The organism is Psychrosphaera sp. 1_MG-2023, from assembly GCF_030548245.1.
GTDB classification, from domain to species: domain Bacteria; phylum Pseudomonadota; class Gammaproteobacteria; order Enterobacterales; family Alteromonadaceae; genus Psychrosphaera; species Psychrosphaera algicola.
Genome location: NZ_JAUORW010000004.1, coordinates 1 through 57,671, shown reverse-complemented (window position 1 = coordinate 57,671; position 57,671 = coordinate 1). Strand labels below are relative to the sequence as shown.

The 57,671-nt window shown below is 40.3% G+C and carries 50 protein-coding genes; 29 read left to right on the top strand and 21 right to left on the bottom strand.

From position 1 onward, the window contains the following. The first annotated feature begins 141 nt into the window (after nucleotides 1-141). Nucleotides 142-2,928 carry an XrtA/PEP-CTERM system TPR-repeat protein PrsT gene (prsT, locus tag Q4575_RS04510; RefSeq protein WP_303521446.1) on the top strand — a complete coding sequence of 929 codons (2,787 nt, stop codon included), beginning with the start codon at nucleotides 142-144 and terminating at the stop codon, nucleotides 2,926-2,928. Between the two features lie 270 nt (nucleotides 2,929-3,198). Next, complete coding sequence (locus Q4575_RS04505; RefSeq protein WP_215964334.1) at nucleotides 3,199-4,344, top strand: hypothetical protein; 1,146 nt, start codon at nucleotides 3,199-3,201, stop codon at nucleotides 4,342-4,344. Nucleotides 4,345-4,487: 143 nt separating this feature from the next. On the opposite strand, the gene Q4575_RS04500 is transcribed toward Q4575_RS04505, so the two are convergent. Continuing rightward, complete coding sequence (locus Q4575_RS04500) at nucleotides 4,488-6,653, bottom strand: tetratricopeptide repeat protein (protein ID WP_303521445.1); 2,166 nt, start codon at nucleotides 6,651-6,653, stop codon at nucleotides 4,488-4,490. A 272-nt stretch (nucleotides 6,654-6,925) separates the two neighbouring features. Here Q4575_RS04500 and Q4575_RS04495 point away from each other — a divergent pair, with 272 nt between their 5' ends. Together Q4575_RS04495 and Q4575_RS04490 are read left to right on the top strand one after the other, a co-directional pair. Beyond that, entirely contained in the window at nucleotides 6,926-7,468 is a 543-nt protein-coding gene (locus Q4575_RS04495) for a DUF4287 domain-containing protein (RefSeq protein WP_303521444.1), read from the top strand. 68 nt (nucleotides 7,469-7,536) lie between these two features. Further along, nucleotides 7,537-7,782 (top strand): Rho-binding antiterminator, encoded by a 246-nt coding sequence (locus tag Q4575_RS04490; protein WP_303521443.1) that lies wholly within the window; start codon nucleotides 7,537-7,539, stop codon nucleotides 7,780-7,782. Nucleotides 7,783-7,843: 61 nt separating this feature from the next. Here Q4575_RS04490 and Q4575_RS04485 read toward each other — a convergent pair whose 3' ends face one another. From Q4575_RS04485 to Q4575_RS04475, 3 genes are all read right to left on the bottom strand, one after another. After that, a complete protein-coding gene (locus Q4575_RS04485) occupies nucleotides 7,844-9,184 on the bottom strand; it encodes a magnesium transporter (protein WP_215964337.1) in 1,341 nt (446 codons plus the stop codon). Nucleotides 9,185-9,411: 227 nt separating this feature from the next. Further along, nucleotides 9,412-11,043: a phosphoethanolamine transferase gene (locus Q4575_RS04480; RefSeq protein ID WP_303521442.1), complete on the bottom strand. Its 1,632-nt coding sequence runs from the start codon at nucleotides 11,041-11,043 to the stop codon at nucleotides 9,412-9,414. A gap of 291 nt (nucleotides 11,044-11,334) precedes the next feature. After that, nucleotides 11,335-11,934, bottom strand: coding sequence for a cyclic nucleotide-binding domain-containing protein (locus Q4575_RS04475; RefSeq protein ID WP_303521441.1), 600 nt, complete (start codon nucleotides 11,932-11,934; stop codon nucleotides 11,335-11,337). A gap of 124 nt (nucleotides 11,935-12,058) precedes the next feature. Between Q4575_RS04475 and Q4575_RS04470 the strand changes: the two genes are divergently transcribed. Both Q4575_RS04470 and Q4575_RS04465 read left to right on the top strand, forming a co-directional pair. Then, on the top strand, nucleotides 12,059-13,195 hold the full coding sequence (locus Q4575_RS04470; protein WP_215964340.1) for an SPOR domain-containing protein: 1,137 nt from the start codon (nucleotides 12,059-12,061) through the stop codon (nucleotides 13,193-13,195). A 99-nt stretch (nucleotides 13,196-13,294) separates the two neighbouring features. Then, nucleotides 13,295-14,200 carry a LysR family transcriptional regulator gene (locus tag Q4575_RS04465; protein WP_215964341.1) on the top strand — a complete coding sequence of 302 codons (906 nt, stop codon included), beginning with the start codon at nucleotides 13,295-13,297 and terminating at the stop codon, nucleotides 14,198-14,200. A gap of 93 nt (nucleotides 14,201-14,293) precedes the next feature. Here the strand turns inward: Q4575_RS04465 and Q4575_RS04460 are convergent, their stop codons facing one another. Next, nucleotides 14,294-14,602 carry a pyrimidine/purine nucleoside phosphorylase gene (locus Q4575_RS04460; protein ID WP_215964342.1) on the bottom strand — a complete coding sequence of 103 codons (309 nt, stop codon included), beginning with the start codon at nucleotides 14,600-14,602 and terminating at the stop codon, nucleotides 14,294-14,296. A gap of 373 nt (nucleotides 14,603-14,975) precedes the next feature. Here Q4575_RS04460 and Q4575_RS04455 point away from each other — a divergent pair, with 373 nt between their 5' ends. Genes Q4575_RS04455 through Q4575_RS04440 form a run of 4 tightly spaced genes read left to right on the top strand, consistent with a single transcriptional unit; the run spans nucleotide 14,976 to nucleotide 18,132 of the window. Then, nucleotides 14,976-15,617: a FlgO family outer membrane protein gene (locus Q4575_RS04455; RefSeq protein WP_272182176.1), complete on the top strand. Its 642-nt coding sequence runs from the start codon at nucleotides 14,976-14,978 to the stop codon at nucleotides 15,615-15,617. Between the two features lie 9 nt (nucleotides 15,618-15,626). Continuing rightward, the gene (locus Q4575_RS04450) at nucleotides 15,627-16,379 is read left to right on the top strand and encodes a FlgO family outer membrane protein (RefSeq protein ID WP_252736763.1); all 753 of its coding nucleotides are present in this window, start codon (nucleotides 15,627-15,629) and stop codon (nucleotides 16,377-16,379) included. 13 nt (nucleotides 16,380-16,392) lie between these two features. Then, the gene (locus tag Q4575_RS04445) at nucleotides 16,393-17,154 is read left to right on the top strand and encodes a FlgO family outer membrane protein (protein WP_215964344.1); all 762 of its coding nucleotides are present in this window, start codon (nucleotides 16,393-16,395) and stop codon (nucleotides 17,152-17,154) included. 21 nt (nucleotides 17,155-17,175) lie between these two features. After that, nucleotides 17,176-18,132, top strand: coding sequence for a hypothetical protein (locus Q4575_RS04440; RefSeq protein WP_303521439.1), 957 nt, complete (start codon nucleotides 17,176-17,178; stop codon nucleotides 18,130-18,132). Nucleotides 18,133-18,462: 330 nt separating this feature from the next. Here the strand turns inward: Q4575_RS04440 and Q4575_RS04435 are convergent, their stop codons facing one another. The 5 genes from Q4575_RS04435 to Q4575_RS04415 all read right to left on the bottom strand — a co-directional run bounded on the left by Q4575_RS04435 (nucleotide 18,463) and on the right by Q4575_RS04415 (nucleotide 24,686). Next, on the bottom strand, nucleotides 18,463-18,960 hold the full coding sequence (locus Q4575_RS04435) for a hypothetical protein (protein ID WP_215964346.1): 498 nt from the start codon (nucleotides 18,958-18,960) through the stop codon (nucleotides 18,463-18,465). Further along, a complete protein-coding gene (locus tag Q4575_RS04430) occupies nucleotides 18,947-22,084 on the bottom strand; it encodes a hypothetical protein (RefSeq protein WP_303521438.1) in 3,138 nt (1,045 codons plus the stop codon). Before Q4575_RS04430 ends, Q4575_RS04435 begins: the two co-directional genes overlap by 14 nt. A gap of 78 nt (nucleotides 22,085-22,162) precedes the next feature. Next, nucleotides 22,163-22,933, bottom strand: coding sequence for a hypothetical protein (locus Q4575_RS04425; RefSeq protein ID WP_215964348.1), 771 nt, complete (start codon nucleotides 22,931-22,933; stop codon nucleotides 22,163-22,165). A gap of 398 nt (nucleotides 22,934-23,331) precedes the next feature. Beyond that, entirely contained in the window at nucleotides 23,332-23,940 is a 609-nt protein-coding gene (locus tag Q4575_RS04420) for a hypothetical protein (protein WP_303521437.1), read from the bottom strand. A 128-nt stretch (nucleotides 23,941-24,068) separates the two neighbouring features. After that, nucleotides 24,069-24,686 carry a FlgO family outer membrane protein gene (locus Q4575_RS04415; RefSeq protein ID WP_272182185.1) on the bottom strand — a complete coding sequence of 206 codons (618 nt, stop codon included), beginning with the start codon at nucleotides 24,684-24,686 and terminating at the stop codon, nucleotides 24,069-24,071. 356 nt (nucleotides 24,687-25,042) lie between these two features. Between Q4575_RS04415 and Q4575_RS04410 the strand changes: the two genes are divergently transcribed. The 3 genes from Q4575_RS04410 to Q4575_RS04400 all read left to right on the top strand — a co-directional run bounded on the left by Q4575_RS04410 (nucleotide 25,043) and on the right by Q4575_RS04400 (nucleotide 27,813). Continuing rightward, a complete protein-coding gene (locus Q4575_RS04410) occupies nucleotides 25,043-26,206 on the top strand; it encodes a dipeptidase (RefSeq protein WP_303521645.1) in 1,164 nt (387 codons plus the stop codon). A gap of 101 nt (nucleotides 26,207-26,307) precedes the next feature. Beyond that, the gene (locus tag Q4575_RS04405) at nucleotides 26,308-27,330 is read left to right on the top strand and encodes a hypothetical protein (protein ID WP_303521436.1); all 1,023 of its coding nucleotides are present in this window, start codon (nucleotides 26,308-26,310) and stop codon (nucleotides 27,328-27,330) included. 141 nt (nucleotides 27,331-27,471) lie between these two features. Beyond that, a complete protein-coding gene (locus Q4575_RS04400) occupies nucleotides 27,472-27,813 on the top strand; it encodes an outer membrane protein assembly factor BamE (protein ID WP_215964353.1) in 342 nt (113 codons plus the stop codon). Between the two features lie 69 nt (nucleotides 27,814-27,882). Here Q4575_RS04400 and Q4575_RS04395 read toward each other — a convergent pair whose 3' ends face one another. Both Q4575_RS04395 and Q4575_RS04390 read right to left on the bottom strand, forming a co-directional pair. Further along, a complete protein-coding gene (locus Q4575_RS04395) occupies nucleotides 27,883-28,230 on the bottom strand; it encodes an RnfH family protein (protein WP_215964354.1) in 348 nt (115 codons plus the stop codon). Further along, a complete protein-coding gene (locus Q4575_RS04390; protein ID WP_215964355.1) occupies nucleotides 28,223-28,654 on the bottom strand; it encodes a type II toxin-antitoxin system RatA family toxin in 432 nt (143 codons plus the stop codon). The genes Q4575_RS04395 and Q4575_RS04390 overlap by 8 nt, the downstream gene beginning before the upstream one ends. A 111-nt stretch (nucleotides 28,655-28,765) precedes the next feature. On the opposite strand from Q4575_RS04390, the gene smpB reads away from it, so the two are divergent. The 3 genes from smpB (at nucleotide 28,766) to Q4575_RS04375 (ending at nucleotide 30,750) form a co-directional block, all read left to right on the top strand. Continuing rightward, the gene (smpB, locus tag Q4575_RS04385; protein WP_215964356.1) at nucleotides 28,766-29,245 is read left to right on the top strand and encodes an SsrA-binding protein SmpB; all 480 of its coding nucleotides are present in this window, start codon (nucleotides 28,766-28,768) and stop codon (nucleotides 29,243-29,245) included. A gap of 160 nt (nucleotides 29,246-29,405) precedes the next feature. After that, nucleotides 29,406-29,954: a hypothetical protein gene (locus tag Q4575_RS04380; RefSeq protein ID WP_303521435.1), complete on the top strand. Its 549-nt coding sequence runs from the start codon at nucleotides 29,406-29,408 to the stop codon at nucleotides 29,952-29,954. Beyond that, nucleotides 29,941-30,750, top strand: coding sequence for an NRDE family protein (locus Q4575_RS04375; RefSeq protein ID WP_303521433.1), 810 nt, complete (start codon nucleotides 29,941-29,943; stop codon nucleotides 30,748-30,750). Before Q4575_RS04380 ends, Q4575_RS04375 begins: the two co-directional genes overlap by 14 nt. Here Q4575_RS04375 and Q4575_RS04370 read toward each other — a convergent pair. From Q4575_RS04370 to tolC, 4 genes are all read right to left on the bottom strand, one after another. Beyond that, the gene (locus Q4575_RS04370) at nucleotides 30,727-32,355 is read right to left on the bottom strand and encodes a VWA domain-containing protein (protein ID WP_215964359.1); all 1,629 of its coding nucleotides are present in this window, start codon (nucleotides 32,353-32,355) and stop codon (nucleotides 30,727-30,729) included. The two genes, Q4575_RS04375 and Q4575_RS04370, sit on opposite strands and share 24 nt — an antisense overlap. A gap of 14 nt (nucleotides 32,356-32,369) precedes the next feature. Then, nucleotides 32,370-33,035: a TcpQ domain-containing protein gene (locus Q4575_RS04365; RefSeq protein ID WP_303521430.1), complete on the bottom strand. Its 666-nt coding sequence runs from the start codon at nucleotides 33,033-33,035 to the stop codon at nucleotides 32,370-32,372. Between the two features lie 13 nt (nucleotides 33,036-33,048). Continuing rightward, complete coding sequence (gene lpxL / locus Q4575_RS04360) at nucleotides 33,049-34,002, bottom strand: LpxL/LpxP family Kdo(2)-lipid IV(A) lauroyl/palmitoleoyl acyltransferase (protein ID WP_303521428.1); 954 nt, start codon at nucleotides 34,000-34,002, stop codon at nucleotides 33,049-33,051. A 116-nt stretch (nucleotides 34,003-34,118) separates the two neighbouring features. After that, complete coding sequence (gene tolC, locus Q4575_RS04355) at nucleotides 34,119-35,450, bottom strand: outer membrane channel protein TolC (RefSeq protein ID WP_215964362.1); 1,332 nt, start codon at nucleotides 35,448-35,450, stop codon at nucleotides 34,119-34,121. A 214-nt stretch (nucleotides 35,451-35,664) separates the two neighbouring features. On the opposite strand from tolC, the gene nudF reads away from it, so the two are divergent. From nudF to Q4575_RS04325, 6 genes are all read left to right on the top strand, one after another. After that, nucleotides 35,665-36,291, top strand: coding sequence for an ADP-ribose diphosphatase (gene nudF, locus Q4575_RS04350; protein ID WP_303521427.1), 627 nt, complete (start codon nucleotides 35,665-35,667; stop codon nucleotides 36,289-36,291). Nucleotides 36,292-36,298: 7 nt separating this feature from the next. After that, a complete protein-coding gene (locus Q4575_RS04345) occupies nucleotides 36,299-36,769 on the top strand; it encodes a DUF1249 domain-containing protein (RefSeq protein ID WP_215964363.1) in 471 nt (156 codons plus the stop codon). Between the two features lie 38 nt (nucleotides 36,770-36,807). After that, on the top strand, nucleotides 36,808-37,395 hold the full coding sequence (locus Q4575_RS04340; protein ID WP_215964364.1) for a YqiA/YcfP family alpha/beta fold hydrolase: 588 nt from the start codon (nucleotides 36,808-36,810) through the stop codon (nucleotides 37,393-37,395). 290 nt (nucleotides 37,396-37,685) lie between these two features. Continuing rightward, the gene (parE, locus tag Q4575_RS04335) at nucleotides 37,686-39,581 is read left to right on the top strand and encodes a DNA topoisomerase IV subunit B (protein ID WP_215964365.1); all 1,896 of its coding nucleotides are present in this window, start codon (nucleotides 37,686-37,688) and stop codon (nucleotides 39,579-39,581) included. Between the two features lie 210 nt (nucleotides 39,582-39,791). Continuing rightward, nucleotides 39,792-41,909 (top strand): ATP-binding protein, encoded by a 2,118-nt coding sequence (locus Q4575_RS04330; RefSeq protein WP_303521424.1) that lies wholly within the window; start codon nucleotides 39,792-39,794, stop codon nucleotides 41,907-41,909. 141 nt (nucleotides 41,910-42,050) lie between these two features. Then, nucleotides 42,051-44,210: a PHB depolymerase family esterase gene (locus tag Q4575_RS04325; protein ID WP_303521422.1), complete on the top strand. Its 2,160-nt coding sequence runs from the start codon at nucleotides 42,051-42,053 to the stop codon at nucleotides 44,208-44,210. A gap of 71 nt (nucleotides 44,211-44,281) precedes the next feature. Here the strand turns inward: Q4575_RS04325 and Q4575_RS04320 are convergent, their stop codons facing one another. Then, complete coding sequence (locus Q4575_RS04320) at nucleotides 44,282-44,830, bottom strand: DUF1415 domain-containing protein (protein ID WP_303521421.1); 549 nt, start codon at nucleotides 44,828-44,830, stop codon at nucleotides 44,282-44,284. Nucleotide 44,831: 1 nt separating this feature from the next. After that, on the bottom strand, nucleotides 44,832-45,512 hold the full coding sequence (gene mutH / locus Q4575_RS04315) for a DNA mismatch repair endonuclease MutH (protein ID WP_215964369.1): 681 nt from the start codon (nucleotides 45,510-45,512) through the stop codon (nucleotides 44,832-44,834). A gap of 149 nt (nucleotides 45,513-45,661) precedes the next feature. Here mutH and rppH point away from each other — a divergent pair, with 149 nt between their 5' ends. The 5 genes from rppH to Q4575_RS04290 are packed head-to-tail and all read left to right on the top strand — an operon-like array spanning nucleotide 45,662 to nucleotide 51,050. Next, nucleotides 45,662-46,252 (top strand): RNA pyrophosphohydrolase, encoded by a 591-nt coding sequence (gene rppH / locus Q4575_RS04310; RefSeq protein ID WP_215964370.1) that lies wholly within the window; start codon nucleotides 45,662-45,664, stop codon nucleotides 46,250-46,252. An 11-nt stretch (nucleotides 46,253-46,263) separates the two neighbouring features. After that, nucleotides 46,264-48,546 carry a phosphoenolpyruvate--protein phosphotransferase gene (gene ptsP / locus Q4575_RS04305; protein WP_215964371.1) on the top strand — a complete coding sequence of 761 codons (2,283 nt, stop codon included), beginning with the start codon at nucleotides 46,264-46,266 and terminating at the stop codon, nucleotides 48,544-48,546. 11 nt (nucleotides 48,547-48,557) lie between these two features. After that, complete coding sequence (locus tag Q4575_RS04300; RefSeq protein ID WP_303521419.1) at nucleotides 48,558-49,358, top strand: sulfite exporter TauE/SafE family protein; 801 nt, start codon at nucleotides 48,558-48,560, stop codon at nucleotides 49,356-49,358. 12 nt (nucleotides 49,359-49,370) lie between these two features. After that, nucleotides 49,371-50,183, top strand: coding sequence for a prolipoprotein diacylglyceryl transferase (gene lgt, locus Q4575_RS04295; RefSeq protein WP_215964373.1), 813 nt, complete (start codon nucleotides 49,371-49,373; stop codon nucleotides 50,181-50,183). 15 nt (nucleotides 50,184-50,198) lie between these two features. Next, the gene (locus Q4575_RS04290; protein ID WP_215964374.1) at nucleotides 50,199-51,050 is read left to right on the top strand and encodes a thymidylate synthase; all 852 of its coding nucleotides are present in this window, start codon (nucleotides 50,199-50,201) and stop codon (nucleotides 51,048-51,050) included. A 124-nt stretch (nucleotides 51,051-51,174) separates the two neighbouring features. Here Q4575_RS04290 and Q4575_RS04285 read toward each other — a convergent pair whose 3' ends face one another. Next, on the bottom strand, nucleotides 51,175-52,542 hold the full coding sequence (locus Q4575_RS04285) for a serine hydrolase (RefSeq protein WP_303521416.1): 1,368 nt from the start codon (nucleotides 52,540-52,542) through the stop codon (nucleotides 51,175-51,177). A gap of 291 nt (nucleotides 52,543-52,833) precedes the next feature. Here Q4575_RS04285 and Q4575_RS04280 point away from each other — a divergent pair, with 291 nt between their 5' ends. Together Q4575_RS04280 and Q4575_RS04275 are read left to right on the top strand one after the other, a co-directional pair. After that, complete coding sequence (locus tag Q4575_RS04280) at nucleotides 52,834-54,231, top strand: M28 family metallopeptidase (protein ID WP_303521414.1); 1,398 nt, start codon at nucleotides 52,834-52,836, stop codon at nucleotides 54,229-54,231. 85 nt (nucleotides 54,232-54,316) lie between these two features. Beyond that, the gene (locus Q4575_RS04275) at nucleotides 54,317-55,945 is read left to right on the top strand and encodes a DUF342 domain-containing protein (protein WP_303521412.1); all 1,629 of its coding nucleotides are present in this window, start codon (nucleotides 54,317-54,319) and stop codon (nucleotides 55,943-55,945) included. Between the two features lie 89 nt (nucleotides 55,946-56,034). Here the strand turns inward: Q4575_RS04275 and Q4575_RS04270 are convergent, their stop codons facing one another. Further along, nucleotides 56,035-56,565: a peroxiredoxin gene (locus tag Q4575_RS04270; protein WP_215964378.1), complete on the bottom strand. Its 531-nt coding sequence runs from the start codon at nucleotides 56,563-56,565 to the stop codon at nucleotides 56,035-56,037. A gap of 37 nt (nucleotides 56,566-56,602) precedes the next feature. Continuing rightward, on the bottom strand, nucleotides 56,603-57,415 hold the full coding sequence (locus Q4575_RS04265) for a putative RNA methyltransferase (RefSeq protein WP_303521410.1): 813 nt from the start codon (nucleotides 57,413-57,415) through the stop codon (nucleotides 56,603-56,605). Nucleotides 57,416-57,671 lie beyond the last annotated feature (256 nt).

Below are 57,671 nucleotides of genomic sequence, written 5' to 3'. Positions count from 1 at the left end.
TGTTGTATCAGGTGTTATCAATTGAAATTTTACAAATACCACAATGTTCATAGATCACCTATGTATAGCGAACACTGTCATCATTGGCTACTATATAAGCAAAGTGAATTTCCGTAACCATTTATTAAAAATTGAGTGTATATGCGATTACTGTTTATTGCACTGTTACTGATCTGCCTATCAGGGTGTGACCGTAATACCGACAAAAATTACCTTGCACTTGGTAATGCTGCGATGGCACAAAATAAATATGCTATTGCCGTAATCGAGTTTAAAAATGCAGTGCGTCAGTCTCCCCAAAAAGGAGAACCGCGATTTTTACTCGGACAAGCTTATTTGGCGTTAGGGCAATTAAATCTGGCAGAAAAAGAGTTTAAGCGGGCATTAGATTACAACCACCCAAATGAACAAGTAGTGCCACTACTGTCGGTTTTGTATCAACGAATGGGGGACGATAAATCCTTATTTTCACTGAGTAAATTTACTAAGGGATTAAAGCCTAAGCAATTAGCGCAACTGACATTTTATCAATTACAAAGTTATGTTCGGGTTGGGCAACACAACAAGGCATTTACATTAATTAATGAAATAAAGCGCCTGCCAAATTCAAATGAATATGGTCAATTAGCGTTAGCTTACGATCTTGTGCTCAGTAATAATTTACAAGGTGCAAATTTACATTTGGAGCAAGTCCTTGAAACCTACCCGAATCAGAAAGACGCCTTGTTACTTAAGGCGCAACTGCACCTAAACCTACAGGAAGTTGCACAGGGGGTCGCTGTCTATCAACAATATATCGATGTTTATCCGGATGCAGACGAAGTTAAACTGACGCTAGCACGACTTTACAGTGATTTTAATTTACCCAATCAAGCTGAGCCCATTGTAGATGACTTGCTAAATAAATATTCTAATGTCGCATTATTATTGCAACTGAAAGCAGCAGCTCGTTTAAACGATAAAGACTACTCAATTGCATATTATTATGCAGAACAAGCAATAACACTTGATACTGAAGATACATCGGCTCGCCTTATTGCGGGGATCAGTGCCTATTTCAATGGCGATAAAGAAAACGCCCATCGACACCTCAGTCTCATTGCTGGTTTTTTACCAATTGAACATCCGGCTTTACGATTGTTAGCCGACAGCCAACTTTATTTAGGGATGTCACTCGATGCGAACGATACGGCGAGCCAATTTAAAACACTGTCTGATGAGGATTCGGGCTTGCTTTCCAAAATTGGTCAAGCGCTGCTTAAGCAAGGTGAGATTAATAAAGTAAAAACAATATTGGATAAACAACCAGACAATATCGTCTCACCAAAATCGCTAACTAATGTTGGTTTACTTAAGTTGTCCCTCAGAGACGTAAGCGGTCTGCTGGATTTGGAGAATGCGGTGGCAAAGTTTGAGTTTGAAGGAAATGAACATACAGCGGAACAATTGCAACTCACTTTGGCGCAGGCATACCTTAATAGTAGGCACTATGACAAAGCACTTTTGCTTGCCGATGAATGGCAAAATAACAATAAACTAAGGCAACATCAGTTTTTGCTTCGTGCCAAAATTTATCAAAAGCAAAAAAAGTTTAACGAAGCTAAGCAAGCCTATCAGCGTGCATTGGACATAACACCAGATAACCCAGCAATTCAATTAGCGGTCGTCAATTCGGTACAACTTAATAGCAGAAGTGTCGCAGAATCGGCGTTAAACAAAGTGCAATCGATTATTAATCAGCACCCTGATTTTATCCCGGCGATTATCCAATATTATACGTTGAGCAAACAACTCAACCTACCTGACAAAATGGTCAATCATCTGCAAGCCAGAATTAATGACAATAAAAACCACAAACAACTTGTGATTACGCTGGCAAAAATTCAATTATTTGAAGGACAAGCTGAGAAGGCTATAAAGTTATTTGAGCAGATAAAGTCAGATAAACCAGAGTCTTATTGGCGACATTTAGCGATGGCTTATTCAGCAAATCAACAATACGACAAAACAATGCAGCTATATGAGACATGGTATCTTGCCAGTCCAAATAACCCGCAGACAATAATTGGGCTGCTGCAGGTATTGCAAACAAAAGGGGAGCTCGAAAGCGCGTTGCAACTTAGCCAGCGGTATCTATATGAACTTGGCGGTCGTAATTTAGAGATACGATTAATGTACTTACAACTGCTTACGCAAATGCAACAATTTGAGCAAGCCGAAACATATTACGCCACGTTAACCGATAGCATAAAGCAATTACCTTTTGTGAAAGGAATAAAAGGGCAGTTGTTGTTTCATCAAGGGAAAGCATCAGAAGCATTGGAAAACATTACCTTTGCTTATGAAGCAAACCCAACTCCACAAAACGCCGGTTTTATGGTCGCAGCTCATTTTAAGGTCATATCACACAACGATAAAGTGAATGCCTTAAAGCCCTTACACTTTTTGAAAGAACATCTTAAAAGACACCCAAAAGACATCATCAATACTTTATATTATGCGCAGTTACAAACTGGCGTAGACAATGAGGAAGCGATTCGTTATTTCCGCAAAACCCTTATTCTTCAACCAGATAATTTTGTAGCACTTAATAATATTGCCTACTTACTTTTAGAAGATAAACAGCTTGAAGAAGCCTATCAATTTGCGTTAAACGCGTTGCAGATCCGACCTAAAAACATAGACGTATTAGATACAATTGGAGAAATAGCGCTTAGATTAGACAAACTTGATGAAGCATTAGCACATTATACTGAGGCGTATAATCTAGTGCAGGGGAGTTTACCAGATGATGTATTGGTGAATTACTTTGAGGTTTTGTTTCGAACTGATCAAACCAAACTCGCCCAACGCCGCATTAGCCAACACCCGTTAACCGCGCGAAAAGAACAAGTTCGTTTAGACCAATTGTTACAACAATATTTGTAGTGAAATGTGTCAGTTAACTTTACACATTTAGTTTTAGTAAAATACATCAAAAGTTAACTGATTGAATTTTAGTCAATATATTCAAGCGGACTGAAATATGCATTGTGATAAAATTTTAATACATAAAAAGTACTGAGTGCACATGGCTTCATTTTGAATACAAAGTGGCACTCGAGGAATATGGTAAAACATTGCCAAGAACCAGTATGAGTAAACTAGGTCATTAGGCCTTGATTAACGTTAATTAACATAAATTAAATGGAAGCTATTATGACAGTTACAGCTCGGCCGAAACTTTTATTGTTTGTTTTTCTCCTAATGTTTTTGTGGGTAGAAGTCGCAGAGGCACGACTATTTAGAAGCTCGGGCAGGGCTGAACGTGCCGATGTTTATTCAGAAACATTTTTTTACGTCAATAACCAATATTTAAATGATGTGGGTATTTTAACGACGGCAATTAATAGCGGCCAAACTGTCGACAGTATCGCTCCGTTTGTTTCAAGGGGCGGCGGAGCAGAGGGATTAGACGCCGTTCCATCCGAATGCGTTAATGGCTTTTCGAGGTTTGATGAAGCGGATGTCTATGCAGCTATAGATAGGCTTGAAAATGATTTACAGAACAACATCATCACCCAAGCTGAATATGATACAGAACTTGCTGAACAACAAGCAATAATAGCTAATGACCCCTGTGTTTGGGAGTTTGAACAGGGAGAAGATTTATTTACGTGGGGCGCTTTTAACCTTTATTTTAATAACCCAGAAGTAAATTACGATGTGAGTTGGAATATTATAGGACAAGGAAAAACTTGGGATAACCTTGCTGGCACAATAAACACCGATCCGGCGCTCGTAGACCCGTCAGACCCGGGCGCGGCAATCGAATTTGGGTCAGTTATGTTAAACATGGCAGCACCAGTAGATTTATTGCCAGGGGATTATCAAATTAACGTTGAAGTTAGTATGTCGTCAGTTGACGGTCAGTTTTTCTACGCCACAAATAAAACCGACGATGAAGTTGAAATACAAGAGTTATGTATCGATAACCCACTCCATGGGACTTGGGTAGATGACTTTAATGCGATGTCTCAAATTAGTGACAATGCAACTTATAATGCCTGGTTAAACAATAACCCAGAACCTGACAGTGAGATTTGTGGCTATAACAGTGCGAGGGAAGTAGATGATGCAAACTATGTTTATGTAAATAACCCTTATCTTGAATATGCAAGCACTCCTACCTTCTTTTGGTCAGACTTTGAAACACTGCGTATCTTGCCATCGAGCAATCAGAACGCACCGACACCTGATCCAGTTGATGTTAATGCACCTGCATCAATTAGTTTATTTGCAATCGGGGGGCTCGGGATATTATTGAGACGCCGCAGCATCAAGCGGAATAACAATAACATTTAGTCATTGTGGGTCTGGATAACATACGATTGAAAGGGCATATATTATGAATATGCCCTTTTTTGTGGAGATGGCCTATCATTTGTAACGGCCTAAAGCGATTAGCAAAAAGGCGTGTTGACAGCGCGCTCTGATTTTGGTCAAAGCTATTCTACCGTTTTATAAAACTCTCGAACCTCTTGACGTTGCTTACTAAGCTCATTTTCTAAAAACAACATCTGTTCCTTAAATTTCGGTTCGTCTTTAATACTATCTAACAATGGGTCTATGTGGGTCCACCATTCTCGCCAGCCGTTTTTTATGGCAGTCTCAAGGTTGCTTAGCGCTGAATTAGGATCACCATTGAGAGCCGCTAAACGGGCTGCTAGATAATCGAGTTCAAAATACTTAATAGAAGAGTCAATTTGATCGTTTTTCAACGACTCACATTGTTGGTGAATTTTGTTAAATTGATCTATTTGACCTAATTGTTTATGAGCCCAGGCGATCTCGATTGCCGGTGAACAATATGGCATTGAAAATTTATCGGTTTCTGAAAGACCAGCTTGTTTTTCAGTGAGCAGAGTGACTGCTTTGCTTTTATCTCCCACCATGGCGTTGTACCAACCTGCTTCGAAGGCAACCCAATAATCGTCTGGGTTTGCTGCAACTTCAAAATCCATATTTTTAAACAATTGCTGATAATTTTTTTCTATCAATAACAGCGTTGCATCGTAGATTGGATCATCTGTTAACGTTCTTATGATATCTGTTAATTTAAGTTGAAGAAGAGAGCCAATTAACTTGATTTTAAGCTCTTCATTTTCTGGAGAAAGCTTATGAGCAAGATAAGCCTCTTGAATAGAAGCGCTATAATTGCCTTGACTAAAATAAATTCCCGCGAGCCCTGAATGAGATGAAGGGAAGTCTGGATAATCGATTAGCAGTTGTTTATAAATGTCTTCTGCTTCTTGATATCTGCCACGTATCTCTAACTCAACACCTAAGTTATAAGTTGCACTACGAAATAGGGGGTCGAGCTCGTTCGCTTTAATTAGAGCCGCAAATGACTCATCAAAACGTTGTAGTTCAGCTAAAGCACGCGACTTCCACATATATGCAATGGCTAAACTTGGGTTAAGTTCTATGGCTTTGTCAAAAGCCCCTAGTGACTTTTCAAACTCATCTCGGATCATTGCGATATACCCTACTACGGCATAAGCTCGGGGCATATTGGGCTGACGCACGAGGGCTTTTTCGACATTACGCTCGGCAAGTGTTGCGGCAACATCGTTGGCCAAAACCCCATATTGTGTCGAACCATCTCCCAACAGCGCCAAAGTATCCGCCAAACTAACGTAGGCTTGGGCATATTCAGGGTCTAGCGCAATGGCTTGCTCAAAAAGCTTTCTTGCCTCTTTGAAACTTTCCGTGGTTTGCAGTCGATAGGCTTCGCGACCCTTAAGGTAGACGACGTAAGCGTCAGTGCTATTGGTCGCTGAAAGCGAACGCAATGAACCAGATTCGAGGTATTTGTCTTGTAATAAATTAACAACCGAGCGACCTATTTCTGACTGCAGATCAAATATATCTTTCATTTCTCTCAGAAAATTTTCTGTCCAAAGTGTATGACCGTTTTTAGTGTCTAGGAGTTCTACCCGAATTTTGACTCGATTGCCGACATTAACCACCGAACCTGAGAGCACGGTTTGCACATTAAGTCGTCTACCAATATCAACAGGGGAAAACCCTTTATCTGTAAGAACCTGCGACGACCTTGAGGCGGCCACTCGAAATCCGTCGGTTTGCCCTAACAAACTCGTGAGTTCCTCGGCCAAACCTATGGCCAAATAAGATTGGTCTTTGTCGGCACTTTGGTCAACAAACGGCAATACAGCAATTGAATCGGCAGACACTATTTTAACTAACCCATCTGCTTCTATATCTTGGCGGTCTTTTACGACATGAAAATATTGATAACCGATACCCAAACTAAGTGAAATTATCATGACTAATCCGACCCAACTTCCCCAACCAAGAGGCGGGGGGATAACGGGCTCGCCGTCTTCGTCAAAATCAACTGTAGCAGTACGTACCCATGTTGAGTTAGTAAATTGAAAATGCCAAGAGATGTAAATAACCACTGGGAAAAGACACAACATGAAGATAAACATGAAGGCACCGACAATGACATCGATAATCATTAATTGTGAAGCAACATCGAGAAATTGAAGTAACAACCAGCAAGAACCAAGGTATGCGACGCTTGTTCTGATCACATTACGACGACGCAACTCGGTAAGGAATTTTCCCAAAAAAGTACTTTTAGTCATATTAGGCCGTTATTTAGAATTTAGTAGGATTGGTATAATCCTTTATCTGCTTTTATAGCATAGTAATTTACATAAATGTATAAATCACGTGTTGTGGACAATGCTGATTTATATCTATAAAAAGGTGATTTTAGTTTCTAATCATTTGCAAAATCATTTTCAATTGTCAAGTTGTTGACTAAGCTTAGCTATGTACCAATTACCCCCAAAAGCGATTTAGATAGAAATAAATTGCTAGGTAACTTACGGGATTAAAATTAAAAGTGAACACTATGGATAATGCACTTCAAACAATGATCAACAATATGCCTGAAAAAACAGGTAAAAGTCTCGAGCAGTGGATAGATATTTTGGCCAATGAAACATTTGAAAAACACTCAGAGGCGGTTAAATACTTAAAAACAGAACATGGAGTAACCCATGGTTTTGCTAATACGATAGTGACCTTAGCAAAAGAGAAAAATGAACCACAGGTTGATTTAGTTTTGACTCAATACCAAGGTAAAGAGTCACTCAAGCCTATGTATGACAAACTCATCACACTCGTCGAAAAATTTGGTGCTGACATTGTTATCACCCCTAAAAAAGGCAGCGTAAGTTTAATTCGAAAAAGGCAGTTTGCTTTAATAAAACCGGCGACAAAATCAAGAATAGATTTAGGCTTAAAACTAAAAGGCGTTGACGTTCAAGGGAAGTTAGAAAACTCCGGGCCATTTGGCACTATGTGTACCCATAGAATACAATTACATTGTCTAAGTGACATAGATAATGACGTTATTCAGTGGTTAACGTTAGCTTACGAGCAATCGGTCTGAACACCTATGCATAGTTTTAAATTGTCCTTAGTTAATCGCGCTACTTATATTAGGGAAAAGTCAGTTTTATGATCAGTTGTAATCACTACGATTATATCGAAATTGCTTGTATGAACCGTTACCCCATTAAGGTTGTAATGAAAGCAGGCGATGTGATAAACGGAATTGCATTAGACACTGCGCTCAATAAGAAAAAGCAAGAGTGCATAAAAATACATGTAAATAATGCCGATAGGTTGGTTGTGTTAGACAACATTTCAACGCTAGAGGTGAGTGTCAAAAATCCACATTTCCAGCGGGTTTCGTTTGATTAAAGCGAGAGGAATGGGTTGGTAACTTGTACAAAATAACCAACCGCTTTTCTAACACGTATCATCAATTAATCAAAAATAGGGTGCCGAGCCCTAAAAAGGCAACAAACCCAACGATATCGGTGACGGTGGTGAGAATGACCGCGCCAGATAAAGCGGGATCTATTTTTAATTTCTCTAAAATAACCGGCACAAATACGCCAGCAAATGCCGCCGCCACAATGTTGAATAAAATTGCAATGCCAATAACAATGCCAAGTAAATGATCACCAAACCATAAAAACGAGACTAAGCCAATAATAGCGGCCCAAATTACACCGTTAAGCCCACCTACCTTTAGTTCTTTGATTAATAGTGCCTTTACGTTTGCGCTGGTGACTTGCCCTAAAGCTAACCCTCGAATAATAAGGGTAAGTGTCTGACTTCCCGCAATCCCGCCCATACTGGCCACGACAGGCATCAATACCGCTAATGCAACGACTTGTTGCAATGTTGCTTCAAACATGCCGATAAATGCACTGGCTAGAAATGCGGTAAGTAAATTTATCCCAAGCCACAATGCTCGGCCTTTGGCACTTTTTTTAACCGAAGAAAATAAATCTTCATCTTCATCCATACCCGCTGATGCCATCATACTTCGTTCGTACGACTCGTTAACAATCTCACTTGCGGTTCGCACATCTAAGCGGCCAAGTAATTTGCCAGTATCATCGAGAACCGGTAAAGATGAATAACCAGAATTTTGTACTTCTAACGACGTTTTTTGACAGTCGTCATTGGCGTTGAGTGTATTGATGGACTCTTCGGCTAAATCAACCAAAGGAATATGTTCCGGAACCCCAAACAACTTATTAAGTTTTACAGCGGCGGAAAACATTCCTGCCCGGTTAACTAAAAATAAGGTGTCGATATGCTCTCCAACTTCCCGTCGCAATAATCGATTCGAGTCTCTGATCCGGGCCGTGATTGGCAGCACTAAATAGTCTGGATTTAACCAATGCCCAGTTTGTTCTTCAGTAAACTGACTTGCTTCAAAGAAATATTGTTTCTGCAGTTTATCCATAGCCGCATAGGCACGCTCGACGAGTTGGTCTGGTAGAGACTCTGCAAGTTCGAGTAGATCTTCTGCCTCAATATCGAGAAATAAATTATCCCAATCTTCTTCATCGGTTTCATTGATGATTGTCTCGCGCGGATCGCCACGCATAGCAATTAATACATCGAGTTTTTTATGTGGCTGAATATTATTCCACACATCAAGTCGTTGCTCTAAAGGCAATGATTCCAGCAATAAAGCGAGTTCATTTTCATCTTTAGCAGCAACAATTGAAGGCATAAATTCATTGTCTTCATCGTTAGAGGCTAGAATTACCTCTTCGATTAAGTCTGGTAGTTGTTCAGCCATAACGGATCATTCCTTATCGGTACGATTTCTGGGGGCTTTTGTAGGCATTGGAGAGTATGCGCAAGATCACAAAAACTGTTTTCTATTTTGTCAATTATAAAACAGGTTTAGGCATTTAAACGATAATAAAATCAATTAATTATTATTGAATGCAATATTAAGCTCAATTAGGGCTAACTGATTTCAGCTCTGGGGGGATAAAACCACTAAATTGAAAACCTGTCGAATTAAAGTCGACAGGTTTTAAGCGGGTCGTTTTTAGCGTTGTAAGTTGTGGTTTTTACTTCAGCAATATTCATGATTAAATCAAACACAATGTCATGGGTGAGTTTTTTCTTTGCGACCTTTGTAAGGCACGTAGGATCAAATGATGAGGCCATGTTATTGCTCCAGTAAATCATTGGCACATGGATTTGTTCTTTTGGTGCAAAAGCGTACGGTAAGCCATGTAAATAGACACCATTTTCACCAAGAGATTCACCATGATCGGATATGTATAACAAGGACGTTTCTATGTCACTTTCTGAAGTAATCAGTTTTAATTCTTCAATAGTCTTAGCGATAACAAAGTCGGTGTAAGCAATTGTATTGTTGTAGGTATTTACAACTTCTTTGTGGTTGCAGTTTTGTAAGTCGCTACGTTGGCAATCTGGTAGAAATATTTGTTTTGATTGCGGGTAACGTCGGTAATAGGTGGGACCGTGAGACCCAATCATATGCAATACAATGAAGGTATTGTTATTGTCGAGCTGACTTAATTTTGCCTTTAAGGGTTCCAATAAGATTTCGTCATAACAATATTCGCCATCACACAATTCGTGGTCTGAGTAAGTTGGGATCTTCGTCGTTTCAATTCGTGCACAAACGCCTTTACAACTGCCATTATTATTACTTATCCAAACAACATCTGCGCCGGCTTGTTGAACGATATCCAATGCATTTTGTTGAGCCGAGGCCAAACGTCGACTGTAGTTGCTTTTGTTTAGTCTGGAGAACATACAAGGAACTGAAATTGCCGTTGCGGTACCGCACGAATACATATTAGAAAACGACACAACCCCGAGTTTCTTAGTGTAAGGATTTGTCGGTTTATCATAGCCATTAAGGGCAAAGTTCTGAGCGCGAGCGGTTTCACCCAAAATTAATACGGTGACGTGTTTTTTCTTATTAACACGATTAAAGGTTGGTGTCGCGTCGAGTGTTTTAAATTTGAGAGGTGAATAAAAATAGGTGTTTTTAATAAATTTCTGAGTCGCATCGACCATTTTGTAAGGGGTGATATAACCTATTAAATCTTTGTTATTACGGCCAACTGAGGCGTAATGTGAGTAGAACAATGCCGCAATAATTGTTGCGCAAAGAAAGCTTAATGATAGCAATTTTAATCGACTTAATAGTTCTTGGAAAAATGGTTTATACGTTATGTTTACGAGATAAATAATACCGGCGGGGAGCAGGCCAAAAATGGCAAAAAACAGCACAGCGTAAAAATTTAGGTAAGACAGAGCTTCTGCGGTATCGGTTTCAAATGAGTTTTGCACCATACCGTAGTCAAACACTATGCCATACGACACCGTACCGTAAAAGATCAGTGCGGAGGTCATTGTTGTAAGAATTAAGATTGGTTTTGTTAGCCATTTAATGGCTAATGGAGCTTGAAAAAGGACAGTTAAATTTAATAAAAATAACGGAACAGAGCACAAAAAAAACACATTGTAGTTTTCGACTTCAATAATAGCTTGCGATGTTTTTGTTAAAAACGGTAAGTTTAAAATTAACGCAATATAGCAGCAGGATGCAAATACTACTTGGTTCGCAGTAACGGTTGTATTCTTAAAAAACAAAATTACTTTGTTCAATTTTTTATTCCCTATAATGCATAATTAGAGTGTTTTAACAACAATTACGAACAGCAACGTTATATTAAAGCGGGCATACCATAAAAAAGCTTTTGCTATATGTCTACCGATTTATGACAAAGAAGGGGACTTTCAGTATATGTTAAGCATTTCTTAAGCATTTCTTAAGAAAGTGCTGCATATCAAAGTGCTTGATGTGAATTTAGCTAACAAACAGGTGCAAAACGGACGTATTTAAGTTGATACTCAGCGGTAAGTTAACCAATCAGTCTGTTGTTTTTTATTGTGGCATTATCGATCTTTTAATGGGATATCTAATCGGTGTGAGCCTTTTTGAGTAGCAGCCTCTTTTGATTGACCTTTAACATTGTCACCGTTTTCCGTCGTAATATCGGTACCTTCTATTGCGGCGGCGTCTGTTTCGTATTTAAGAACTTTTTCTTCAAGGTCAACAATTTTGGTATTTTGAGCGACGACTCGGTCAACTAATCCAGAGATGATTTTGCTTTTTATGCCTTCTCTTACTTTTATCGGCAATTTGTCGAAAAGCTCTTTGGTGATCCGCAACGCAATAATTTCGGTAAGTGTTTTTACTGTTGCACTTCGTGGTTCGTTACAAATGAAGCCAACTTCACCGATAAAATGACCTGGGCCAACATTCGCTACGTGCTTTTTATTTATCGTAACCGATACGTCGCCACTTAATAAGATGTAGAAACTCGAGTCGTGTTCGCCACGACGAATGAATATTTCGTTTTGTTCTATCATCACCACAAGGTTAGGCAAATTGGCAATTTCGTTACGTTCACGAGGGCTGAGGGCTTTAAATAAATCGACCCGATTTAGAAATTCAACCAACTTTAATTTTGATACGTTATTAATTCTTTTCACAAAATAATTCCTATTTGGGCGTAAGCAACCATACTTAATATTCCTTGTTGAACCTTGTATCATTAAAGCTTTGGGTCAATATGACGATAAAATACTACAGCATGACGAGAGTTGAATCCATTAAATGAATACTGTGTTATTAAAATTAGAGCTTAAAGATAAGCTTAAGATGCTCAAAAACATCCTGCTGGCAACATTCTGTTGTTTTGTCTCGGTTGGTTACTCCGCTGAGCAGCAAATCTTATATTCTAATTGGTCTGCAGGTATCAATCTGGCGCACTACCAAGCGAACACTCTAGAAGCAGTGGACTTGTCATTTGAATATGCTCCATGGCAAACAAATGGCATGACCGGTTCGTTCTCATTTGAATATCTCGATGCATTAGAAGTTCCTACTATTACCGGTATTGAGGAGACCAATTTTGGCTTTGTAAAAATTGGAATGGGATACCAATGGTATTTGTCTAATTGGCAAATTGTACCTCAAATTAATCTACTCGTGGCGACTAAAACATTACCGGAATTACCAGCTGCGGCAACCGATAGTTACCCCGACAGCGGTGACGTAATGGGTCAGATAAGTATCGCCACTTATTATGAAATCAATGATAGATGGCGGTTTACGTTCTCACTAAAACGAATTATTGATAACACTTCAGTGTTTGATGGTGAGCAAATTTCGTTGGGCATAAACTACCGTTTAGGCAAAGTTGTTCGTTCGTTACCCGCTAGATATTCAAGTGACAGTCGCGTGACCCGAGAAGCCGATAGTGGAAGCCAACAATCTAATCTAGACAATTCAACTGCAGCTATAGCCGAGGTATCTCCAACAGCGTTCCAAAATCGAGTATTAACTGGAATAAATGCCCAACAAAAACAGCACCGGGTGGAGCGTGAACAACATAAAAACGAACTAAAACCGCATGCGGTGTTAAGTGCGGCATCACCTGTAATGAATTCCCAACAAGAATTTCAAGAATCAGATAGCAAAGGTGAAAAAGTTACTGATAAAAACATGCGCTATTCGGTACAAATTGGCAGTTTTAAAAATGTAGAATCGATAGGTTTATTTGTCAAAGCACAAAAATTAGATATATCGAGTTTATATACGGGAACCTATGGCAAATATTATAGACTGCTATATGGTGAATATAACAACCGAAAAGTTGCCCAAATCGTCTCAGAACAACTTTTGTTAGATGGGATTGATAATTGGGTGGTCAAACTTGATTTCAATAAAATTGATAGCTATAGAAAATAACCAGCAATTAAAGTGTGAGTGTGAATGCCACTTTTAGTATTTCAGTTCAAATTTTCAGTGCACTATATGTTTGTAACCCGCACCGCTAGGAATCGTTAGATGGCATTTGATAGTAAATTATTAGACGGCATGGTCATATTTGTCGAAGTTGTTGATGTTGGTAGTTTTACATTAGCCGCTCAACGCAGTGGTCACTCAACTTCTTACATTAGTAAAGAAATAAACAAACTAGAAAACAGACTGGGCGTACGATTACTGCAACGTACGACAAGAACGATTAGGTTGACCTACGAAGGTGAAATTTATTACCAACAAGCTCGTCATATAATCGATAGCGCACAACAGGCTGTCCACGACCTAAGTGGCCGACAAGCAGAGCCGCAAGGAGAACTAAAAATTAGCTGCCCGGTGAGTTTTGGTCTATCTCGCATTCGCCCCATAATTGCCAAGTTTATGGCGAAGTACCCTCAAATTACCATTAATGTTGATTTGAGCGACAAAAAAGTGGATGTAGTTGCAGATGGTTTTGATGTGGTTATTCGAGCGACCAGTCAACTTCAAGACTCTAGTTTAGTTTGTCGTAAATTTATGACAGCTAAAGCGTTAACTCTCGCTGCACCGAGTTATATAAAAGAATACGGTATGCCGACCACACCGCAAGATTTGGCTGAACACAAGGTATTAACCTATAGCTATTTGAAACATCCACAGATATGGAGTTACTTTGACAGTGAAGGGCGCGAGCAACTGGTGCATCTAAAAACGTCAGTTACCTCAAGTAGCCCTGAATTGCTGCTCGAGCTTTGTGTTGCGGGGCAGGGGATTATTAGGCTTCCAACATTTAATCTTACTGACGAGTTAGACAATGGCACGCTGGTACCAATGTTAAATGACTACGGAATGCCCGATATCGGGGTCTACCTTATTTATGCCAGTCGGCAACATTTACCTGCAAAAATTAGAGTGTTCATTGACTTTATTTTAGAGGAGCTCGGCAACAGTTAATGATCCGTAATGGAAATATCTACAGGTGCCGAGTTTTTGAGTAAAGCAACACTTATTAGGTGTTACTTTACGACACAAAGTAAATCGTGTGGATTATAAATAACTGCAGCAGTAGTCTGCTGTTTTAGTCACTTTAAGTTTAAATGATGCATTTGCTGGAACGTAAAAGCTATCAGGCGCAACAATTGTTTGCCATTCTGAATCAGGTAATAGCACAGTGAGTTCACCAGCATTAATTTCCATTAACTCTTTAGCTGCTGTATTAAATTCATAATCGCCAGGCAACATGACACCAAGTGTTTTTGTTGAGCCGTCTTCAAAAGTTACCGTGCGGCTTGTCACTTTGCCATCAAAATAGATATTGGCGTTTACATCGATAGCCACGTTTTTAAATTGAGTCATGTTTAGATCCTATAATTGTTAAAAGTAATTTGAAAACTGAGTCGAGTTTAAGCTCCATGAGTTGTGCTTTTGGATTTAAACTGTGGAACACAAAATAAGGTTCCTGAATGAAGAATATTATAAACGTTTTGTTCTTGCTTGATTAACCTTTATTAAGTTGAATTTGCAATAGCTAATAATGAAGTGGCAAATGTCAGCGGCGTCAATGACTAAATATATACAATGTTTTTAACCACCGGCATCCTTCAAATACGCGACCAAACGAGGGTATTAATCAAAGCGCTTGGTGGCCAAAACGCGTCAATTAGGTATTGGCATCTAAATTGCTTTAATCAAAGCCATAAACCCAGTTTACTGATGTGCGGAATAGACTATGTATTATCGACAAACACAGCTAAAAACACTTTTTAGATTGACCAGCTTATTGCTGATATGGCTTCTGGCTGCGTGTTCGTCGGTGTCTGACCCATTATTAGCTGGCGTAAAACAAGTGGATGAAAAACCAAAAAGTTATCAGCCACAAAGTTCAGAAGGGTCATTGCATTTCCATGTAGAACGCCTTGCCCGTCAATTGTTCGACACTGCTAATGGCTTTGACGTATCGCGTCCTATGGTGGTTGGCACGTTTTTACCCGCGGAACGTTACGATAATAAAAACAATGCAGCGCTAGTGCCATATGGCATTCAAATCCAAGAAAGTTTTGCGACGTTTGCAACCCAAGCCGGTTTAAAGGTCATTGAGTTTAAAACCTTACCAGCGGTTAAAATAACCAATAATGCCGATATTATGATGTCGAGAGACGTTAATGATTTAGATTCTCGGGTCAGTGCCGATTACATGTTAACGGGCAGTTATACCCAGCAACAAAACAGTTTAGTCGTTAATGTTCGATTAATTCGTGTCTTTGATAAGACAATAGTTGCCGCAGCAACCGATTATTTGCCGCTAAATAGTATGTGGAGCCACAACAAAGTACAGATAAAAGACAGCCGTTTGTACCGTGGCGAGTATTAGGAGTTTAAAATGAAAAAAGTATATTTAAGCGTAATAACCACGTTAATGCTATCTGGTTGCGCAACAATGGAAAGTTGGTCTTGGTTTGAAGAACCTGCCCCTCAAGAAGAAGTGGTTGAAGACCAACTCAAAGTTGCGGCAGAACAAACGCCTCAGGCTGAGTATATTGCCGCAAATCCAGACGATACAACGGCGGAAGCGAGCGTTAAGTTTCAGCAAAACTATCGCGATAAATTATTAAATAAAGTTGGCACCATGCACAGTCGTAAACCGACGAAGAGCATGGACATGAAAAACATCAATTATTATGTACGTGGTTTGATGCATGATCTTGTGGGGAACTTGCAATATGTAAATGCATCCACGCCAATTGCCGTTACCTCTTTTGTCTTTTTAGACAGCGACTACGAAAAAGCAGATTTAATTGGTAAGCAATTATCGGAAAGCTTTATCCACGAAGTCCATAAATTTGGCATTCCAGTATTAGATTATAAAACGACGGATTATATTCGCGTATCACCGGATGGTGACTTTATATTGAGCAAAGATTACCTCGATCTATCTGGTGAATTGCCAATTAAATACGCGTTAACTGGCACGTTAGTCAAACACCTTGCAGGTTACATGGTTAATGCTCGGGTCATTGGATTGCAATCGAAAGCCGTTGTTGCGTCAGCGCAGGGCTTTTTGCCTAGCAATGTTATTAACTCATTAATATCGAGCAATCTAAACGACGGTATTCCAGTGACAGCTGGCGAATAGGTCGGAGGCCATTATGATAAGAAATTTCTTAACTTTATTTTTATCTAGTACGCTGCTGGTGGGACTTACTGGTTGTGCATCGGGTGAGTTTTTTCCGGATGCTAAAACATCGGATAACCAAAAAGCTAAACAGGCCAATAAACCGCATGCCGATACCTTATGTGTGTCAAAAACGGGTCGATTAGTTGACTGCCAACAACTGGTTACCCATTTGCAAAATGAACCGGATTTACAAAACGCTCAGGGTGATCCATACCAAGAAGATACAAGAGCAATTCATTACTCACATCCGTTAGAAGCCAGTAATAATACGGTACTCGTGGGTGAATACATTGAGCAAATGGCCACTGAAATTTTACGTAATTTAACTATCCCTATGGACGATGCGGTCGTCGGCGTAACGTCATTTGTTGAATTCTCTGAAGATCTGTCGACCGTCAATCATTTTGGCAATATGTTGGCAGAAAATTTCATTTATGAACTGCAGCAAAACGGCATTCCGGTTATTGATTATAAAGTCACAGGGGGCGTGCGCGTGATTTCTACTGGGGATTTTGTCTTTTCCAGAAATTCAGACGAACTGCTGCTCGACGGAACAATGACCTATGTATTAACCGGCACTATGGCATACAACAAACGAGGATTAATCATTAACGCAAGAATGGTTAACTTCGAAAACAAACGAGTCGTATCGACAAGTAAAAAGCTTATCCCATATTTTGTTTTAGATTCAATCATACCGAGTTCTGATAAACACGCTGTGATTGGCGATTAGTAAAACAACTGGAGCGTAATTTTGATGAATATCCGTCCGTTAATTCAAATCAGCATCTTGCTGGCATTATCCGGTTGTGCAACTGTTGATGGCTGGTTCGCCCCTGAAATTAAACCTGGTGTTCAACAACAGGCTTTGGTAAATAAAAGTGGTGACGCAGAATTACAAATTGATCCAAATGCTAAAGCCAACGACAAAGCCTTGATGGGTGACGCATTGCAGCAGCCTGAAACGTTTCTGCTCGCTGAACACGACAACGTTAAAAAATTAAAAGCTAATGACAGTACTATAGTGGGTAATCCAGATCCGCAAAGTACCAATTTGGTAGGTAATCAAGATCCCCAGGCAACACAAAACCCTATGGTGGTCAGTAACCCGTCAAGCCGTCAGTTGGCAAATACCCCTTTGACCAAACGTTCTGCAAATCGAGAAAAGCGCGTTCCCCAGCAAGAGTTTTCGGTAATGAGCCAGCAACGTCAACTGCAAACCAGCGTTGAAAACGATTACGCTGTTTTTCAGTCATTTAATCATCAGTTTATTAAAAATAACTCGGCTAAAAATCAGTATAAATCGTTAGATAAAACCGTGAGCCATTTTGTTATGGATCTGATTTCAAATTTGTCGTCTGAGCATTATGGTGCACCTTTAGTTGTCAGACCGATGAAACTCAAAGTCACCGATGTCGCAAACCCTGAAGGCGGTAAAGAGCTAATAACGTCGATGATTGCAGCCCAGATGAAAGACTATGGTTTTAATGTCTATGATGGCCGCAAGCCAAAAGGTAAATTTACTGGCGATGAAGTTATTTTAGAAACCATTGTTGATAGTTACGGAGATCAATTTGTGCTTTACGGGACATTAACTTTGTTGAAATCAAATACTGTGGCCGGAACGCACAACACTTTTATTTCGGATTTTTTCTTTCGCAATATTAAAGACGGTGTGGAAGTCTACACAGACAGTTCTAACTCAGAATAACGTTTCTTTTATACAGCTATTAAAGTGGGTGTGTTAGCACTCACTTGTTATTAATCCTCTATATTGTCTGCTTTTTAATGGCCTAGTTGGTTTTCAGCCCGGCTCAGTGCTAATTACATCCCCCCTGAATATAACCGCAACAAATTACCGCATTAAGGACCTCTGTCACTGAACTAAGACGTGAAAGAACTGCGCAGAAAAATCATTTCCACCTTACATAAATACGCGAAGTGTTAACTCTTAGGTTATCTGTTTGTCGATGAGTGAGACTTAATCTTTGGTCTATTTATTCAAGACGGGGCCGTTGGCTTTTAAAAAGTCGAATTGCAATTAGGGGGTTCTAAATTCGACATCAAAGGACATATTGTACGATGTCAGGCCGCTAAGCGCGTTGGAAATAGTCAATGTACCACCCACATATAAATCAATGGTGCCGTCGGTGCCTGTCATAAACCAAGTGTCTGCCCCGGCAATAGGTGACAAGCTCGTAGCATTAAGATCATTGACAAGACGCGCCTTTGGCGCGAATGACAACCCCTGCGCTCCATCTTCAACATAGTTAAATCTTACAATTAGCTGTGTATTGGGGGTCGATTGAATTCGGTAGTGGGCGAGTTGGGCGCTGCCTAAGCACATATTATCGGGGCTAGAAATATTGCCATTTATCGGGTCTAGTTCACAAAACCCTGACTTAGGCACCAATTCACCAAAGCTGAGTTGGGCTTGTTGGGTGATACTATCCGCCAGCGAATAAGCCGCAGGCGCAAACTGGAACAATGCGGTTGCAACAATCAAATAACTGGCTTTAGACATGTTAGAGTTCAACAACTTTTGCTCCTTTTCGGTAAACGTATGGCAATGCATTATAAGCGTCTTGAGCAAGTTCTTCCGTTAAAAAGTCACCTAAATAGACGCTGCATCGTTGATTATCGTTTTCTACATAGGTGTTTACTAATTCACTTTGTAGGATATAACTTTGGCATTCTTGCTCTGTGGTATAAGTTTCTAGCAAGACGGCAAATACAGTACGAATCGTGCTAAAGACTCGAACATAGGCATCGGTGCGCACGTTAGGTGGGATCTGATATAAATATTGGTTGGCATCTTCTCTTAAATTAAACTCACCGGCCATTACCGTGCAGTATTTAGTCCCCATACTATAAAACGCTTTATCGACCCCCGTTCGTTTTAAATCAGTCGTGCGCATATGGCAATATTCGCGGTCGTCATATGCGCCAAACTGAATCGAGAAAAACTCACCACGTTGTAATTCCTTAGATGTCCTTTGGTTTGTTTTTGTCAGGGAAGCAGAGATATTTTTGGGCTCAATATCGCCTTGATAATTTTCGTCAACTTGGCTGCGATTAATATCTGAGATCGTAATCGTGTCGACCGTAAGTACTTGGTCGCCGCCGGTTAAGGTCAGTTTGATGGTTTTGGGATAGGCATATAGCTTTTTACTGGCCAAAAACGCTGGGTCTATTCTGAGTTCGTATTGCCCTGGCCATTGGTCTTCAAACATATAATAGTGTTCGATGTCAGTTAACGTCTCAGCCACGACTTTTGAATTTTTATCCACTAGCTGAACCGGCACAAATTTGGCTTTTTGACCATAAGTTTTGTCTTCTAAAATTCCATCTAGCGTGACAGCATAATTAAATGGAATGTCCAATGATGTCACACCGCCCGCGTGGGTATAAAACCTGAAATTATCATTAACTGGTTTAAGTGCAGGGGATTTTGTTTCCATCGTATTAAAATGCACTTTAATGGGCGCATTGTGGCCTAGTCCCGGAAGATAGGTCAAACCCTGAGTGTTTGAACGTATATCGCGCCAGTAAGGTTTTACCCCAAATTGTACCCCCGACAGCGGTTCATCGTATTCGTCATAGTGTGCATTCTGGTTATTATCGATGTAGGTCATCAAGTCTAATGTTGACGATGCCGCTGAGTATTCACTCTGAAAATTGACTTGGCCATTATGATAGTCGTAATCGATGTTAAAGGTTAAACCGGCACTCACTTGCCATTTAGTTTCACTCGAATAGCTGGTGCCAAAAACCATATTGAATTTTTGTTTTCTGACACTGACATTAGTAGACACTCGATATTGATTGTCGACATTGTATTGCCCATTAAATGAAGCATAAATGTGCGCTGGGGCTCGCCATGTTGCATTCAAATCGATAGAGTCGAGTTCTGTTTTTTGGCCTTCTCCGTTTTCAATATTAAAATTGGCACTTGTCCGCAAATACCATTTATCACCAATAGGAGATGAAATTGCGATTTTATCAGTGATATAGGCCGTTGAGTTTAACGCACTGTTGTAGCTGTAATTAACGGTATTGGTAATATTAAATTGTTTGAAACGAGATGAGAGAACAAAGTTAAGGTCATCAAACTGGCTATTGCCACTCACCCCGTCTAGTTCAAAGATATTTGATTTTGAATATCCATTTAAGCCGAGTCCTACTGCGCCTAGCCTTGCGGTAAATCCAGCTCGATAGCCGTTTTGTTCGCCAAGCGGTGCAGTCGCATCTCGATTATCATAATTTTTGTTTGAAAATGCCCCGGCTGAGTATCGAAAGTTATTGCCAAAATTACCGAGCAAATTGACGTCAAATTTGTATTTGTCGTGTTCTTGTATAAATACATTCACATCAGCCAGCGCATTTGGTAATTGTCTGGTAAGTGAAATGATACCTTCATGCAATTGCGAATCATCTGGGTTTTGCTGGACAAAATAGGACAAGCCTAAGCTTGTTTTGGCATTTAGCCCAAACTCGGTCTGAATAAATGCAGCTGGGGATGAGGACTTTTCACTAAATTGCTGATTGTTGAACAGGCTACTGCCAGTATCAATAATGCCGCCATTGAAATTAAATTCACCGGGTTTCAGCATATTGTGACCAACGATAACTTCGCGGTCGATAATTTGTTCTTCACCATATGGACCGTACAACTTTATTTCAAATCGGTTTATGCCGTAGGTCGTATCGATGTTAGAAAAAATGATTCTACCATCTTCTGCCACCGTACCGGTTTCCATCAAAAAACCATTTTTATACAACTCAGCTTGCCATCCTGCAGGGGCATCTTCTTCGATGTTTATTTTGCCAAAATAAGAACTGTATTTGGCCTGATCGCTGCCAAATACAACACCTAGGCCAGAGTAGCCCGATTGCAATCTGGTATTGCTGGCGGAGACATCACCAAAAGCATAATGATTTAGACTGCCTAGAATTTTTTTGTCCGGAGCCGTTTGACTCCGCCGCATACTAAAACGTGCGGTAAGTTGGTTGTCGGTGTTTTGCGCCATGCTCAAGTGAGACGCATGGTAAAGCAAGTCGTTGTAAGTTTGTACATTTAGATTGAGTTGGTCATTTAATTGATTTTTACGCGCGGAAATTGAAACATGGCCTTTAGGGGGCGTATAAATTCGATATTGATCTTCGATTAGAAAGTCGTATGTTGGATCCTGCAGATCAGACTGTTGCACAACTTTGTTATTGCTTCTAGCGAGTCGTTTTTGTATTGGAAATGGCTGTCCTTGAGAGACAAACTCAATGGCAAGATCTTGAGTTTTCATGGTGATGTTGGCGTTAATTAAATAGGCCAAGGTCGTTGTATCTAAGTAAAGTTCATTGTCGATAAGTACGGCAAAGCTTTTTGACATTTTTTCTGATTTGCTTAAATCAGTAACGCCGTTTTTAGACGGCGGTGTCTGTTGCAGTTGAAACAAAACATTTGATTGTTCGATTTTGCCAGTGATTAGACCGCTTTTAGGACCGTAATTTAGGTTCAGCTCTAACATACCAGTGACGACGTAAAAAGGCAGAAGTACCTGGTCGTTGTGGTAATAAATATCCGCGCTTTCGTATAGCACCAAATCGCGATTTAAGCGCAGATCATAAATATCAAAGTCGACTTCATCTTGCGTTAACCACTGCACGCTACTTGTCGCAGTAAAACTCAACAGGAGCAAAAAAGTGAAACACAGGTGACTTATCTTCATCGTGTAATGGATGCGTTAGTTAATCACAGTGGTTAGCGAAATATCGCCACCAAATTGTGGCGTTTCTTTAAATTCGATGATCACTTTGCCTTTTGGCTTTGCTTTTAACGGCAGCAACAGCGGTACATCTGCTGATTGCAAATAGTGTGAAAATCCTTTGCGAACCGCTAAAACGCCAGTGTCGTCAGATACGGAGATGTCGCCAAATAGTGATCTTTTTCCACGACGACTTAGTATTGCCTCGGCAAAATAACGCTCGTTAGTGTTGCCGATATGGGCTTGTTGAATGGCTGCTTCGACTTTAAGCTCCCCCTTGCGAACCACTACCGGAATATTAAAGACAAAGTTTGGCTGAATTTTAATTCCCGCTGTTGCGTTATCAGTTTGTTCACGACATCTTAGGTTTAAATAACTGACCCATTCCCCACTTTTTTGTTGGACTAATCTTCGAGCTAAAACCCGTACTTTTTGATTAGACTTAGCTGGAATTAAAACGCGTTTAGGTGAAATTCGAAGTAAAGACTGAGCGCTGGTCGCTGGCAAATTGTCTTTTGTCGCGACCGTCAGTTGACCTTCTGGAGATACGTTATGGTCGACTAAATTGGTGTAACAATAGGCATCGGTATCGCCCTGATTAAATATCTGGTAATTTTTGGTACTTTGTTTTTCAGTTAACAGTACACGATAATCCGTGAAATGAATGTTTGGACCTGCGCTGGCCGAGTTGACAAAAACGCCAAGCATGACGATGGCAATATTAAGAAAAAAACGTGGCGATACAGTCATGTTGATACCTACTTGAAGCTCTAGTTAATTTGGGTGATAGGCCCGTGGTAAATTTAAAAAGAAACTAAAGTGTAAAACAGCAGGAAACTCACAAAAAATAAGCTTAACAGCATGGTAGTTTTGACACATTTTTCTTTCATTTTTGCTCATAAACTATAAAGCAGGAATAGTGCCAGTAGCGGTAAAATCAAAGGGTTTTTAAAGATAATGGCAATAAAAACATAAGACCATGAGCAGCGCGCTGGGAAAGTGTAAAACTGGGCCTCAATTGACATTGAGTTTTGCAGTGATGGCATTACCGAACAGACAATGAAAACTCGTAATAGGCTAGATGAAGGTAATTAAAATGAGGGAAAACAAAAGAGTGAAACACGATGTTCCACTCTTTTATATGCTGACTAGTATGTGGCAGTAATGTCGAAGCTACCTGAATATGGCGTATTGGCGGTAAGGTCCTGCAATACGTTTACCACACCACCAACAACAACAACAATTGAACCATTGTCACCGACAGTTATGCTCACTGGGTTATCTGCGATAATCGCAACCGGTGAAGAAAAATCGACGGTTGAGTCGTTTTGCACGACAAAGCCGCTTGGTGAGAAATTAAAATCAGTGCCGCCACTAATTGAAGACACCGTTACGTTTGCCGTTTGTCCGGCCACGCCAGTGATTTCATAGACACCTGATAAATTGTTTGCAGTACCAGAAGTTATTGCAATACAACCGCCATCACCACTACTTAAAGAATCTTGAATGTCAGAATTAGCAATAACGCCGACACTCGCTGACGACGCTGCTGCAACCGCCGTTGTTACTGTACAAGAGGTTGCGGCTTTACCAAATACGTTGGCAACACCAAAGGTTAACGGATTGTTTTCTACAATTTGAAGATCCTGCACCGTTGTGAACGCTAGCGTAAATGACGTTGTAACCGCCGTTGAAGATAAAGGGGCGATAACAAGCGCTGCACCTAAAAATACTTTATTTAACAAATTCTTTTTCATAATCAGTTACCTTTTGGATCTAAGTCAGATCTATATACGGTTGTTGCTCGCGAGAACATACGGTTTACGTACTTTAATATTTACTTATCGGACGATTGAACAACATCTTTAGTAATTTTTTTTAGCAATTAGCGACCGCGGATTACGATGTCCTGCCCTTCAACGGTAGGGAACGCATTTTCAAGGACAAATGCGGGCATAGATAACGTATAGGCGGCAAGTATTGCCCCACTTTTTGTCGAAACAAGTCGGGCGTTTATGTTCGCGCCATTTGGTGAGTAATTAATAATGCCGCTAATGACATATTGAGTCGTAATGAGATTGTTGTTTCTATTAAATATAAAACTGCCTTGAGGTGATAAGGCAAGTTGTTCGGAAACGTTAAAGTCAACAACCCGATACCCGGTTTCTTGCAGTGAAACAAGTAAGTCCTCTGCTATTTTATTTCCTAGCGGATGGGTGTTTGTTAAGTTGTCATCTAAGTCGACAAATGATGCGACAGACACGGACGAAAGCTTATTGATATCAACTTGTTGAGAAAGTTCAAATGCAATTCGGTCAGCGTATTTTTTAAGAATTTTAGCGTTCAAGTTTTTGTTATCGGTACCCATTTCCATCGATACGTCTGGTGTGAAACCATAACCGTATTGCTTAAATCGATTGGCATAATGTTCCGCATGGTAATTTGGCGCAGCGCAACCCGCGAGACCTAAAATTGAACTTATTAATAATAAACGTAGTTTCATAACCTATCCGGAAGTGCTTTAATAACTATGAACTTAAGGCCAATTATATGGCTAGTTTACGTCGATAACGTTGCAAAATTTCAAACTCGCTTCGTAAATCGTTATTAAGTCATCATCGATGACTCATTTGACAATATAGCGTACTAGTTGATGTAAAAAATCAATAAACACTAAGCTAGAATTGCGTTTGTCGGGCTTGTTATATTTCTTATTTCGTCATTGGTGATTGACCAATAGTTTGATCCATACTCGAAAAAAACAACAACCATAATGTTGTAAGCAATATATAGGCCATAGCAACCTACAAGGGAATCGTCATGAATAAAGGTTTTCAGTCCATTGGTCCAGTGCTGACCATGATAATAGTATCCAGTTTGTCTTCATTTTCGTTGCAGGCAATTGAAGTATCGGAAAAGGCGAAAAATATTGCCAAAAATTCCATTATTGCCGACAGCCATATTGATGTGCCATATCGAATTAATAAAAAGTGGGAAGATGTCACTGTTGCGACCAAAGGGGGAGATTTTGATTACCCTAGAGCTAAGTCTGGCGGCTTAAATGCACCGTTTATGTCGATATATATTCCTGCAACGCTTGAAGCTGATGGTAAAGATTTTGGCGTACAATTAGCCCATAAGTTAATTGACTCCGTCGAAGCAATCGCCGCTAGAGCGCCGGATAAATTTGCCATTGCGTATTCAACAAGCGACATTGAAAAACACTTCAAACAAGGCTTGATTTCATTGCCGATGGGAATGGAAAATGGCTCGCCGATGGCAGGTGATATCGACAACTTAAAGCTGTTTTATGATCGCGGAATTCGCTATATCACGCTTTCTCATTCACTTGCGAATCACATTGCAGATTCAAGTTATGACCTTCGTCGTAAATGGAAAGGGCTAAGTGACTTTGGCAAAATACTTGTTAAAGAGATGAACGACATCGGTATGATGATTGATATTTCTCATGTCAGTGATGACGCATTTTATCAAACATTAGAAATCACACGGACACCGGTAATTGCCTCACACTCTTCTTTACGTAAATTCACCCCAGGATTTGAACGTAATATGGATGATAATATGATCAAGGCATTGGCCAAAAATGGCGGCGTTATTCAAATTAACTTCGGTTCAAGTTTTGTCTCTGCTAAAACCCGCATGTGGGGAGATACGTTAAGCGCTAAATATAAAGCCGCAGGCACGTCGTACGGAGAGCCGAAAGCAAAAGAAATTGAAGCGTCGTATCGTGCTGCATCGCCATATCCGTATGCAAATTTAGAAACGGTGTTAGATCATATTGACCATGTTAAAAACTTGGTTGGTATTGATTATGTTGGTATTGGCTCCGATTTTGACGGTGTTGGCGATTCATTACCTCGTGACTTAAAAGATGTGTCTTATTTTCCACATTTAGTACAGGGCTTAATGAATAGAGGTTACAGCGAATCAGAAATTAAGAAAGTTTTAGCGGGTAACTTGCTTCGTGTTTGGCGTGCTGTAGAAAAAGCGGCTAAATAGACTTAACCATTTAAATACTCTGGGGGAGCGAATTAAGGGTTCCCCCTATATTCCATGTACTCTTAATTCCATATTATAAATTGGAAATGGGAGGACGAGCCGTGCCAATAACAAACGTTAACATTACTGAACTAGCAGACGCCATCGTTCTCGATGACGTAACGGATGTATTTTACCGTAGTTTAGTATACTCCCATTTTTCTAGATGTGACGCCGACCCAAAGAACAAAATGGAAGCTGAACTCGACGCTAAGTTAGAGATCAAGCTCGCAAGGCAGCTAAATTGGGCCGCGTCTTTAACAAGTTTAGATACCGTAAATCATAAGTTTAGCCATTTTATTGAAATGCTTCACATGGGGCAGCTAACGCAAGCTAAACTCACCGCTATTTTAACCGATAATTATTGGTTAGCTCAGGCATTTAAAGACGTAAAAATTAAGTTGAATTTGCCGACAGATGTCGAATTTTATGTTTTAGATCATAAAAAAGGCGATCCTTTGAGTGAGGTGATTAACTCTATTTGTTGGCGTTATTATTATTTACAATTAAGTGAACCGTGCCGCCAATTGTTAATACAGTTAGTCAATTTGTCTCGTTCGTTTGTACATTACTCACAGCTTATCTGTGAAGAAGAAGGTCATTCAGTCAGTGCGGATGATTTTTATAACTTAGCCTTTTTTAATGGGTTTCCTACTTATGTTATGTTGCGATTATTTGATCGCACCGTGCAAAGTTTAAAACAGGAGCGCCTTAATTTAATTCCAATCGAAAATTTTGCCGAGCGAAAACAAGTCGACGCGTATCAAATAAACGGTGATATTTTGTTGAGTTTTTTAAAGTTCGATGAATTTGTAAAGCCACATGTTTTTGACTGTATTAACGTTCCAGCTCCTATTCAAAGCAACTTGATTAATGGAAAAGAATGTCCGGATTTAAAAACTAAAATTTTTCTCGCAGGACGAACTCAGGCAATTAAAAATTTGATGGTTGAAAGCCAAGTATTAACCGCGCAACAAATCTTAAATTATAATCAACAAATTGGTATTAATTTTGAGTTTCAAAACCTGGAAAGTTTGCATGAGAAGTACGCTAGCCCGATGGCAAAGTTGTTTAATGTAACCTAATTATAACTTGGCCAAGTACAATCGTGCGATTTATGAATATTGTGGTACAGATTAAATTTTGATTCTGCTAATATTACGGAACTTTTTCCATTAACGATGTCAAACTAGACAATTGTTTACAACTCATACAGCAGTATTTTCATGAAAATTTTTCTCGCAATCTTTATATCACTAGCTCTTTCAGCCTGCAGTACGTGGGTCTACAAATATGACATTACACAAGGTAACTTTCTTAACCAAGATGATGTTAATAAATTACGAGTAGAAATGACGCAAGAGCAAGTTAAGTATGTACTTGGAACTCCGGTTCTGGAAAACCCTTTTTCGTCAGACAAGTGGCACTATATCCACACCAATAAGTCGGGTAAAACAGATATAACGATACGTCGTGAGCTTATTATTATCTTCAAAGACGGTAAGTTGTTTGAAATTGAAGGTGATTACAAAAGACCAGAACAATTTGAAACCCCGCTAGAGTCTTAATTCTATTGGCTATCAATGACCAAAAATGGTAAAAAATACACACAAAAAAGGTGGCCTTAGCCACCTTTTTTATTCGGCTTGTTTTTTCCTTGGATTGACTCTGCCGCCGGTAACTTTGTCAGCTCGGCCTTCTTCAATTGCCTTTTCCGCACGGCGCTTCCTAACTTCTTTTGGATCGGCAATTAGAGGGCGATAAATTTCAATTCTATCGCCAGCCACTAATCCTTGGCTTAACTTACAAGTTCGCGACCAGATCCCGACCTTGTTATTAGCCAAATCAATTTCTGAATGTTTGGCAAGGATACCGCTGAATTTAATCGCGTGTTCGACGTCAAAATTAGCAGGGACGTCAAGCTCCAATAAGGTTTGCTGTTCCGGTGTTGCGTACGCAATTTCGATAGTAATTTTGTTATCCATAAACAACTTTAGCCCGTTGCGAAAAAGCATTGACCATATTAACCGCAACTTGGTTAAATATTTTGCCAAATGCCAATTCAATCATTTTAGAAGAAAATTCAAACTCTAATTGTAATTCGACTTTACACGCATTGCTATCGAGTTCTGTAAACACCCATTGCCCCGTTAGGAACTTAAATGGACCATTAACTAAAGAAAGTTCGATGGATTTACCAGGGTGTAGTTTATTGTGCGTGGTAAACCACTTTTCGATCCCGGCTTTTTTAATCAACAAAGAACCTTCAATTTCGTTATCATTAATGTATTTACTCGATGCCTTTGCACAATTTGGAATAAATTGCGGGTATGCATTAATGTCGTTCACTAAGTCGAACATTTGTTGGCCGTTAAACATAACGAGCGCACTGCGTGAAATTTGAGCCATAACAACTGGTTGAGATGATAATTAAGAGAATTTCGGTATTCTAACAAACTTGGATAGAAAATGGCGGATAAATGGTTATAATCCGAGGTTCATTAATACTAAGATAAGAATATGTCCAACAAAAAATCAAAATCTTCTTCAAATACGATTGCCTTGAATAAAAAGGCACGTCATGAATATCACCTCGACAAAAAGTTTGAAGCAGGTGTTGAACTTCATGGTTGGGAAGTGAAAAGTATTCGTGACGGAAAAGTGAATATTTCTGACTCCTACGTATTTTTAAAAAATGGCGAAGTGTTTTTATTAAATTCACAAATTCAACCGTTGAATCAGGCCTCCTCACATGTTGTTTGCGAACCGAATCGTTCTCGTAAGTTGTTATTGAAACGCAGAGAGATTAACGAACTTGTCGGTGCTGTAGAACGCTCAGGTTACACTTTGGTTGCCACCGCAATGTATTGGAAATTGAATTGGGTCAAAATTGAATTTCATTTGGCTAAAGGTAAATTAAGCCATGATAAACGGACTGACATTAAAGATCGCGACTGGAATCGTCAAAAAGAACGTATGATGAAACACTCTGTCAATTGATCTTGTTGCGCTTATCGATGACACAGTACTAAATAAGACGTTGCCGAGATTTGGCTTTCCGACCCGATTTACTGTCATACTTTGCTCAGTCGTACTATGCTTTTAAAAGTTTGAAATTAATTTATCGATTTCCCGTTCTATTTTTAAAGTGATGTCAGTAGTGACGGGAAACTTATGGAAGTTGTATTTTATGCCTGAGCAGGAAAATCAGACAAAAAAACTTGTCGACGATAATATTTTATTACTAAACCAATTGGCCCAGTTCGTTCAAGAACAGGCCAGTCCAATATATAGTTTACCTAACGAGCAGCTGCAAAGTGGCAGTATTGGTGCCCACGTTAGGCACATTATCGATCATTATTTAAGTGTGTTAGTCGACGGTGGTGTTGTCAATTATGACCAACGAGAACGAGACGCGAATATTGAAATTAACGCAACTTATGCGGGCGATATATTAAATGCACTGTGTTCCGAGTTATCTGACTTATCAAAAAGTGACTCGGTTAAAGTTGTGATTAGCACAAATGTCGAAGGTCCCTCATCTACCGTTGACAGTGCCTATGATCGAGAATTATGTTTTCTGCATTCGCATACAACTCACCATATGGCAATAATTCGTTTACTCGCAATACATAACAACATTGTTTTACCTTGTTATTTTGGTAAAGCGGCTTCCACTCAAAAATTTGAAAAGAATGTGCAGTTTTAGCTGGCAACAGTTTGGTGATACATTAACTGTGGTGTTTAATCGTGATGAATCAACAACACGAAGCAAGGCACAACACCCTAAATATTACACTGAAAACGGTGTACGATTTATAATGCCAAAAGACCCCGATGGTGATGGAAGTTGGATTGCAGCAAACGAATTTGGTTTTGTTTTTGTCTTACTGAATGACTATCAAGGGCAAGTAAAGCCACCGCAAACCTTAATATCACGGGGCCAGTTAATTCGTTCATTAGCGAGTTGTCGAGACTGGCAAACGATAAAACAAAAAGTCGCTTGCTGGCCGTTATCCCAAAGCCAACCATTTCAACTCGGTGTTATTGCAGCCCAGCAGCAAATGTTTTGGCACTACAATGGCTTGGTGTCTCAAATCACGCCTGCAACACTGCCAAGCGCTTTGTTTTCCTCGGCTCACCCTGATGTTAAAAATATTGTTAAACTTCGCCACAGTCTACTGCAACGTACTAAAGCAAGCAGTGTTGAGGAGTTAGTGCAACTATTTAAGGGGCATAAACCTGATTTATCAGATGTAGCGAAACTGAATTTGCCGAATAGTCAAAAACATAAATGTGAAGCGATTAATGGTGATGTGATAAAAGCGGGAGAGGGCAATACGTATTCGATTTGTATGCATCGAGATGAGGCGAATACTCAATCTTTGTCATGTATAGAATTAAAAAATAGCAGTATTGAATTTTCTTATTGGGACGGCCAACCTTGTCAGGTTGACCGCCCAATTACAATGTCGTTGCCGCTAGTTACCGCAGATTTCTTCTAAGGTATCTTTAGAAAATAAGAATTTATTATTTATGGTCGATTGTTTACTGGCCATAATGAGATAACTATCTGTTGTAGCACCAGTAATTTCCTCAGTTAGTGACACATAACCAATTGCAAAGTCAGGGTCAGTTCGAGTGAATGTAATGGCTGCGTTATCGTCAGAAAGTTGATGTTCAAGTCCGCCTCTACACGCTTTTATTTGCCAATTGAAAATAGGCGTTTCTCTCGACCAACGTAATTTAGCTTGCCATAGCATTTCTGGTACTAATGTTGTGCGTGCGCCGTTCAATGTTAATACTGCTTCAATGTCGGTGAACCCAGTGGCATCAAAGTCGTCACTAAACGAATCGTTACAGTTATCTAAAGAACCACTATTATCAAGTTGTGCTTCTTCACTTGGCGTAACTGCCATAGTACATGGATAGTCATCGATGGCCTCAACGGTTAGAGTGTGTGAACCACTGCGTTTAGGCGTGGCATATGACATAACATAGAGTCCATCTTCGTATGTTTTAATTTTGGCAAAGGTTGATTGTAATAACCCATCGAGCTCGTCAAAGTTTTCTAATTGATAGATGTTATCCGTTGCAGTAAATTCACTAAGAGTTGCTGTATCTGCTTCGTCACCAATAGCAATAAAATATAAGTCTTTACCTTTTGCCGCATTTAAAGCAGCGCTGGTTGACGAACTATCTGAGTTATGGACACCATCGGTAAACAAAATTAAGCTCCCGTAGCTCAGTAATTCAAGGGATATCTCATTTTGCCATACTTCTGCACCTTGCTTAATTGCGCCGTATAGATTGGTTGAGTTGCCACCAATTTGCACTGCATCGAGCTGTTCGATAATCGCTTCTGGGTCCTGACTGTTTTCTATAACTACGTCAACTTCACTGTCAAATGACAAGATAGTAATTGACTGGTTTGGCAATAACTTTGATTCTTGTGTAACCGGATCGGCAATGACATTTTTAATGGCATTTTTTATCGACGTTAATTCATCGTTAAACAATGAAGAGCTGACATCGATTACAAATACAGTTTGGTATTCGGCATTATAATTACTGAGTTTATCCACTTCTAAAAATGATTCTCGTGGAGAGATAACTGAACCATTCTCAAGGACGTTTAAGTAATCGGTAATATTTGACTTGTCTATTGAGTCAACTGCAGTACCAGTAAAACGGTCGATTAGGTGAAATGCAAAGGTTAGCACTGAAGGCGCTTCTTCTTGGAAGGCTAGGGCATTAAGGTTGTAGGCTTTAAAATTCTCTGCAAGGCCATTACACACGATAGTAACATTATTGATATTGCCGATAGCTGTGCCGCTTCCGTTAGTAACTAGGCAGTCTAAATTGTCACTGCTGGTATTAACGGTGACGGAATAAGTCGCATTTTCTTCAATTCGAGTTGGGGATGTAAATGCACCATTGTTCGTTATGGTTTCTAAGTTACCATTGACATAGATACTGATCTCACCCGTTAAACCTTCAACGACACCTGCTACAGAGACTGTCCCTGCAAGTTCACTATTTTTATCATCACTGCCTGAGCAGGCCATGTTTAATACCAGAGAAGATAATAAAATTGCACGTTTAAACATTGATATTCCTTAATTTAATTTCCTAATTCACGGCGCTCTTGCCTATACTTTTTTTCCATTTCCTGATCTCTGCGCAACTGAGCAGAAGATAAGGTTAAGACACAAGAACTCGACATGTATTCGGTTTTGTTTGTCGTCAGAACAATCGTGCGTTCTTTTGGACAGTAGACTGAATCAACATGACCACCGTAGTCACCAGCAACAACTTTACTTATGCTGTCCACCAATGACTTCAGGTTACCTGACTCAGTAAAGTGCTGCTTAATAATGTAATCGTATTTTAAATCCCAAATAACCGCGACGCCTTCTTCTTGAGCAAATCGCTCTAGGACGGTTTTTATCGTTTCGTTTTCTTTAAAACTACGTTTTTTGTTTTCGCCTTCCCAGACTGGCGAGCCTGGGGATACTTCGTCACGACGCAGTTCCAACAATTCTGTCGCGTTTCGTGGCGATTTAGGTAATTCGATTGTAAAGTCGTCTAATCGACTGCCACCGGGTTTTATTGCTTTGCGGACTTCGGCATAAAACTTTGCGACACCTTTAGCCACAGGGTTTTCACTTGTTTGATTACTGGCGTCTGTGCCCCAGTAAATAAATCCAACAATAAGTAACAATAAAATACTTGGGAACAATATTTTTCCCATCAATCCCGAGTGTTTTTTAACTGGTTTATTCGTCATTGTTTTTCTATTTTTATTTATACAACGAAGGATCTGCTTCGTTAGGTCTGGTTTTAAATCGGCGGTGAACCCACATATACTGTTCCATGTTATCCGCAACGGCTTCTTCAACCCACTGATTGACTAATGTCGCATTGGCTTCAGCATCGTCACCTGGATAATTTTCAAGTGGCGGTAAAAATTCGATTTCGTACCCTTGAGTGCCGGGTAATCTTTTCAATTTTGTCGGTATCGTCGTGGCATTTTTATGTGAGGCAAATATCTCTGTGCCCGTCGTTGTCGCCGCTTGTTCAACATCAAAAAACGGTACAAATACACTGCGTTTTTTACCATAATCGTGATCGGGCAAATACACGGTGACTTCACCTTTTGATAATGCTTTTAGCAATCCTTTAACATCCCATTTACCCACCATATACTTATTTGAAACACAGCGTCCGCGATATTGAACCCATTCGAGCACTTTATTATTGTGTGGTCGATAAAAACCAACACATGGATAGCCTTTTTCGCCCAATACGCGCGCCATCATTTCGAGGGGTAAAACATGGAAAAACAATAAAAAAATGCCTTTTCCTTGAGCCAACGCGGAATCAATATGTTGTTGCCCTTTGACGTGGACAATCGATTGCACTCGCCATTTTGGCCACCACCAGGACATCCCGCTTTCAAATAAAGCGATACCTGCATTTTTAAAATTAGTTAATACCAATTTCTTACGCTCGTCCTCAGGCATATTAGGAAAACAAAGTTGCAGATTTGTTAGCGCTATGTCGCGACGACGTTTCATTAATTTATGAAGTAAAGAACCAATTCCACTCCCTAAACGAAATTGAATTGTCAAAGGCAACCAACTCAACAAGTAGAGAAATGAAATGCCAATCCACGTGAGCCAAAATTTAGGCGCAAGCAATGACAAAGAAAACTTTGGCGCTTGAAACTTTTTAGATACAGAAGTTGTACTCAAAACAATTACCAATTGAAAACGTTGTGGGAATTTTACCCCAACCGTGGGGTATTGATAACCTTTAATTTGACATAAAAAAAGGAGCGATACGCTCCTTTTAATAAATTAGTTTTTGGTTAGCTCGCGCTTAACCCTGAATTAACAGCGTTAACATCTTCTGCTGTTAACAAACCTGAGGCTTGTTTAAGGTTCATCATGGCCAAAATATAGTCATAACGAGTAGAAGATAGCTGGCTTTTTGCACGGTATAAATTTTGTGTGCTGTCTAATACATCAACGATTGTACGTGTACCCACTTCAAAACCTGCTTGAGTCGCTTTTAATGCGCTCTCTGCCGATATGACTGATTGTTCTAATGCTTTGATCGTTGAAACTAGTGCCGTAACGTCTGCATAAGATGTACGAACTAAGCGAACCACAGCACGGTGCGTTTCTTCACGGTCTTCGCTGGCATACACATAATTTGCTTGAGCTTGACGAACTGCACTGGAGGTTGCGCCACCAGAATATAAAGGCACGTTAAGCGTTAATCCGATTGAGTTGCTATTTAGCGCTTCAGTATCAAATGTACTTAAGTCAGTATCTTGTGAGCTTATTGACGCATTTAACGTCAAGGTTGGGTAGTGACCAGCACGAGCTCGTTTAATATCAAACTTTGTCGCTTCTAAAACTAATTCTTTTGCTTTAAGTTCTAAATTATTATTTTCAGATTTAGTGACCCACTGCTGTACTTTTAATGGTTTTGGCAATGTTGCAGAGAATCGTTCAGTATTTAAGCCGTCAAATTTGGCATAATATTTACCGGTAATTTCTCGGATGGCTTCTTTTGCAATTTCAACGCTGTTGCTTGCGCGGATTTCAGAAGCGACTGAGTTATCATATTTGGCCTGCGCTTCATGTACATCAGTAATTGCAGTTAATCCAACGTTAAATCGTTGTTTGGTTTGTTCAAGTTGACGTTCGATGGCTTTCTTTTCAGCCTGTACAAATTCCAAATTATCTTTGGCTTTTAATATATCGAAATAGGCTTTAGTAACGCGAGAAATTAGCGCTTGTTTCGCCAAGTCATAACCCGCCTGCGCTTGTAATGCACGCTTTTCAGCAGCATCAAGTGAATACCAGGTATCCATTCTGAAAATGGCTTGGGACAAAGAAATACCGTATTGTAAATCTGTATATTCGTTGTCATTGACAGCAAACGTAGTTGAATCGATTGATTCAGAATTTGACAATGTATAAGAACCCGTCAGGCTGACACTTGGTAGTAAACCAGAAAATGCGGTTTTTTCAGATTCTCTTGCGATATCGTATTGTGCCTTTGCCTTTAAAGTGGCAGGATCATTTCGCATTGCATCTTTGTATGCGTCTAAAAGACTTGTAGCAGATGTTGGCAAACTTGCAGCTGTAAACAATATCGCTAAAGATGCGGTTAAAAATGATTTTCTCATCGTGTTTCCTTAGTTGAAAGCGAATTTCCAAATACATATATTGGGTTAATTGTCAGCATTGTAACGTTTCTAATTGATATAAGTAACGTTTTAGTCGTAATAAAACAATGCTAAATGTAACAGAATATGTGCTTTTCTCTCTTTATTATAATCAAGTTGTATTAGAAGTCTCTAATATAAGTAAATAATTTTTACTCTAAAACGGACAATTTATATGTCAATGAAGCCATTTACTTCACAATTCAACCATTCTGACGTAAAAAACCTTAAAAAAGAAACCATCTATCAAGGTTTTTTTAAGCTAGAACAATATTCTTTCCAGCATAGCCTATTTGCCGGTGGTGAGAGTGCAGTTGTTTATCGCGAAATTTTAGAACGTGGTGACGCAGTTGCCGTCTTACCCTATGATCCAAAAACCAATCAATTGGTCTTTATCGAACAGATCCGCATCGGCGCGATTAATGACAATAAGTCGCCTTGGTTATTGGAAGTCGTTGCCGGCATGATAGATAAAGATGAAACAAAAGAACAAGTTGCACTTAGGGAGGCCGAAGAAGAGGCTGGGTTGATTGTCGAAGAGCTGATCCCAATGTTAAACTACTTATCCAGTCCAGGTGGCACAACGGAACGAATTCACCTATTTTTAGGCATTGTCGATACGACAGAAGTGGGTGGCATCTATGGTCTTGCTGAAGAACAAGAAGACATCAAGGTACATGTAATGGATTTTGATGATGCGTTGGATTTGTTTAATCAAGGTGTTATCGATAATGCATCGACTGTAATTTGTGTTCAATGGTTGGCATTAAATAAAAGTAAAATAGATACAAGGTTTAAATAATATAAAAATGACAGCTGTGCGCCGCGGGTTTGGCCAAAAATATGTCCCTAACCTTAAAAAACTGCAACATACTTGCACCCGCAACTATGGCTTATTGCTGCGTCTTTTACCTATGGAATATAACTTGAACCAAACTTGGGTGTTATCCATATCAAAAAATTTGACCTTTGAGTTAACGGTCACTGATATTAGCCGTTACACTGAATCTTTTACTCTTTTACAAGTGGATAGTCAGTTACCTGTAAACATGAAAACAAATATCGATTTTCGTGTTTACCATGACGCACAAATGGTTGAGGTTACCGGTTTTCAAAAGCAAAACTGGATAAAAGCAAACAATCCTTATCCAAACCCAAAGTTGCATCATAAAGATGAAAAGGTTCAAGTTAATTTGTTATTGAAAGACTGGTTAAACTTAGTTGTCAATCATCAAGCGAGTGGCGTAGACCCTTTAGTTCAAGCGCCTGTCTCATTATAAATTTCCAAGTCTTTAAAAGGTAAATTAGGTTAATAAGCATGGATTCAATTCTCTATTTACATGGTTTTCATTCATCACCATATTCTGCCAAAGCGCTGGAGTTTAAAAAGCAAATTGAGTTAAATCATCCTCAAATTTCTGTTATCGCGCCGCAATTGGCGGCTTTGCCACAAGACGCTATTCGACAGGTAACTGAAGTTGCCCAGCAATTTAGCGATCAATTAATTGGTGTAGTTGGGAGTTCGATGGGCGGGTATTTAGCCACCTATTTACACAATGAGTTTCATTTGCCTGCGGTCGTAATTAATCCAGCTGTTAAGCCATTTGAACTATTAGAAAGTTATAAAGGGGCGCAAGTCCACCCTTTAACAAATGAACGTTATACTTTGGGTGATGAGCATATGGCACATTTACGTGATGTTTATCAACCAACGGTTCGCGACGGAAAGTTAGTTTGGTTGTTGCAGCAAGAAGGTGATGAAGTTTTAGATTATGACCAGGCAATCAAGCACTACCAAGACTGTCTTATCACCTGTGAAAAAAACGGCAGTCACGCATTTGAGGGGTTTGAACGATATCCAAATGATATCGTTGAATTTTTTCTAAAGAGCAAGCCGACACGTTAGCTCAGTATCAAAGATAGGATTAAGTCGCGTGACCGTTTGGCTTATTGGTAATTTGTTCAATAGCTGAACAGCCTTTGAACACTGACGTCAGGCGCGAATAAGCGTTACTTTATTTATGAGTAATAACTCGCTTTGATTTCCAACATGAGCTACAAATTATATTCCGTAAAAATAAAAATAGATTTGGTCCCACACTAAATTTATTCCTAAATAGTGCTTTATGTTTGCTACGTTCCTCGTTAATCTTGTCTCTATATTAATAAAAACAAAAACGCTAAATCCGACACCCTATGACAGACCAATCCTATAACGCAGAAGCTATTGAAGTCCTAAATGGACTCGAACCCGTACGTCGCAGACCGGGAATGTATACCGATACAACTCGGCCAAACCATCTAGCGCAGGAAGTAATCGACAATAGTGTCGATGAAGCGTTAGCGGGCCATGCGCAGTCAATTTTTGTCATATTACATGAAGACAATTCATTAGAGGTCCAAGATGATGGACGTGGAATGCCTGTGGATATCCATCCAGAAGAAGGGATCCCAGGGGTAGAGCTGATCTTAACCAAATTACATGCCGGTGGTAAGTTTAGTAATGCCAGCTATGAGTTTTCTGGTGGTTTACACGGCGTTGGTGTTTCGGTAGTTAATGCGTTAACAACCCGAATGGAAGTTAAAGTTAAACGTGACGGCCAGCATTATGGCATCGCGTTTGAAAATGGCGATAAAGTAGAAGATCTTTCCGTAATAGGCACTGTTGGTCGTCGAAATACCGGAACCAATGTTCGATTCTGGCCAGACGCGACTTATTTTGACTCTGCTAAGTTCTCCATTTCTAAACTGGTCCATAATATGCGCGCAAAAGCGGTATTGTGTCCTGGATTGCGAATTAAGTTTGATAACAAACAAACAAAAGAAACATATGAGTGGTATTACGAAGATGGTCTTAAAGATTATCTAATAGACTCAGTGAAAGAATACATTAATTTGCCAGAAGACCCATTTACAGGTAGTTATTCTGGTAATTTAGAAGCTGCTGATTGGGCTATTACCTGGTTGCCGGAAGGCGGTGAAGCGGTTGGCGAAAGTTACGTAAACTTAATTCCAACGGCCCAGGGCGGAACGCACGTAAATGGATTACGGCAGGGATTGTTAGAGGCGATGCGTGAATTTTGCGAGTTTCGAAACTTGCTGCCACGTGGTATTAAACTCACCCCAGAAGATATTTGGGAACGATGCAGCTACATCTTGTCAGTGAAAATGCAGGACCCACAATTTGCTGGGCAAACAAAAGAGCGATTATCATCGCGCCAATGTGCCACATTTGTCTCAGGCGTAGTAAAAGATTCCTTTAGTTTATGGCTAAATACCAATACTGATATTGCGGAACAACTGGCTGAATTATGTATTTCAAATGCACAAAAACGCCTAAAAGCCGCTAAAAAAGTTGTTCGTAAAAAGGTCACTCAGGGGCCCGCATTACCAGGTAAGCTAACAGATTGTTCGAGCCAAGAAATTGGCCGCACAGAACTATTTCTCGTCGAAGGTGATTCAGCTGGTGGTTCGGCGAAACAAGCTCGAGATCGAGAAATACAAGCGATTATGCCGCTTCGAGGTAAGATCTTAAATACTTGGGAAGTGGATGCCGGTCAGGTTTTGGCATCACAAGAGGTTCACGATATATCGGTGGCGATTGGAATGGATCCGGATTCAACTGATCTGACACAATTGCGTTATGGCAAAATTTGTATCCTAGCGGACGCCGACAGTGATGGTTTGCATATAGCCACATTATTGTGTGCTTTGTTCACCCAACATTTCAGGCCCTTAGTGGAACAAGGTCATGTATATGTTGCGATGCCTCCGTTATATCGTATTGACGTTGGTAAAGACGTGTATTACGCATTAGACGAAGGTGAAAAAGACGGGGTTTTAGACCGCATTGCTGCAGAAAAGAAAAAGGGCAAAATAAATGTCCAACGCTTCAAGGGTCTTGGTGAAATGAACCCGCTGCAATTGCGTGAAACGACGATGGATCCAAATACGCGTCGGTTGGTACAATTAACCATTGATGAAATTACACCAACGATGGAACTACTTGATATGTTGTTGGCCAAAAAACGTTCAGGTGATCGTAAAATTTGGCTAGAAAGCAAAGGCAACAAAGCAATGGTAGAGGTGTAGCCAATCGAATTTTTGCCTGTAGGTCAATAGTATACAACGTCGAGTAATTTAACCTAACGTACTTACTCGACGACTTATCACCACGGTTTATCCCTCATTATTCTAATCTACGTGTCTGTTGTTGTTTGTAATTTGTCTTTGTGATTGGTAAATCCAAAGTAATGTTGCTAAGTTGTTATTATCAAATATATTTGGATAACAATTCGTTTTATGAAATTGCTGGAACCTACTTCAGTTGCAAATGTTCGGACCGAAATCGTAGATACTATTCTTGCCGTCGTCGCGTTATTTTCTGTTTTTCAAATTGCGGCATTAATGTGGCGCGCCACAGAATTTTACGACCCAGTGCACTTTATTCGAATTGCACTTCTTGTTTTGCTTATTGCGACTTATCTTTTTAGAAATCGAATACCGCATATTATAAAAAGCGCAGTTTTGATCTTTTCAACGTTGATAATTGGAATTTCCTCCCTGTTTGTATTTGGCTTAACCGCCGCTGGCACGTTATTACTGTTAAGTGGCGTCCTCACCACAGGATTAATTTTAAGTCATGCCATGGCGCTTGTTTTTTTAGCGGTTAGCCTATGTACGCTTGGCTATTTTGCGTTGTCGGCTCATTTAGGAATGCTGGAGTTTGTCAATTCTGCTGATTCATTCAATCTAAGCGTTTCAGCTTGGGTTAACCAAATAATGGTTTTTACTATTCTAGTTAGCTTATTGCTGTTTACGATAAAAAAAATGTTTACTGTTTTGATGGAAGCAAATATTCGATTAAGTGCAATGTCTGAGGACAGCCAAAAAGAAGCACAACGAGCCAATGATTTGTTGTTAGCGGCAGTGGACGCTATGCCGTATCGTGTTTTTTGGAAGGACACTAATTTGGTGTATCGAGGGGCCAACAAGCTCTTTTCCCTTGATGCCGGTGAAATAGACGCTTCGAAAGTGATCGGTAAGACAGATTTTGATTGTCCATGGATAGCAAACGCTGAAGCGTATCGGGCAGATGACCAGTTAGTCATGGATACAAAAACAGCTAAGTTGAATTTTGAAGAAAAACAAACAACGCCCTCCGGCGAAAACATCTATGTTATGACCAATAAAGTGCCGTTAATTTCTGCACAGGGTGACGTTATCGGGGTATTAGGTACTTACGATGATATTACCGAGCGAAAATTATTGGATTTGGAATTAACCAAAGCCAAGGCGGAAGCCGAAGCGGCAAACATTGCGAAAAGCCAATTTTTGGCCAACATGTCACATGAAATTCGAACCCCGTTAAGTGGCATTAATGGCTTGATAAGTTTGACTTTAAAATCGGATTTAACTGAGACACAAAGAGAGTATTTGAGTAAAGCAAAGCGTTCGGTTAGTAGTTTGTCTGTGATCATTAACGACATTTTAGATATATCAAAAATTGAAGCCAATAAACTTGTTATTGAATCAATCCCTTTCTCTCCAGCGAGTTTAGTGAATACTTTGCGGGATTTAATTGAACCGCTCATCGTTGATAAAAATATCGATTTTGTTGTCAAATGTGACTTTTCTGAAGAAGTGTTTTTAGAGGGTGATCAAACGCGTATCTTACAAGTGTTAATCAACTTGTGTTCAAATGCGATTAAATTCACCGCCTCTGGTTTAGTTGAGGTTGAGCTAAAATGGCAAGAACAAGAGGAACGGTTACACTTCTCCGTTGAAGATTCGGGGATTGGTATATCAGTGGAGGATCAACAAAAGTTATTTACCAGTTTTAATCAAGCTGACGGTTCGATTACACGAAATTATGGTGGCACCGGATTAGGCCTGTCCATTGTTAAAAACCTGTGTTTCTTAATGAATGGTAAAGTAGAGATAGAAAGTGAAGTTGGCAAAGGTAGTCGCTTTTTTGGATATATCTCGTCAAAGCGCGCCGAACAAAAAATAGAAAAGTTACAAGTTGCAAGTTTGCCATTAAATTTATTCGGTCTAAATATTTTGCTGGTGGAAGACAATGCCATTAACCAACTTATTGCTGAGCAAACATTAGTCTCAGAAGGGGTTAATGTTAAGTGTGTGGAAGACGGAATTCAGTGTCTAGATTCTCTGGAAAATGAAGAGTTTGACCTTGTCCTAATGGATATTCAAATGCCTAACATGGATGGGATGGAGGCGATTAAGTTAATAAGAACACAACCAAAGTTTGCACGGTTGCCGGTCATCGCACTAACGGCAAATGTGCTGTCGCATGAAGTGAAACAATACTATGAAATCGGGTTTAATGCCCATGTAGCTAAACCGTTTGATCGAATAGACATACTCGACGCGATTAAGCTGGTATTAAATCAACATTAACCCGAAACTTGTCGTATTTTAGGTGGTTTTTATTGTCAACGGTTGTTAGAGGGTAGTAGCTCTAAAGTAGCATATACGCGGTTAACTCGCTCATCTACCTTGTTGATTGTTTAAATTATAAACAATCAACAAGGTGAAATAATGATAATAATAAATAAAATATATGGTTTTTTCCTCCTCGTGAGCCTCTTTTTTGCTACTTCAGTTAATGCTGGAAGCTGGCAGCAAAATGTCAATATTGGTGGTTTTAACAATGTCCATATTTATACTCCTGACTCTTCTTCTGCAATTGGTGTGGGCAAGTCTCTACTGATTGTACTTCATGGATGTGTGCAACCTATTAATAATTACTTAACTGCGCAACTTGAAGACGCGGCAGAACAACATGGCATGGTGGTCGCAGTTCCCGATGCGATGAATAAAGCCGGTTACAGTTGTTGGTCGTATTGGCAAGGCGCTAAAAATCGAACTTCAGGTGATTATAAAAATTTGATTAACCTGGCAAATGCAATGAGCGGTGACGCATCTCGAAATATAGATGCAAATCAGGTATACCTTGCTGGTTTGAGTTCCGGTGGTGCATTTACCCAACAAGCCGGTTGTGTGGCACCTGATGTATTTGCGGGAGTGGCACCAAGCGCGGGACCCACCCTAGGCACAAGTTCTAACGGTGCGTTAAACAATTGTGAAGTGGTGACTCCAACCACCTTTAAATCACGTTGTGAAAGTTATGCAGGGTCTTACTCGGCACATCTTGATACTCAAATAGCAGTGGTCGGTCACGGCACGGCAGACACTACAGTTGACACCTGTTATAACCAACAAAATGCCAATGGTTACGCCAATGTTTATGGTGTTTCACAATTGTCTGGCAGTACAACTATTTCGGATGGTACAGGCCATACTGCATCTGAAACTTTATGGACTGGTAATCGAGTTGCGATGGTGTGGTTTGATGGTTTAGATCATTCTTGGTCTGGTGGCGCTGGTGCTTCAGGGGACTATATTGCATCTAATAGTATTAACTTTGCATCTTATCTAGGGCAGTATTTTAGTGACAATAACCAACGTGTGGATCGTAATTCGGGGCCTGTCATCACAGTATTAAATGCAGTAGACAACAATAACGTCTTAGCTATTTCAGGAAATGCTATAGATGACGATAGTAGTGTCACCAATGTTGAAATCGTCATTACCGATGTTTCAACTACAACACCTACTGCAGTTGCGACAATAAACACGACAGCTGCAACTAATAACGGTTATTTCTCTGCAGATTCTACAACCTTAAGTGATGGTTTATATTTAATTGAAGTTCGTGCCACGGACGATTTAGCAAAAACAGGAGACACAGTTTCGATTACAACTCGGGTTGGACCTGAGCCTCCAGCGACAGCACCACAAATGTCTGACGTCACTGTAGCGGTAAGTGGTCAATGTGCAACCATTTCAGGTTCGGTACTAGATCAAAACCAAAACTTGTCATCAGTTGAAGCAAGTTTTACAAATGGCGTTAAGGTAGCCACAGTCAATAGTAATCAATTTAATGTCGAGCAATGTGGGTTATCCGGTGGGACGCAAACTGCAAATGTTACCGCAACCGACAGCACGTCTTTATCGTCTACAGTACAGGTAAGCTTTACAATAGATGCTGGAAAAACAGGGGATTACAATTATCACATCGCGGAAGGTCATATAACCTGGGGATATGGTTACTCGGCCTGTTATCTAGAGTTTGGCACTAACGATTTTACGATGCGCGAATATCAAGCAGGTTCAACTCAGTGTAATTGGGTCGCCGATAGTGCACCAAGTTGTAAGGGACAAAACCAGGCATGCTCAGCGCAAACAGGGCCTATAGATAGTGATAATGACGGTATCGATGACAATCTTGATAACTGCCCAAACATGGCAAATAGTGATCAAGCTGACAACGACAATGATGGCTTAGGCAATGTATGTGATGCAACACCTAATGGTGGATCAACAGACTCTGACAGCGATGGCATCGCAGATAGCTTAGACAATTGCCCCAATATGGCCAATAGTGACCAAGCAGATAATGATAGTGACGGATTAGGCAACGTATGTGATGCAACGCCAAACGGTGACTATTCGTGTACAGAATATACTTCGAGTAACTATAGCCATGTAATGGCAGGCCGTGCGGTAAATTATTATGGGTACGCCATTGCGGTAGGGTCCGGTGATAACTTAGGTTATTACAATATTTACGTCACAAGCACCGTTGCTGAGATAAGCAATGGTCATTTTGAAAAAGGCTCATGCAGCTCATATTAAACGTCTAAAATACTAGTCGTTTGAAAAGAGTGTCCGCGGACACTCTTTTTTTACCTGACAAAAAATGATGGTCAGGTTTTATCCTGAAATAGGTTTTGAAATTGCGGTTCTGTAAGTCGGTTCAAAGTATCAATATTGTTTTCAGGGATCTGTTCTGGGTTGGGGTATTTTTCCACGAGCCGAGTTAACGTCGCTTCTCGTAAAATATGGATGATAGGAAAGGGCGCGCGATTCGTGTAATTCTCTCTGCTATCTTCCTCAACCCCATCAAAAACGTAATCTGGATGGAAACTCGCGAGTTGCAATACCCCTTCAAGGTGCATAGATACTAACAACTGCTGAGCTTTGTCGAGAAAGTCCAGGTAGTCATAAAAATCATATAAATGATCTGGGACAACAAATAAGGTTGTATCCGTTAGGTTAGGGTCGGTGTCGGTTAAAAATCTCAATTCTTGCTGGAACTGATTTAATACTGCTTTGTCTTTTCGGGCGCCACATACCGTCACTTTAATTTGGTTATTTGTTCGTGGTTTTTTAGCAAAAGGACAAAGGTTTAGGTCGATTACGATGGAATCAAGCCATTGCCAAACCTGTTTTTCTACACTTAACTCTAGTGGCATATCAAATCTCTAAATCAAATTGTTGGCGCAATAACGACTTGGTAAAACTGGTTCGAATATAAAACCCTTTTGGCGGCGCATACGTTGGGTTGCCTTCTCGGTCGACCCCCGCACTGCGAACAGAACTGTCAGCTGCTTTTGGCCTTAGTTGCAAAGCTTCACCTAGTTTTGCCGTAATTTCATCATGTTTACCCAGTACAATGAGGTCCGTTAGCTCACCCCAATCGGTTTTTAATATTTGTTCTTGTTCTGGTGTCATTTGCCACAAAAATGGCATGGCAATTTGACGATCTTTTAATGGAATTGAGCGCTCGGCGATTATTGGCACCCACAATACATGGGCCAGTTTTTTGTAAACTAACGAGGTACGCCATTGTTCCCCTAGCGCTGGTGACAGCGGTGCAACGCAAACGTAAGTGGTTTCTAGCGGGGCGCCTGTTCGAGAAATTGGAATGGTTTTAAGTTCAATCCCTAAATGCTGGAAATCCGGTTCCGGTAAATTCCCCGCGGTTGCGCCTAAATAAGCTTCCACCAACTGACCAACCCAGCCTTTTTCGGTTTGCAGGTTTTCCGGCATTTTTACTTGCAGCTCTTCAGCAATATCCGCAATGGTAAGTCCCGCAATGAGATCCATTCTGTGCATTAATTGTTCAAGTGTTTTAGGAGCTTGTATCGTTATCATTAAATGCCGTCATTTCATAAATGGGTAATTGTTGTTCATTAATATTATCTGAATTATCACTTAATTAAGCCAGTATTAATTAAGGTTTGCGATACTTTCCGCTTTATGGAAGAATCAGGTCATATAGAAAAATTAAAGCAGGTGAAACTGTGATTGATGCCGAAGGGTTTCGTCCCAATGTTGGCATCGTGATTTGCAACCACAAAGGTCAGGTTTTCTGGGCTAGGCGGTTTGGTCAGCATTCTTGGCAATATCCGCAAGGTGGCATAGATGAAGGCGAAACTGCAGAACAGACAATGTTTCGTGAGTTGGAAGAAGAAGTAGGGTTAAAACCAGAAGACGTTGAAATTTTGGCGGTGACCAAAAACTGGTTACGTTATAGACTGCCTAAAAGGTTGATTAGACGTGATAGTGCTCCAGTCTGTATTGGACAAAAGCAGAAATGGTTTTTACTGCGCCTTCGTTGCAAAGAATCCGATGTAGATTTATTAAAGACCTCTCATCCAGAGTTTGATGATTGGCGTTGGGTAAGTTATTGGTATCCAATAAGGAATGTTGTTTCATTTAAACGTGACGTTTATCGCCGCGTAATGAAGGAATTTGCGCCCGTCGTGATGCCAAGTGGCAGGCCTAATACAAATCGAGGTGACTCGTTTGGTAATATGCCGTCGAGTAATCGGCAGAAACGCAGGGGCCACAAGAAACAATTTAATAGGAATAAACAGCAAAATCAGCGCTGAAAAAAGACTTTATGTTAGGTGACCTCAGACGAATTGCCCACTCCTTTGCGCAAGAGCCCTCATTAGATGTGGCTCTAGCGTCGCTTGTTGCCGACATTAAAACGTGCCTCGGTACTGAGTGTTGTTCTATCTATTTGGCTGAAGCCGACCAAAGCCTTTTACGACTTAAAGCAACAGATGGCCTTAATCCTTTAGCGATTGATAAAACCACCATGCGTTTTGACGAAGGACTAACCGGTTGGGTTGCTCAACGTGAAGTGCCAATTAAAGTGCATAATGCGCAGCGTCATCCACGATTCAAAAACTATCCGGATGTGCAGGAAGAGATATTTTCAGCATTTTTAGGTGTGCCTATTATTCACCGACGTGTTGTACTCGGTGTAATTACGATTCAGCAATCCAAAGTCCGGTTTTTTGACCAAGACGAAGAAGCTTTTCTTGTTACGCTCTCAGCGCAGCTAGCTTCGTATATTGCCAATGTAAGTGCACGTTTAAAATCTGAATTAACGTCCTTAGAAATGGATACCTCTGGTCTTGTACTGACTGGGGTTTCGGGGGCGACAGGAGTAGGGATTGGACATTCATTTTTAGTTCAAACTAACATCAACCTTGCCGATGTATCACTTAAAAAATCAGAAGATTTCGAAGGCGAAAAAAGCCGATTTTACGAAGCGGTAGAAGCCACTCGTGCCGACATTATTGATATGTCTGAACGCATGTCTGCGCATTTACCAGCCGACGCGTTAGCGATTTTTGACATCTATTTACAGATGTTAGACGCCGCCAGTCTTGGCAACGAAGTTGTTGGTAAGATCAAAGATGGTTGGTGCGCAATATCCGCATTAAAAATAGTGATTGAGCGATACATATCTGAATTTGAGAAAATGGAAGATGCGTATATTCGCGAACGCGCTGTTGACGTCAAAGATCTCGGTCGCAGATTACTTGAATATCTAACGACGGAATCAAGCAAGTCACTTCCTGTGCCTGATTCAGCGATACTGATCGCTGAAGAAGTCACCGCGTCGATGTTGGCGGAAGTGCCAAGAGAAAAAATTAAAGGCATAGTGTCAATCAAAGGTGCGGAAAACTCGCACGCCGCGATTATGGCTCGTGCACTAGGCATTCCTGCGGTAATGGGCTTGCGTGACATACCTTTATTGCAATTAGACGGCGTAGATATCATTGTTGACGGTTATAACGGGCAAATCGTTATTTCTCCAAACGATGCAATCACCGCTGAATATCGAGATTTAGAATCAGAAGATCTCGAATTTACTAAGTTATTAAAGTTAGAAGCTGATGAAGTTGCTCGTACAGCCGACGGCCACCGTGTTTCGTTATTTATTAACTCGGGAATGGGATTTGACGGTGAATACGCCGAGCAGGAACACATAGAAGGTATTGGACTCTATCGTACCGAATACCCATTTATGATGCGCCAACGTTTTCCGTCAGAGCAAGAACAACAATTACTTTATCAACATGTGTTAGGTGAGTTTTCAGGCAAACCGGTTGTTATGCGAACACTCGATGTTGGCGGTGACAAGCAGTTGCCATATTTTCCAATAGTTGAAGACAATCCGTTTTTGGGGTGGCGTGGTATTCGATTGACACTCGATCACCCTGAAATATTTTTAGTGCAAATTAGAGCCATGATCAAGGCGAATGTTTTTACCAATAATTTGCATATTATGTTGCCAATGATTTCTGATATTGGCGAAGTAGAAGAATCAAACCGATTAATTAACCAAGCGTACAATGAAGTTTCTGAAGAGTTGCGTGAAGCCGATCATGCAGCGCAGGTGCCTAGACCTAAAGTTGGCGTGATGATTGAAGTTCCTTCAATCTTGTACCAGTTAAAGCAACTAAAAGGATTAGTGGACTTTTGTTCAATAGGAACCAACGACTTAACTCAATATCTATTGGCCGTTGACCGCAATAACGACAAAGTTGCGCATTTATATGATGCGTATCATCCAACGGTATTGAATGCGATTAAGACCATTGCCGATGTCACAAACGAAATAGGTATTCCGTGTAGTGTCTGTGGCGAACTCGCAGGTGATCCTGGTGGTGCCATGTTATTAACGGGAATGGGTTTTACTCAATTAAGTATGAATACACAAAACTTACTTAAAGTTAAATGGGTTCTTAAAAAATCAAACTCTGAAGAGTTGAAAGATTTGGTTGAGGACGCGTTAGATTGTACACGTCCAGACCAAGTGAAATTTCGAGTGAACCGTTATATTTTGAACATCGGTGCAGCTGGCATATTACGAGCTGGTGGGTAATAGGGCAGTCGTTGGAAGTTTTAATTTATTTACCTTTTATGGGAATGCTGGCTGGATTTTTGGCTGGCCTGCTCGGTATTGGCGGTGGCATCGTTCTTGTTCCTGTGCTTATTTATTTGTTGCCTATCTTACCTATGGTCAACGAAGACAATGTTGCAATTTTAGCGATAGCAACGTCACTTGCGACCGTAATTGTTACCGCATTTTCTTCTAGTAAAAGTCACTTCAAAAAAGGCAATGTCGACATTCGATTTGCGTTACCCGTTGTAGTTGCCGCTGCGTTAACCTCAATTATTGCCTCCCATGTCGCAGCGCTATTAGCCAGTAAGACGTTAACTTTAATATTTGCCATCATGTTAATGATTTTATCTGTGCAAACGTTTCGCAGTGGAAAAAAATTGAACTTGGAAGGTGTTGTACCATCAAAGCTACAACTTATTTTCGGTGGCAGTTTGACTGGATTTTTGGCGTCGTTAGCAGGATTAGGTGGGGGCGCAATTTTAGTGCCTTATCTCACCTATATTGGTGTTGGCATTCGCAAGAGTATCGGCACCGCAGCATTATGCAGCATGGTGGTGGCCTTGTTTGGTTCGTCTGGCTACTTAATAGCAGGTTGGCATTGGACTGAGTCAGACCAGTTTATTGGCTTTATTCATTGGCCAAGTGCGTTATGTATTACATTGTTTTCGTATTTCGCTGCACCTTTTGGTGTTAAAGTTGGGCAAAGCTTAGATCAAGTCCAGCTGAAAAAAGTGTTTGCAGTTTTTATGGTGATCGTTTCGGTCAAGTTATTAGTTGAACAATTTATTTAAAGAGAAGTTATTTTGACAGACCCTATTATTTTCCCTCAAATTGACCCTATCATCGTATCATTAGGGCCGTTGGCTATCCGCTGGTATGGATTGATGTATTTAATTGGCCTTGGCTTTGCTTACTTTTTAGCCATTCGAGAAGTGCGCCGTGGCCGCGCACCATTTACCGAACAACAGGTCAGCGATTTATTATTCTACGGATTTATGGGCGCTGTGCTCGGTGGCCGTTTGGGCTACGTTATGTTTTATCAATTTGAACGATTTTTAGAAGACCCAACTTATCTCTTTATGATGCACCAAGGTGGAATGTCATTCCACGGGGGATTATTAGGTGTAATTGCCGTTTTATTAATTTTTGCCAAACGCACTAAAGTTACGTTATTCCAAGTGGGTGATTTTGTCGCACCTTTGGTTCCTTTTGGGTTAGGTGCTGGTCGATTAGGTAACTTCTTAAATGGCGAACTTTGGGGCCGCACCACAGATGTTCCATGGGGCATCGTATTTCCTGGCGCTGGGCCAGACCCAAGACACCCAAGTCAACTCTATGAGTTTTTCTTAGAAGGGTTTGTATTGTTTGCCATTGTTTATTGGTACAGCCGTAAGCCCCGTGCTGTTGGTTCAGTCGGTGGTTTATTCTTAATTGGATACGGTAGCTTCCGCTTTATTGTCGAATATTTCCGTCAACCTGACGATCATTTAGGGCTACTTACGTTAGGTATGTCCATGGGCCAATGGTTGTCGTTACCTATGGTGTTGGCCGGCGTGGTTGTGATGGCAATTGCATTTAAACAAGCGGCAAATAAAGCGTCTCAAGCAACCGCATAAATTAGTGGAGAAATAATGAAACAGTATCTTGAACTCTGCCAACGTATCGTTGATGAAGGCGTGTGGATTGAAAATGAACGCACTGGAAAACGTTGTTTGACGGTGATTAATGCCGAACTAAATTATGATGTTGCAGCTAATCAATTTCCTCTGATCACAACTCGAAAAAGTTATTGGAAAGCTGCGATTGCAGAATTGTTGGGCTATTTGAAAGGATTTGATAACGCAGCTGATTTTAGGTCTATTGGCTGTAATACTTGGAATGCGAATGCGAATGACAACGAAGCATGGTTAAACAATCCTCACCGTAAGGGTGAAGATGACATGGGCCGCGTATATGGTGTACAAGGTCGCGGCTGGGCAAAACCAGACGGCGGGACAGTAGACCAATTGCGCAAGCTTGTGGATGATCTGAGCAAAGGCATAGATGACAGAGGAGAGATCCTGTCGTTTTATAATCCAGGAGAATTCCATATGGGTTGTTTACGTCCGTGTATGCATACTCATACGTTTTCTCTATTGGGTGATACCTTATATTTAACCAGTTACCAACGTTCGTGTGACGTCCCGCTGGGACTAAACTTTAATCAAATACAAGTTTACGTTTTACTGGCATTGGTAGCGCAAATCACCGGTAATAAGGCGGGTCAGGCGTATCATAAAATCGTCAATGCGCATATTTATGAAGACCAATTGGAGCTTATGCGTGATGTGCAACTTAAACGCGAGCCGTTCGCTTCACCTAAATTGATCATCAATCCTAAGATCAAAACTCTAGAAGATATTGAAACTTGGGTAACATTAGATGACTTTACGGTTGAAGGTTACGAGTGTCATGAAGGCATTGCCTACCCATTTTCGGTTTAATCCTTAAACCTCAGACAACTTACTATTTGAAATTTAAAAACGGGAACCTTGTGTTCCCGTTTTTGTGTTTCGAAATTGGCTGATTGAATATTAGTTAATGCGCCGTTAAACGAGGTAGGCTGAATTAATTTGCCATCGTCTGTATTTTATCTAGTAGTTTACGATAATTATCAACCATAGGATATTCGCCACTAGTCCAACCGAGTCTCACGAATATGACGTTTTCTGATGGAATGATCATCACCGATTGTTTTCTATTTCCTAACATTGCATACGCGTCTTCGGGTAATTCGGGCCAGCGTAGCGTTGCATCGCCACGATTAAGCCAAAATTGATAACCATAAGCTTTTTCATTTTCACTGCTGTTGGGCTGAGTGGCTTTGGTGACCCATTTCGACGAAAGAACTTGGTTGTTATTAATTCGACCATTTTGCAGCATGATCAGACCAAACCTAGCCCAGTCCCGGGCAGATGCGTACAAATAGGAGCTACCTACTAATACACCAGACGAATCAGTTTCAAATACTGCAGTTTGAATTCCAGCAGGGGCCAATATTTTTTGCGACAGGAATAACTGATCTGATGTAGGACTGTTTCCTAAAGTTTGGTGGATTAACCGCATTAATAAGTTTGTGGTGCCAGAGGAATAATAAAAGTGTTGTCCAATATTTTCTTGAACCTTGCTTTGCATAGCAACATCAGACGCACTTTGTGCAGTAAATAACATGTGCGTCGCGTCGCTTCCGGGCGCATAGGTTTCGTCAAAACCTAAGCCACTGGTCATCGTTAACAATTGGTTTAATTGGATATTGGCTCTGTCATCATCTTGCCATTGAGTAAAAAGTCCGTTTTGATTTAGCTGTATTAAGTACATTTTATTCATTGCGCCAACAAGCATTGCAGTGACACTTTTAGCCATTGACCAGCCGAGTAGTGGAGTAGAGCTTGTCACTCCTTGGCCATAACTTTCGGCAATCAGTTTACCGTCTTTAATAACAACGAGCGCTCTAGTATTAAGACCACTCGAATTGTCTTGCTGTAAAATAGTCTGCGCCAATAGTTGGATTTTACTGGAGACATCTGGTGTGTTTACACCGGCAGGCCAAGGCGCATCTTGATTACTGTGCGCTGAACGAATTTTGACGGGGGGCAACGGTGTATCGTTATCGACTCGCAAAGTACACCCTGCACCTTCACGATATTCAGCGGTTACTTTTGACAGACCAAATAAACTCGCCGTGACTTTTTTAGGAGCATCTGCGTAGTTTAGCTCAACAAGTTCTGTCACTGGCGAATAGGTGCTTAGATCAGAAACGATTTGTTTTGGCTCAAATAAGGAGACATAGCGCGCTGAACAAGCGAGTTTAGCACTTAAGCTTGTGGCAACTTCAATGGCATGACCAAGATGAAATATTGAAAAACCAAGGAGCCAAGGCGGTAATACCAAAGCGACAAATAATACAGAACTCGCCGCTAATATGCGTTTTTTCATTTGGGTTATCACTTTAATAAAATTTAGATTAATGTCAGTCGAGTTCAGCATAAGGTGTTTGCGGAGGGTTTTCTAGTGACGGTTTTATGAATACCAATGCAATTGTTTTGACCGCGATGAGCCGATAGTATGGGGGATAATTCGACGCTCTATTCGTCGCAATTAAACTGATGTTCAACGATGTTTACGCGTTATTCGCCTATTTAGGGAAAAGGCTTATTTTTTAAAGTTGATTTAAGCGTATAGTGTTCACTCATCAATATTCGCTGTATTTGAATTTTAGGACACAAAATGGTCTCAAAGATATCTTTTGTATTTGGTGCAATAGCATCTGTAATGTTAAGTCATAGCACAGTTGCCTCTGACATATCTCAAACAAATCAAGCTGGGTTTAATGCAAACCAGATATTGGCCCAAATTCCCGGGCAAATTTCAGCGAGTCGAATTGAATCCGATATCAAAAAACTTGTCAGTTTTGGGACAAGGCATACGCTATCAGAAACAAAATCGAAAACTCGCGGTATCGGCGCGGCTCGTCGTTGGATTAAATCTGAGTTTGATAAGATTTCGGCGGAATGTGGCGGTTGTTTAACTGTGTATTACCAGTCAGAAGTTATATCCGGCGAAAAGCGCATCCCAAATGCGACAGAAGTTGTTAGTGTCATCGCGATTCAAAAAGGGACGAGCGATCCTAATCGTTATGTCGTTATGTCCGGTGATATTGACTCACGTATCTCTGATGTGATGAATTTCACCGATGACTCACCAGGTGCAAATGACAATGCATCGGGCGTTGCAGGTACTATTGAAGCAGCCAGAGTATTATCTAAGTATCAGTTCCATGGCAGCATAATTTATGCTGCACTGTCTGGTGAAGAGCAGGGGTTATTTGGCGGAAAAATCATGGCTAAAAAAGCCGTTGAAGATGGTTGGCATATTGAGGCTGTGCTCAACAATGACATGATAGGTAACATTCAAGGTGTAAATGGCGTCATTAATAATACGACAGCACGTATTTTCTCCGAAGGTACGCGTGCAACAGAAACAGACAGTGAAGCAAGGAGTCGTCGATTTTCGGGTGGCGAAGTTGATTCTGCTAGCCGAAATTTGGCCCGTTATATCGATAGAATTGCTGATATATACATTCCTAATTTAGATACGATGATGATTTATCGTCTTGACCGTTTTGGTCGCGGTGGACATCACAGACCATTTAATCAAGTCGGTTTTCCTGCTGTTCGAATCATGGAAACCAACGAAAATTACCAAAGACAACATCAAGATATCCGTGTTGAAAATGGCATTTCATATGGTGATACTATCGATGGAGTGGATTTCGATTATGCAGCAAAATTAACGGGATTAAATGCAGTTTCTCTTGCATCAATGGCGAGTGCCCCAACACCCCCTAACAAGGTTACGATTAAAGGCGCTGTAGAACCAGATACTACATTTTCCTGGGAAAGGGTCAATGCTGATACCAACCCACAATTGATTGGATACAAAATATATTGGCGACTAACAGATTCATCACAATGGCAATTTAGTCGTTTTGTTGGAAATGTGAATAATTATGTATTAAAAAATGTTGTTATTGATAATTATTTCTTTGGAGTGGCAAGTGTTGCCGCAGATGGCACGGAGAGTCCAGTAGTGTTTCCTGGTGCAACTGGAAATTTTGGTATGTAAATTAGAGTGTTACATTAGAAATTTTCAGTTTTATTCAGGCCTAGTTTTTGCTAGCTTAATGTAGTTCCATTTTTAGGGTGTAGTTTTGCAACATATCGATTTTATAGCAAAAAATGATGATCTACTGGTTTCGGTAACGTTAACTGGCGGAGAGAGAAAGGTTACAGCCGACGATGTAGCTAATGCGCTTCGACAATCATCTTATGGCAAATTACCAATTGATGACACTGTCGTTGAAGACTTTGTGGTGCAATGTGAATTTGAGTTAAGCCAGCTCGAGGAAAACGAAACCTCACTTCCAATTACAGTCCCTTTAGCTAAAGTTGCAAATGCCGAAATTCAAATAACGGTATCACGTGATGAAATGTCTGCGGAAGCCGAAGTAATCAATGCGATTGGTGGGAAGTCGATTAACTTTGAAATGGTGAAACAAGCCTGTGTTGATGCAGGGATTCGATTTGGTTTAAAAACATCTTTAGTCGAACGATTACTAAAAATGTGTCGTGAAGCCGAGCCTGGAGAGGTAGTTATTTCTGAAGTTGCTGTTGGTAAACCCGCGGTTGACGGCAGAAATGCTCGCTTTAAGCCACTTGTAACTATTTTCTCTGAAACCGTTCGACGTCCAAAAGAGAATGCAAAAGGAAGTGTAGATTTACGAGATCTAGGAGAAATTAATACGGTAGGTAAAGGCCAAGCAATTTTACGAAAAATACCTTTTACCGAAGGTACAGTTGGACGTAACGTCCTTGGTGAAGAACTGCTCCCTGTACCGGGAAAAGATCAAGAACTTGTGGTTAGTCCTTCCACTGCAATCTCGTCAAAAGAAGCCAGTATTCTTGTGGCAAGAAAGACCGGAATGGTTAGGTTTAACGGACGTGTAATGGAAGTAGATGACGTTATTTCTTATCAACAGCTTGATCCTAAACAGGGGAATGTAAAATTTAAAGGCAGTGTCGTAATAAAAGGCGACGTTGCACCTGATATGAAGATCATTGCTACAGGTGATGTTATCGTTGGTGGATTTGTCGAGTGTTCAACAATTAAATGCGGTGGTGATCTAACTATAATGTCTGGCGCGTCGGGACGACAAGTTGAAGATGAATATAATTGCAAATTAAGTTCAGGTGCGAATATTCATTTGGCTTTTGCGAACCAATGTGAAATTACCGCTAAAGGTTTAGTGACGATTAGTCGCCAGGTTTCACACTGCCATGTTAACGCCGAAGCGATGTTTGTCGGTCAGGGAGATATTGCTAATGGGCAGATTTCTGGTGGACGTTATAATCTTTGTAAGCATTTAACAGCGGGTGTTATAGGGACTGAATCTAATGTACATTGCGATATAAGTCTAAATCGCACTTATGACATTTTCCTCGAAAAAGAAGCGCAGATATCGCTGTGGTTAGATACGATAAAAGAGCGATTTGATGCTTTAGAAAATAAACATGACAGTGTTATGGATCCAGCAGTCAAAGCTGAGTGTCAGAAAAAAATGATTGTTTTAGGAAAAAAATTAGATAAATACAATGGTCAACGAAAAGCCCTTATAAAGAAACGACGTGAGTATATGTCGAGTGTCAAAGTCGAGAGTTGCCAAAAATTATATCCTAAAGTGACTGTTTATGTCGCGGATAAAGTTTTATTAACGGATAGTACAAAAGGGCCGTCGCGGGTACAAATGGACGAATATGAGTTGGTCATCAATCCGCTGTAATATGACGAATGTGATGCATTGGCATTATTTTTAATGAGGCTTAAATTATAGGGGATGACGTACGACATCCCCATACATTGCCAACTTTTTTAAGCTGATTTTTCAAAGTTAAGCATTTTCATATACTTAGCCATGTCTTCTGCAGAAGAGCTTGGTCTTACATTCTTGTCTATCATGACAATTTTACCAGCCTTGTCGATATAAAATGTATGTCGTTTAGCATAGCCCATAAAGCTCACACCATAAGCATCAGCTACGTCACCTTTAGGGTCACTCAGCAGTGGAAAGTCGGCACTCGACTCTTTTGCAAACTTCATATTCGCGTCAACTTCATCTGTGCTTGCCATAAAATACTTAACATTAAACTCTTTAAGTAGATGTCCGTTGTCAGCTAAAGATTTGCACTCAATTGTACAGCCTGATGTAAAAGCTTTAGGGAACCAGGCGATAATGACATTTTGTTTGCCTTTAAATTCCGATAAGGTGTAAGTCTTACCGTCACTGCCGACTAATTTAAAATCAGGGGCTAGGGCACCAACCTTGATATCGTCCGCCATAGACGACAATGAAAATGTTAAAAGCAATATAATTCCAAGTACATTTTGTAATTTAGTTTTCATAAAAATTCCTATTTTGGGTTAGACCGATATATACGTTTTATTGATAGGTATCGATCAAAAATTCAAACTCAATATTAAGTTCTTCATTTTGTTTTAACTGTTGCAACTTATCAGGTTGAATTTTCCAACCAAATGGTGTCATTAATAACAAGTGTTCGATGTCTCGTTTGTTGACTGTGCGTGTTTCGGTTACTGTAATTTGGTCTATAAGGATAAAATCGCCTAGCGGTTCTGGCTCGTCATGAAGCTGTGGGGTTTCATAAACAAACTGTTTGAGTTGCCATAAATGTCGCGGGCCGGGAGTTACTCTAATTATCTTTCCATCTTCTGCCAATATACGGCGACACTCGGTTGCGACCAATGGTGCAAATACATTAACAATCGCATTTGTGGTTTTGTCCCCAAAAGGAAGGTGTGAGATGGTTGCCACACTATAGTGAACCTTGTTATTGCGCTTTGCAGCATATTTCACAGCCGATTTTGAAATATCAACACCGTAGACGGCCTCGGCAGATAATGCGGTTTCTATTTCATTTGTATAATAACCTTCACCACAACCAAGATCGATAATGGTCGACGGTGAAAACTGTGTGAGTAGCGTAATAATTTTGTCTCTTAAAAATTGGTAATGACCCGATGTAAGAAATTCTCTGCGTGCAAGTACCATGTTTTTATCATCACCTGGATTAAGCGATTTTTTAAGCTGCACAGGCAGTAAATTAACATAACCTTCTTTTGCAAAGTCAAAATTATGAGCATTGTCGCACGTAAGGCTGTTTTCAGATTTTTGTAATGGTGTTAAACAAATAGGGCAAATATAGTTTGGAGCTGTTCTTGGCACTATGGTCATATGGATCATTTATCGGGTTAAAACGTTTGTCTGATTATAAACGAAAGGGGTAGTTAAGCGTGAAATTATTTCTGGTTGCTTTTTCTGACTAATAAATCAGCACTTGAACCACAAATTGTCAAAAAGTTGAAAAAGTTTCTTTACGTATTTGCTTCTAACAGTATAATTGGCCCGACTTCGATGCAGGGGCGTAGTTCCAATTGGTAGAACAGCGGTCTCCAAAACCGATGGTTGGGAGTTCGAGTCTCTCCGCCCC

Bases quoted from the DNA above. Each gene is read 5' to 3' on its own strand.
- prsT (WP_303521446.1), top strand. From the start codon at position 142: ATGCGATTACTGTTTATTGCACTGTTACTGATCTGCCTATCAGGGTGT.
- Q4575_RS04505 (WP_215964334.1), top strand. From the start codon at position 3,199: ATGACAGTTACAGCTCGGCCGAAACTTTTATTGTTTGTTTTTCTCCTA.
- Q4575_RS04500 (WP_303521445.1), bottom strand. From the start codon at position 6,653: ATGACTAAAAGTACTTTTTTGGGAAAATTCCTTACCGAGTTGCGTCGT.
- Q4575_RS04495 (WP_303521444.1), top strand. From the start codon at position 6,926: ATGGATAATGCACTTCAAACAATGATCAACAATATGCCTGAAAAAACA.
- Q4575_RS04490 (WP_303521443.1), top strand. From the start codon at position 7,537: ATGATCAGTTGTAATCACTACGATTATATCGAAATTGCTTGTATGAAC.
- Q4575_RS04485 (WP_215964337.1), bottom strand. From the start codon at position 9,184: ATGGCTGAACAACTACCAGACTTAATCGAAGAGGTAATTCTAGCCTCT.
- Q4575_RS04470 (WP_215964340.1), top strand. From the start codon at position 12,059: ATGAATACTGTGTTATTAAAATTAGAGCTTAAAGATAAGCTTAAGATG.
- Q4575_RS04465 (WP_215964341.1), top strand. From the start codon at position 13,295: ATGGCATTTGATAGTAAATTATTAGACGGCATGGTCATATTTGTCGAA.
- Q4575_RS04460 (WP_215964342.1), bottom strand. From the start codon at position 14,602: ATGACTCAATTTAAAAACGTGGCTATCGATGTAAACGCCAATATCTAT.
- Q4575_RS04455 (WP_272182176.1), top strand. From the start codon at position 14,976: ATGTATTATCGACAAACACAGCTAAAAACACTTTTTAGATTGACCAGC.
- Q4575_RS04450 (WP_252736763.1), top strand. From the start codon at position 15,627: ATGAAAAAAGTATATTTAAGCGTAATAACCACGTTAATGCTATCTGGT.
- Q4575_RS04445 (WP_215964344.1), top strand. From the start codon at position 16,393: ATGATAAGAAATTTCTTAACTTTATTTTTATCTAGTACGCTGCTGGTG.
- Q4575_RS04425 (WP_215964348.1), bottom strand. From the start codon at position 22,933: ATGACTGTATCGCCACGTTTTTTTCTTAATATTGCCATCGTCATGCTT.
- Q4575_RS04420 (WP_303521437.1), bottom strand. From the start codon at position 23,940: ATGAAAAAGAATTTGTTAAATAAAGTATTTTTAGGTGCAGCGCTTGTT.
- Q4575_RS04415 (WP_272182185.1), bottom strand. From the start codon at position 24,686: ATGAAACTACGTTTATTATTAATAAGTTCAATTTTAGGTCTCGCGGGT.
- Q4575_RS04410 (WP_303521645.1), top strand. From the start codon at position 25,043: ATGATAATAGTATCCAGTTTGTCTTCATTTTCGTTGCAGGCAATTGAA.
- Q4575_RS04400 (WP_215964353.1), top strand. From the start codon at position 27,472: ATGAAAATTTTTCTCGCAATCTTTATATCACTAGCTCTTTCAGCCTGC.
- Q4575_RS04395 (WP_215964354.1), bottom strand. From the start codon at position 28,230: ATGGATAACAAAATTACTATCGAAATTGCGTACGCAACACCGGAACAG.
- Q4575_RS04390 (WP_215964355.1), bottom strand. From the start codon at position 28,654: ATGGCTCAAATTTCACGCAGTGCGCTCGTTATGTTTAACGGCCAACAA.
- smpB (WP_215964356.1), top strand. From the start codon at position 28,766: ATGTCCAACAAAAAATCAAAATCTTCTTCAAATACGATTGCCTTGAAT.
- Q4575_RS04375 (WP_303521433.1), top strand. From the start codon at position 29,941: ATGTGCAGTTTTAGCTGGCAACAGTTTGGTGATACATTAACTGTGGTG.
- Q4575_RS04370 (WP_215964359.1), bottom strand. From the start codon at position 32,355: ATGTTTAAACGTGCAATTTTATTATCTTCTCTGGTATTAAACATGGCC.
- Q4575_RS04365 (WP_303521430.1), bottom strand. From the start codon at position 33,035: ATGACGAATAAACCAGTTAAAAAACACTCGGGATTGATGGGAAAAATA.
- tolC (WP_215964362.1), bottom strand. From the start codon at position 35,450: ATGAGAAAATCATTTTTAACCGCATCTTTAGCGATATTGTTTACAGCT.
- nudF (WP_303521427.1), top strand. From the start codon at position 35,665: ATGTCAATGAAGCCATTTACTTCACAATTCAACCATTCTGACGTAAAA.
- Q4575_RS04345 (WP_215964363.1), top strand. From the start codon at position 36,299: ATGACAGCTGTGCGCCGCGGGTTTGGCCAAAAATATGTCCCTAACCTT.
- Q4575_RS04340 (WP_215964364.1), top strand. From the start codon at position 36,808: ATGGATTCAATTCTCTATTTACATGGTTTTCATTCATCACCATATTCT.
- parE (WP_215964365.1), top strand. From the start codon at position 37,686: ATGACAGACCAATCCTATAACGCAGAAGCTATTGAAGTCCTAAATGGA.
- Q4575_RS04330 (WP_303521424.1), top strand. From the start codon at position 39,792: ATGAAATTGCTGGAACCTACTTCAGTTGCAAATGTTCGGACCGAAATC.
- Q4575_RS04325 (WP_303521422.1), top strand. From the start codon at position 42,051: ATGATAATAATAAATAAAATATATGGTTTTTTCCTCCTCGTGAGCCTC.
- Q4575_RS04320 (WP_303521421.1), bottom strand. From the start codon at position 44,830: ATGCCACTAGAGTTAAGTGTAGAAAAACAGGTTTGGCAATGGCTTGAT.
- mutH (WP_215964369.1), bottom strand. From the start codon at position 45,512: ATGATAACGATACAAGCTCCTAAAACACTTGAACAATTAATGCACAGA.
- ptsP (WP_215964371.1), top strand. From the start codon at position 46,264: ATGTTAGGTGACCTCAGACGAATTGCCCACTCCTTTGCGCAAGAGCCC.
- Q4575_RS04290 (WP_215964374.1), top strand. From the start codon at position 50,199: ATGAAACAGTATCTTGAACTCTGCCAACGTATCGTTGATGAAGGCGTG.
- Q4575_RS04285 (WP_303521416.1), bottom strand. From the start codon at position 52,542: ATGAAAAAACGCATATTAGCGGCGAGTTCTGTATTATTTGTCGCTTTG.
- Q4575_RS04280 (WP_303521414.1), top strand. From the start codon at position 52,834: ATGGTCTCAAAGATATCTTTTGTATTTGGTGCAATAGCATCTGTAATG.
- Q4575_RS04270 (WP_215964378.1), bottom strand. From the start codon at position 56,565: ATGAAAACTAAATTACAAAATGTACTTGGAATTATATTGCTTTTAACA.
- Q4575_RS04265 (WP_303521410.1), bottom strand. From the start codon at position 57,415: ATGACCATAGTGCCAAGAACAGCTCCAAACTATATTTGCCCTATTTGT.